This is a genomic window from Actinoallomurus sp. CA-150999 (assembly GCF_050942425.1).
In the GTDB taxonomy this organism is placed as follows: domain Bacteria; phylum Actinomycetota; class Actinomycetes; order Streptosporangiales; family Streptosporangiaceae; genus Actinoallomurus.
On record NZ_CP192063.1, the window covers coordinates 7137352 to 7193862 of the forward strand.

The following is a 56511-nucleotide window of genomic DNA, read 5'->3' on the forward strand; positions in this document are numbered from 1 at the left end:
CGTGCCGTCGGCCAGCAGCACGACGACGTCCCGGCCCGCGCCCTTGGCGGTGCCGAGGACCTGCCGCTCGCGTTCCTGCGCGCCGGGCACGGAGCAGGGCCGGGCCCGGGTGCACGCCTGCCCGGATCCGCTTGGGGCCGCGTACAGCAGCGTCGGGGCCGGCGCGGCCGTCGCGGACGAGGTGGTGACGATACCCAGTGCGCTGGTCAGCAGAGCGGCAGCGAGGCCGGAGGCCAAGCGTACGGGTGCGGACATCGGATCTCCCAACGTGCGGCGGGCGTCAGACGGTCGGTTCTGGGATGAGCGCCTGCCCGGCCGGCGCCGACGAGGCAGTGGGGCGGCACGGTGCAGCGGCGGTCAGGACGATGTCGTCGCGGTGACGGGTGCCGGAGGCCGACGGCTCAGCGCATGGTTCGACCTCCACACCGCCCGATACATCCGATGTTTGTAGCCGGAGACTAGGAGCAGACGGAAGCCGAGGTCAAGACCCCAACACGCGATCTCGGTGTTCACCCGGACCGATCGTGGCCACAGAGGACGGCAATGGCCGCTCTGCCACTTGGCGGAAAATTGCGCCGTAAATCAAATTATATACAGATTATCCGCTTTATTTACCAACCGTAACCTTTACCCTACTAAACGTTGATGTCCAGGGCGTGAGGGTAGGACGACAGGCGCACAAACGATGGGACCAACGAAAGGAGGGGAACATTCATGGACCGCATTACGGAGCTAACGGCGTATGAGCCCCCGCGGGTGACCGAACTCGGTGTGTTCGGTGTCGTGACACGCGGCGGCTACGCGAGCGGCATGGACGACTACGGCGGGCGGCCGTAGTTGATGGAGGCCGCTGTCACCGGGTTCGTGGTGCTGCCTGACAGCGCCGCGGGTGCCGGCGTGAGGCGGTTGCTGGGAGGCGGGACGGTTCTGGACTATGCGTCCGGCCGGCCGTGCCTGGTGACCGCCTCGGCCGGCGACGTGAACCACACTGTGGTCCGCGCCCAGGTAGGCGGAGTCCGGCTGGTGGTGATCGGCGACACGCCGGTCACCGCCACGCGACTGGAGACCCTGGCGGCGCGGATCGCCTGCCTCGAAGACGCCGACGCGGTCGCCAAGCTCGTGCCCGGCAGCTTCCATCTGATCGCCGTCGTCGGCGACCGCGTGCGGGTGCAGGGCACCGCCTCGGGCCTGCGGCGGGTCTTCTTCACTCGCCTGGGCGGCGCGGTGGTGGCCGGCGACCGGGCGAGCGTGCTCGCCGCGCTGACGGGAGCGCGTGTCGACGTCGAGGCGCTGGCCGTCCGGCTCCTGGGCCTGGTCCCCGCTCCCCTGGCCACGCCGCTGTGGGAAGGGGTGCGCACGGTCCCGCCGGGAAGTGCCGCCCACCTCGACCCGGGCGGGCTTCGGCTGAGGGCCTGGTGGGCTCCGCCCGAGCCGCAGGTGCCGCTCAGCCGGGGAGCACCGGTGTTCGCCGCCGCCCTGGAAGAGGCCGTGAACGCGCGGGTCGGCCCGGGCACGGTGGTGGCCTGTGACCTGTCCGGTGGGCTGGATTCGACCCCGCTGAGTTTTCTGGCCGATGCCGCCGTACGCCGCCATGACGGCCGGCTGGTCACCTTCGCCAGAGGGGTCGGCGACCCCGCGCATGACGACGCCGCATGGGCCCGGCGCGCCCTGCGGCATCTGAGCGGCGAGCATGTGACAACCCGGCCGGGTGAGCCGGCCGGCTGGTTCGCCGACGTGGCGACTCCGGTGCGCGGCCTGGACGAGCCGCTGTTCCCGCTGCACCCCCTGGCGTGCAAGACCGGCACGGCCGCCCTCTTGGCCGCACACGGTGCCCGCGTCCACCTGACCGGTCACGGCGGGGACGAGCTCACCGTCGTTCCGCACTGTCATCTGCACGATCTCGCCCGCACCCGGACCGCCGCGCTCTGGCCGCTCCTGCGCGCCGGCCGCGCCCGGGAGCGCTGGCCCCTTCGGTCGTGTCTCCGCGCGCTGGCCGACCGTCGTACCTACGCGGAGTGGCTGGCCGACCAGATCGAGCTGCTGACCGCGCCCGAACCGCCGGCGCACCACCCGGACTTCGGCTGGGAGATGCCGTTGCGGCTGCCCGCCTGGGCCGCCCCGGCCGCGGTCGACGCGGTCGCGCGACGGCTACGCGTCATCGCCCGCGACGCTCGCCCGTACGCGACCGAGCGCGCCCAGCACCAGATCATCTCCAACGTGCTCAGGGTGGCATCGACCTACGCCGCCTTGCGGGACCTCACCGGCCGGGTCGGCGCCGCCACGCACGTCCCCTTCCTGGACGACCACGTCGTGAGCGCGGCCTTGGCCGTCCGGCTGGACCATCGCGTGGTCCCCGGCGTCTACAAGGCCCTCACCGTGGCCGCCATGCGCCCGTACCTGCCACCCGAATGTCTGACACGCACCACCAAGGCCGACTTCTCCGCCGATTTCTACGAGGGCCTGCGCGCGCATCGCGACCAGGTGCTCGCCCTGGCCGACGGCTCGCTGCTGGCCGAGTACGGCCTGGCCGACCCGGCGGCCCTCCGCGACGTCTGTGCCGGTACCCCGGCCGAGACCGGGCGCCCGGCGGTCCCCCTCATCACCTTCGTCGCCGTCGAGAACTGGCTGCGCGCCCAACCCGCCGGCGCCGGGAACACGGGCGCCGGCTCGACCGTCGGCCGGCGGAAAGGAGGACCGGTCCGTGAAGATGCGCCTGCCTGACCACGTCACTCTCACCCCTGTCGACCCCGAGCCGGGCGATGACGGCCGGCGGAACGGGGCGGTGCTGCTCGACGAACGCACCGGCCGCTACCACCACCTCAATCCCACCGCCCATCTGATCGTCGCGGGGCTGCTGGAGGGGGCGACCCAGGCCGAGGCCGCCGAACGCCTGGCGACCGCCTACCCCGACGCCGCCGCCCGCGCGGACTCCGACACCGGCGAGCTGATCTCCCACCTGACCCGCGCCGGGCTGCTGGAGTGGCGATGAGCGTCTCCTACGTCCACGAAAGGCGGCCTCGGCTGCCCTGGCGGCACCGCCCCGCCGCTCTGCTCGCGGTCGCCGCCGCCCATGTGATCGCCCGCCGGCCTCCCGCCCGCATCCGCGCCGTACTCGCCGTGGCCCGGCGCGGCGCCCGTCCGGCCACCGCCGCCCAGGCCAAGGCCGCCCGTGACGCCGTCATCGCGGTGAGCCTGTCCTGCGCCGGCGAGGGCTGCCTGCCCCGCTCCATCGCCACCGCCCTGCTGTGCCGTCTGCGTGGCACCTGGCCCACGTGGCGCACGGGCGTCCGCCTCTACCCCTTCTTCGCGCACGCCTGGGTCGAGGCCGACGGCCATCCGATCGACGAGCCCTACCCGCCGGGCTACCACACCCCCACCATCACCGTTCCGCCGACGACCGCCGCGCCTCCATGACACCGGCGCAGGAGGCGATCGTCACCCGGGGACTGACCAAGGTCTACGGCGACCTGACCGCGGTGGACGGCGTGGACCTGACCGTCCGGACCGGGGAGATGTTCGCCTTCCTCGGACCCAACGGCGCGGGCAAGTCGACCACCATCGCGATGCTGACCACCATGGCCCGTCCGACCGCCGGGTGCGCGGTCGTCGCGGGCGCGGACGTGAGCACCCACCCGGCAGCCGTACGCCGCCGGATCGGGGTGGTCTTCCAGGAGTCCACGGTCGACGACGACCTGACCGCCGAGGAGAACCTGGGCATCCACGCCACCCTGTACGGGATGCCTCGCCCGACCGCGCGGGCCCGCATCACCGAGATGCTGGACCTGGTCGGGCTGGCCGCGCACCGCCGGACCCGTCCGGCCACCTTCTCCGGCGGGATGACACGCCGCCTGGAGATCGCCCGCGGCCTGCTGCACCGGCCCCGCGTCCTGTTCCTCGACGAGCCCACCCTCGGCCTCGACCCGCATGCGCGTACCCGCGTGTGGGACCACCTTCGCCGCCTACGCCGGCAGGAACCGATCACGATCTTCCTGACGACGCACTACCTGGAAGAGGCCGAACACTGCGACCGAATGGCGATCATCGACCACGGCCACATCGTCGTGTGCGACACCCCCACCGCCCTCAAGGCGGCCCTCAGCACCGACCACGTCCACCTGCGCACCAGCGACGACATGGCCGCCCAAGCCGCGCTGGCGCGCGATCTGGGCCTGACCGCCGCCCTGCGAGCCGACGGGCTGCACCTGCACCTGCCCGACGCCGCCGCCGCCGTCCCCCGGCTCTGCGCCGCCCTGAACGTCCCCATCGCCTCCATCGAGGTCACCCGCCCCAGCCTCGACGACGTCTTTCTGCACTACACCGGCCACGCCATCACCAGGGCGGACTGCTGATGCTGCCGCGCATCGCACCCACAGCGACCGGCGACCATGCCGCCAACGACGCCGGCTGGTCGCCGGTCACCGAACTACGCGCCGCCCTCGCGCTCTGGCGGCGCGAGACGACCCGATACGTCCGCAATCGCGGCCACCTGGTGCTCACCCTGCTGCAACCGATGCTGTATCTCCTCATCGTCGGCACCGGGCTGAGCAGCCTCGTCCGCCATACCGGCCGCGGCGACTACCGAACGTTCCTGTTCCCCGGCGTCCTGCTCCTGGCCGTCCAGATCGCGGCCGTCGGCTCCGCCGGCTCCATCGTCCGCGACCGCGAGGGCGGCTTCCTGCGCGAGATGCTCGTCGCCCCCGTCCACCGCACCACCCTGCTGATCGGCAAGTGCCTGGGCGCCGCCACCATCGCCATCGGCCAGGGCACGGCCGTCCTCGCCCTCGCGCCCGTCGCCGGAGTCCCCTACAACCCGCTCCTGCTCGCCACCCTGATCTTCGAAATGGCCGTGCTGTCCCTGGTCCTGACGGCACTCACCGCGCTGCTCGCCGTCACCATCACCGACAGGGACACCTTCTACGCCACGGCCGGCGCCATCGTGCTCCCGATGACCTTCCTGTCCGGCATGTTGTTCCCGACCACCCTGGCGCCCGGCTGGCTCGTCGCCCTGATGGTCATCAACCCGCTCCTCTACATGACCGACGTGCTGCGCCGCACGATCCAGGCGTTCCTGCCCGCCCAGACGGCCATTCCCGCCACCCTCCCCTGGCATCCCCCGGTCGTCGCGGAGCTGGCGGTCATCGCCCTCGTCGGCCTCATCGCCCTGACCCAGGCCGCCCGCCGTTTCTCCCGCACCGCATAAAAGTCGAGCGCAGCAGCGGGACAGCCCTACTTGACCAATATTTGGGTACAAGCCCGGCGTCCATTCGCCATCCGTCGACACGTGGTCGACCCCGATTCCCATCGGTGCCGATCGCGGTCGACGTAGTCGTTGGAGTAACGATGAGAATCACCACGGCCGTGATCATCCTGTGGCTCATCATCGGTGCCATCGCCGCCGGGCAACGGCACTACTACAGCAGCGGGCCGAAGAACTGCTCCCAGGCGGGCACGCTCCTCGTCACGATCATCGCGGGCCCCCTCAACTACGTGGGTGTGAACCCCAAGATCTCCTGCAAGACCCCCGAACCCAGCAAGTGACATCTCTCCACCGGACCCGGACACCCGTATGACGGAACGCGGCCGGGCACGCCTCCGTCGCGCGCCCGGCCGGGCCACGGGTGCTACTCGAAGAGGGACGGGTCTCCCGCGCCTCTGCGGACGATCTCGGGCTCGTCCTGGGAGAAGTCGATCACCGTCGTCGGCACGGCGCCGCACTCGCCGGCGTCGATGACGGCGTCCACCGCGTGGTCGAGTCGCTCCTTGATGTCCCAGCCCTGCGTCATCGGCTCGGCGTCGTCGGGCAGGAGCAGGGTGCTCGACAGCAAAGGCTCGCCGAGTTCGGCCAGCAAGCCCTGGGTGACGACGTGATCGGGGATCCGGACACCGACGGTCTTCTTCTTGGGGTGCAGCAGCCGCCGCGGCACCTCCCTCGTCGCCGGCAGGATGAAGGTGTAGCTGCCGGGGGTCGCCGCCTTGATCGAGCGGAACAACGCGTTGCTGACCTGCACGAACTGGCCGAGCTGCGCGAAGTCCTTACAGACCAGGGTGAAGTGGTGACCGCTGTCGAGGCGGCGGATCTCTCTGATCCGGTCGATGCCCTCCTTGTTGCCCAGACGACACCCGAGCGCGAAGCACGAATCGGTCGGGTACACGATCAGCCCGTCCGCGCGAAGGATGTCGACCACCTGGCGGAGCACCCGAGGTTGCGGGTTGTCCGGATGCACATCGAAGTACCTGGCCATTTGCGAAGCTTAGGGGGAGAAGCCGCAGGTCGACCACCCGCACGCCGCCTTTTCCCAAGGTCACAGCCAGGGACCGAGCGTGGGCGCCTTGGCGGAGCGCCCAGTCAGCCACGCGGCGAGGTCCGCGGCCGACCCGCGAGACGCATGCTTGGCCACGGCGTCGGCGGCCAGCGCGGCGGCCAGATCGTCGGGCAGGTCGGCGAAGCCCACGCTATGGTCCAGGTCGACGGCGTGCACCGCGACCTCGCGTGCCCGCATCCAGGGGATCTCGCTCGCGGGGACCGTACGCCCCTGGGCGGTGATCACCATGTGGCGCCAGGCCGCCTCCGGTAGGGCGTCCAGGTCCGCCGCCAGAGCCCGGGCGGACCGATGGACGAGTACGCGCAGCTCGTCGGCCGGCAGTGCCGCCATGGCCCGGATCTCGGCGTCGCGCTGTGTGGGACCGGCGTACATCCGGTTCTCCACACCGGTCGCGGCCCAGTCGAGCAGGCGGCGCAGCGCCTCGGCGTTGCCGTGGACATGGGCGACGACGTGCCGCCGCGTCCACTCTGGCAGCCTGGTCGGCGCGGACAGTTCGTCGTCGGTCAGCCGGTCGACGACGCCGAGGAACAGCGCGGTGCCCAGGTCCATCCAGTCCCGGGAGCTCACGCCGTCCTCGCGGTGTTCTCCAGGCGTCCAATGCCCTCGATCTCGGTGACCACGGTGGTGCCGTCGGACAGGTAACGGGGCGGCTTGCGAGCATGGCCGACACCGCCGGGTGTGCCGGTGGCGATGACGTCCCCGGGCCGCAACGTGAGGATCGTGGAGGCGTAGCGGACCAGGTCGACCGGGTCGAACACCAGGTCGCCGGTGTCGGCCTTCTGCACGATCTCGCCGTCGACACGGCAGGTGATCGCCAGCCGGGGCCGTACGCCGCCGGGCAGCTCGTCGGGGGTGACCAGCACCGGCCCGAGCGGCGTGGTGCCCTCGAACGTCTTGCCCTGCAGCCATTCCTTCGTACGGAACTGCCAGTCCCGCATGGTGACGTCGTTCATGACGGTGAATCCGGCGATGGCCCGCTCCGCCTCCTCGGCGGACGCTCGCCGTACGGTCGCGCCGATCACCACCGCCAACTCGGCCTCCCAGTCCACCGCGGACGACTCGGGCGCGAGCTGGATGTCGTCGCGGGCGCCGATCAGCGCCTCGGCGAACTTGGCGAACAGCGTGGGGTGTTCGGGCAGGTCGCGGCCCATCTCCAGGATGTGCGTGCGGTAGTTGAGCCCCACGCACAGCACCTTCCCGGGCCGCGGCACGACGGGCGCCAGACCGGCGTCGACGGGGTGCACGGTGCCCCCCGCAGTGGGCCGGTCCGTACGGGCGAGCAGGTCGCCGACGTCGGAACAGCCCAGGTCGACGTAGCCGTCGGCGGTGAGGCGGGCGGCGCGGGTGCCCCCGCCGGTGCGGATGGTCGCGAGTTTCACTGCGTGGTCTCCTGAAGGTTCAAACGCTCGAAGATCGGGGTGTCGCTGAAGCGGAAGAGGTCCAGGCCGCCCTCCGTGGCCAGCGTCAGCGGCTGCCACGACGGCACCGCGAACAGGTCGCCGCGCTCGACGGTCCAGGTCTCGTCGCCGACGGTGACCTGGCCGGTGCCGTCGAACACCTGGTAGACCGACGAGCCCACCTCCTGGGAGGCGGCGGTCTCGGTGCCGGGTGCCAGCCGGTGGAACTCGGCGCGCAGCGTCGGCATGACGTCGCCGCCGGTGGTGGGATTGGTGTAGCGCACGGCGGCGTGGCCCGGCTCCACGGTGACCCGATCGCCTTCCGCCTCCAGCGCCAGTTGCTCGGCCAGCGCCCGGTCGGTGTGCTCCCACCGGTAGGCGAGCAGCGGCGTCGCCGGGGTGGGCCTGAGGTGGGTCAGCGGCCGCAGCCCCGGGTGCCCCCACAGCCGCTCCGAACGCGACCGCTCCGGCGCCTCCCGGGTCTCGACCTCATCGGGCCCGAACTCGAAGAACGTGGCGTCGACGAGGTGCTGGAACGGGATGTCGAGCCCGTCGATCCACGCCATGGGCCGGTCGGTGACGTTGTGGTGGCCGTGCCAGTGCCAGCCCGCCTGCGGCAGGAAGTCGCCCCGGCGCATCGCCACCGGGTCGCCGTCGACGACCGTCCACACTCCTTCTCCCTCGACGACGAACCGGAACGCGTTCTGGGTGTGGCGGTGCACGGGGGCGTCCTCACCCGGGTTGAGGTACTGGATCGCCGCCCACAGCGTCGGCGTGGCGAACGGCCGGCCGCCCAGTCCCGGGTTGGCCAGCGCGATCGCCCGCCGCTCGCCGCCGCGTCCCACCGGCACGAGCCGCCCGGCCTGCTCGGCCATGGGCAGCAGCCTGCTCCAGCGCCACAGGTGCGGAACCGCCCGCGACCGCGGCGACAACGGCATGAGATCGCCGATCTCGGTCCACAGGGGGATGAGCAGCTCCGATTCGAAGCCGCGATACAGCTCCTCCAGGTCGGGGGTACGGGTGGGCTGGTCGTCGGCGTCGGTCGCGACGATCGTCACCGGCGATCCATCGACTGGCATGACGGACAACTCCTTCACAGTGGGGAACGAAGACCCGCGAGTTCGTCGGCGACGGCGTGCAGGCGGTCGCGGGGAAGCAGACCGATGGCGAACGCGGCGATCTGCAGCAGGGTCAGGTGACCGGCGATGCCGACGAGCGGGCCGTCGACCAGGTCCGGCACGTGACGGCGCAGGGCCGCGGCCGAATCCTCGTCGGCGAGCAGTCGCCGCAGCGGGATCTCGAGGCCGTCGGGACGGGCGAACTCCTCCGCGCGGGCCGGGCCCTGCCGACTTGCCCGCACCTGCTCCCACTGGGCGCGCACCAGGAGATGGTCCGGGGTGACCGGGCCGCTCTCGGGGAGGCCGAGGCGCTCGTACTGCTCGGGCGGCGCGTCGCTCGCTCGCAGCTGCTCCACGAGCAGGCCGACCATGCGGAGTTCGAGCTCGTCGTCGGCGAGCGGGTGCTCCTGGTCCGGATCCTCGGCCAGGTCGAACAGCAGGGTGCCGAAGGCGTACGGGTTGGCCATGGCGTGCCCGGTGGTCTTGAGCACCGGCACGCCCTTGGTGAACGGCAGTGGTCCGGCCAGCTCGGCGCCGCGAAGCTCCTCCGGGCGGAAGCGGCCTCGCATGTGGGTGGGCATCAGGGTGTGCTCGACGAGTGGCCGGTTGTCCGGTGCGGCGCACGCCCGCATGTAGACGTACCGGCCGTCGGTGACGCTGACGTGGCCGCCGAACGCGCCGAACAGCCCCACTTCGCGTACCGGCGTGTCCGCCGCGACCGTTTCGCGCAGCGGTACGCCCTGCATGTCCGGGGTCGGATTCAGGCCGAAGAACTCCAGCAGCGTCGGCGCGAGGTCGATCGTCTGGACCAGGGACTCGCGTCGTTCGCCCCGTACCCCGCTGCGAGGATCCCAGATGAACAGGGGCGTATGGATGGTCTCGTCGAACCACGGGGCGACGTTCTTGCCCCACCAGCCGTGCTCGCCGAGCAGGAACCCGTGGTCGGTGCACACGATCAGCAGCGTGTCGTCCCAGAGCCCGAGCTCGTCCATGGTGTCCAGCACGCGGCCGAGCGAGTGGTCGCACATGGACAGCAGCGCGGTGTACTCGTACCGCAGGTGCTGCACCTGTTCGGGCGTCTCCAGCACCTGCTGGTAGTCGGGCCAGTCGAACAGCGGGCCGTCGTAGTCGTGCGGGTAGTGCTTCTTGTGCCGTTCGTAGCTGAAGAACGGCTCGTGCGGGTCGAAGGTCTCGATCTGCAGGAACCAGTCGTCGTCGCCGTGGTTGGTGCGGATGAACTCCAGCCCCGCGTCGAAGGTGCGGGTCTGCGGATGGTCGACCTCGTCGGTGAGGTACTGGCGGTTGATCCAGTCCTGACGGACGTATCCGAGCATCCGGCGCTTGAGCATCGTGGGCAGCTCGGGGTCGGCGACGTGGCCCTTCCAGCGATCGCCTTCCTGACCGCGGAAGAACTCATAGGTGCTGAACCGGTTGTGATAGGTGCCGCCGCCGTCCTCCCAGTAGTGCTGGTGATCGGTGACCAGATGGGAGTACACCCCGTTGTCGCCGAGGATCTCGGGCACAGAGTCGTCGAACGGCTCCAGCGGCCCCCAGCTGCGGTGCAGGAAGTTGTACCGCCCGGTGTGGAGCTCACGGCGGGCGGGCATGCACGGCATGCTGCCGGCGTAGCAGTTGTCGAACGTCGCCGTCCGCTCGGCCAGGCGGCTGAAGTTCGGCGCGTGCACCCAGTCGGCGCCATAGGGCGGGAGCATCTGGCGGTTCAGGCTGTCGAACATCACCATGATCGCCTTCATGGGTTTCGCCCTCCTTCAGAGCTGGACGTCGGCGGCGCAGCGGAAACCGAGGTTGCCGCCGGAGCTGTCGGGTGTGTTGGCGGTGCGGGCGGCGACGCGGTAGCGGTTGCAGTACGACTCGTGGCAGAGGTACGAGCCGCCCCGCATGGACCGTTCCGACATGCCGTCGGCGAACGGGTCGGCGCACCACTCCCACACGTTGCCCGAGGTGTTGTAGAGCCCGTAGCCGTTGGGCTGGTACGCGTCCACCGGTGCGGTGCCCGCGTAGCCGTCCTCGGCGGTGTTGTGCACGGGGAAGCGGCCCTGCCAGATGTTGCAGCGGTGTTCGCCGCCGGGGGTGAGTTCGTCGCCCCAGGGGTAGCGGGCCTGGTCCAGCCCGCCGCGCGCGGCGTACTCCCATTCGGCCTCGGTGGGCAGCCGGCCGCCCGCCCACTGGCAGTAGGCGTTCGCGTCGCGCCAGGAGATGTGGACCACCGGGTGGTCCGACCGGCCGTCCAGGTCGCTGTCCGGCCCTTCCGGATGCCGCCAGTACGCGCCAGGCACACCACACCACCAAGGGGTCTGCGGCGGCCGGGGCGCGGTCTTGCGCACCCGGCCGGGCAGGAACTTGGCGAACACGTAGCTCCAGCCGAACCGTTCGGCGTCCGTGCGGTACCCGGTCGCCTCGACGAACTCGGCGAACCGGGCGTTGGACACGCAGTACGGGTCGATCGCGAACGGCGCCACGACCACCTCGCGGACCGGCCCCTCGTGATCTTCGGGGAACCCGTCCTTGTCGTCGGTGCCCATGCGGAACGTTCCACCCGGCAGCACGATCAACTTGCCGAGATCGCCTCCGCCGCCGGCGATCGCGGTGGGGACGGGCGCGGGTCCGTCATCGGGCCGGGACGGGGCACAACAGTGGTCCATAAGGGCTCCTTCCACTCCCCTCCGGACACTAGCCGTCATCGTTCCGCCCCAGGCGTGGGCAGGTCGACCTTCGGCCGGCGAGGGTCCGGGGCGAACGGCACGACGTCGGCCGTCTCGATGAGCCGACGCAGCAGCTCGCCCCGCATCCGCTCCTCGACCTGCGCGAACTCCGGCCGGCCGGCGAGGTTGATCCGCTCGTCCGGGTCGGCGATCCGGTCGTAGAGCTCCGGCGGGTCGTACAGCCGGTGAACGTACGTCCACGAGCGGTCCCGGACGGCGGTCGCCTTGCCGACGAGCCGCGGCTCCGCGTGCTGCAGGTCGCCCTTGCGGTCGTACGGGAAGCCGGGTCGCTCCAGCTGTGCCTCCTCGTCGAGCGTGAAGCCGCCCTCGGTGAAGGCGTACTCGCGGTGCGGCACGCCCTCGCCGCGCAACCGGGGAACGAGGCTCCGGCCGAAGTGCCGGTGCGTGTCGTCGGGCACCTCGCACAGGTCGAGCAGGGTCGGGAACACGTCGATCAGCTCGACCATGTCCTCGACCACCTCGCCGGCGGGGATCCCCGGCCCGGCCAGGATCAGCGGATCCCGGGTGATGTTCGCGCTCATCGAGGTCGGCCACTTCTCGACGAGGCCGTAGTCGCCGAGGTATTCACCGTGGTCGGCGAAGAAGGCGGTGATCGTGTCGTCGGCGTGCCCGGCCCGCTCGACCGCGTCCAGGACGCGGCCGAGGTGGGCGTCCATCCGGGACACCATGCCGTAGTACGTCGCGGTGATCTCCCGCCAGTGCTCCGGCGTCGCGCGTTCGAGGCCGTAGGCGTCGCGTAGGGGCTGGTGGAAGCACGGCTCGGAGCCGTCGGCGGGGGGCACCGGATCCGGCATCGCGTCGCGGTCGTACATCGAGAACCAGGGCTCCGCCGCCTTGAACGGCACGTGCGGCGCGAGCAGCGGAACGAACAGCAGCCACGGCTCCCGTGGGGCGCCGGCCAGCCAGGCCTCGGCGGTCCGGATCGCGGCCTCGTCGAAGTCGACGGCCTCCTCGACCCGCCCGGCATAGAAGGTGCGCGCGGCGAGGTCGTTCTCGTACTCGATGTCCTTGGCCCAGCGCATGCCGGTCGGCTCGACGGAAAAGCCGTACTCGTCGACGCTGGCCTCGGTCCCGCCCGGCGCGAAGGTGTCGCCGCGCTCCCCCACCCAGGTGACGTGGTAACCGTTGTCCCGGAAGGACTTGAGGAAGTTCGGCTCGTCCGCGCGCAGCAGGTTGGTGAGCGTGCGGTGGCCGGACACGTGCGGGTACCAGCCGGTGAGGAACGACGCGCGGCTCGGCGAGCAGACCGGATGCTGCACGAACGCGTTGGTGCAGCGGGCGCCGCGGGCGGCGAGGCGGTCGATGTTCGGCGTCCGGACGTGCGGGTTGCCGAAGGCGCCCACCGCGTCGGCCCGCAGCTGGTCGGGCACGAAGACGACGACGTTCGGCCGGCCGGCGCTCATTTCGCCTTCTTCCGGTCGGGCACCCGCAGGGTCGGGAGCGGCGCCTGCGCGTGCCAGGAGACGTCGACGGCACCGTTGTCCGGGTGCAGACGCGCCTCGAGGTCGTCGGCGAGTTCGGCCCGGCCGGTGGCCCGCAGGTGCGCGGCGTACTCGTCCGGCTTGGCGTAGAGCGTCGGCCCGGCCTGCAGCGAGATCTGCATCGGGTCCGGCAGCGCGCCCGGTGTCGCGGCGTACCGGTGCCACCATTCGAGCAGGTGGGAGCGCATCCGCGCGAGCAACTCCGGTTCCTTGTCGACGAGGTTGTGTTCGAGGTGCGGGTCGCCGGTCACGTCGAACAGCGACTCCCATTCGGCGCGGAGCGAGCCGGGGTGGTAGGTGCGGATGTAGAGGTGGTCGCGGGTCCGCACCGACCGCTGGAAGGTGTGCGCGCCATGGCCGAGCACGAGGTACTCGCGCTGCTCGGGCCGCTCGCCGCGCAATGCCGCGGCGAACGACCGGCCCTGCCACTTCTCCGGAACCGGGATGCCGAGCAGCTCGCAGATCGTCGGCGCGTAGTCGATGTTGTACAGCAGCGATTCGTCGCTGCCGCCGTCGGTGACGCCCGGCCAGTGGACGATCATCGGCAGCCGGTGCACCGGTTCGCTCGCGAAGGCGTGCTCACCGTACGAGCCGAGCTCGCCGAACGCCTCCCCGTGGTCGGCGCTGACGACGATCGCGGTCTCCTCGGTCAGGCCCATCGACTCAAGGGCCGCCAGCAGCCGGCCGAAGTGGTGGTCCCAGTACAGGATCGCGCCGTCGTAGCCGTTGATCAGATGCTCGAAGTCGGCACGGGTGCGGATCTCGTCCGGCATGTTGTGCGGCACCTGCGAGGACCGCGGGCCGCCCACGTAGTGCAGGTCCAGGGCGGTGCGGGGGCCGTAGACCTCGGCGTGGCGGTCGATGGCCTCCTGGTCCGGCCAGTCCGGCGCGGGGCCGCTGCGGGCGGCGCGCTCCGTCCACTCGGGCGCCTGCAGGTAGTCGGTGTGCGGATCCCAGTACGTGATGTGCAGGTAGAAGTCGTCGTCGCGGTGCCGGGAGATCCAGTCCACCGCGGTGTCGGTGATGAGCTCGGCGGGTTCGTCGCCGATGTCCGGGGTGGCCTGGATGTTCTCGCGGAAGTTCCCCTGGAAGAAGTACGCGCGATGCCGCTCGGCGAACGACGACACCGCCGCCGTGAGGTAGCCGGCCCGCGTCAGCACCTGGCCGAGCAGCGGGCGGCCGGGCTCGGGCCGGTGTCCGGAGTCGAGCCGGAACCGCGCGGCCTCGCCCGCGTGGCCGACGACGCCGCTGGTGATGCCGAACTGCCCGCACGTCAACGCCGTGCGCGAGGGCAGGCACGGTGAGTCGGAGCAGTAGTAGCGGTCGAACCGGACGCTACGCTCGGCCAGGGCGGCGAGGTTCGGCGTGATCGGACGCCGGTAGCCGTACGGCTCGGTGTGGTCGGGACGCAGGGTGTCGACGTCCACATAGATGATCTTCACTTCGCCTCCACCTTTCCCGTCAGCGGCAGATCCGTGCTCGAGGCCCCGGCATGCACCAGGAACGCGCCGGGCTCGTACCGCCACGCGCCGTCCCAGTGCGCCAGCGCACGCGCGCCGACCTCGACGTTCACCTCCACGGTCTCCCCCGCCTCGGCCCGTACCACGGCGAACCCCGCGAGCCAGCGCACCGGCCGGTCGATCTCGGTCTCCGGCCGGGAGAGGTAGACCTGCACCACCTGCCTCCCGGTGCGGGCCCCGGTGTTGGTGACCCGCACGGTCACCGGCAGCGGCCCGCCCGCGTCGACCGACTCGGGCACCACGAGATCGTCGAAGCGCCAGGTCGTGTAGCCCAGGCCGTGGCCGAAGGGATACGCGGGCTCGCGGCCGGCCCGCAGCCAGCCGCGGTGGCCGACGTGCACGCCCTCGGCGTAGTCGAGCGCGCCGTCCACGGGACGGGTGGACAGCACGGGCACGTCGGCCTCATCGGCGGGCCAGGTGGTGGGCAGCCGGCCGCCGGGTTCGGCGACGCCGAGGAGGACGTCCGCGAGCGCGTGCCCGAAGTCCTGCCCGGGGAACCAGGTGAGCAGGATCGCCGCGACCTCGTCCCGCCACGGCATCAGCACCGGAGCGCCCGCGTTGACCACCACCACGGTCCGCGGGTTGGCGGCGGCGACCGCGCGTACGAGCTCGTCCTGGCGACCGGGCAGCGCCAGGGAGGTACGGTCGACGCCTTCGCTCTCGACCCGGGCGGTGGTGCCCACGACCACCACCGCGACCTCGGCCGTACGCGCGGCCTCGGCGGCCCGGGCGATCTCGGCGTCCTCATCGTCCGCCCGTACCTCGAGGCCGAACGACAGCGACACCGACGAGGTACGGCCACCGGCGCGCGAGGTCAGATCGTGCACGACGCGGAGCAGGACCGGCCGGTCCGCCGTGAGGTGCACGGGCGCCGACGTCGACGGCGGGGCGAACAGTCCCGCCCCGAGGATCGCGTCCGGGTCGGTCAGGTCGGCCTCCAGCGCGACGGCATCGTCGACGAAGACGGTGCTGCGGCCCACGGAGGCGACGCCGATGTGCGTGCGCCCGGTCGTCTCCGGCCGGTACCGCGTACTGAGCTCCAGCGTGACTGCGGGTTTTCCCCGACCAACCGACCCCGACCGACCTGCGAGTTCGTCCCGACCAACCGACCCCGACCGACCTCCCGGCTCTGGACCGCCGCCGAACCAGAGCAGGTCGGTTGAGAGACGGTCCTCGGCGGCGACCTCGTTGCCGTCCGCGTCGAGGAACCGGGCTCGTACGCCGGGCTCGCCGGTGACCGGGTTGGTCAGTGTGTGCAGGGGCAGCGGCAGCGGGCCGTCGGTGATGACCGCGCCCCCCTCGTACCGGATCTCGGTCGCGGGCAGCGCCTCCCGCAGGCCTTGCAGCGGCGGCACGAGCGCGAGCGGCACCACCCGGGCGCTGCCGCCGCCCTGAGTGCGCGCGACCTCGGCCGCCTGCCCGATCACCGCGATCGACCGCGGGCCTGCCGAAGGCCAGGGAAGTTCGTCCCGGTTGCGCACCAGCACCATGCCGGCCGCGGCGGCCTCTCGCGCGAACCCGCCGTCCGGGGGCGGTGTCGTTGGGGCGACGGTCTCTTCGCCCAGCGCACCGACCTTGGCGGCCAGCCACAGGATGCGGCGTACCTTCTCGTCGATGACCGCCTCCGGCACGCGGCCGGCTCGTACCGCCTCGACCAGGGCGGCGCCCCACGGGCCGTCCGGGCCGGGCATCACCAGGTCCTGTCCGGCGAGCGCGCTGGCCTCCGTGCTGTGCACGGCCGTCCAGTCCGAGACCACCGGGCCGGCGAAACCCCACTCGGCCGACAGCGGGTCGCGCAGCAGGTCGTTCTCGCTCATCGTGGCGCCGTTGACCGAGTTGTAGGCCGACATGACGGCCCAGGCCCCGCCTTCGCGTACGGCCATCTCGAACGGCGCGAGGTAGACCTCGCGGAGTGTGCGCTCGTCCGCGCGTACGTCGGCGGTGTACCGGTCGGTCTCGGACTCGTTGGCCACGAAGTGCTTGGGCACCGCGGCGACGCCGTGCCGCTGCACACCGCGCACGAACCCGACGGCCAGCGCGCCGGACAGCAGCGGGTCCTCGGAGAAGCACTCGAAGTGCCGGCCGCCGAGCGGGCTGCGGTGCAGGTTGATCGTGGGCCCGAGCACGGCGTGCACGCCCTTGGCGCGCGCCTGTGCCGCCAGTACCGCGCCGTACCGCTCCGCGAAGGCGACGTCCCAGGTGGCCGCCATCGCCGAGGCCGACGGCAGGTTCAACGACGGGTCGCGTTCGTCCCAGTGCTCACCGCGTACCCCGGACGGGCCGTCGGACATGAGCATCGAGCGGAGCCCCACCGACGGCTCGGCGTGTGTGCCCCAGAAGGTCCCCCCGGTGAGCAGCCTTACCTTCTGTTCCAGATCGAGCTCGGCGACAAGGGCGTCCAGCATCGAGTTCCTTTCCGTAGTGAGTGTCAGACGCGGGCGGCGATGCCCCAGCGCGCGAGCTCGAGGATCCGTTCCCGTGGCACGACTCCGCAGCGATGCGACCACTCGGCCCACGCGAAGGCGAGCTCGCGCACCAGGTCCGGGTGGTCGGCGGCGAGGTCGGCGCCTTCGACCGGGTCCGCGTCGAGGTCGTACAGCTCCCAGTCGCCGGGGTATTCGCGGACGAGCTTCCATCTCCCGCGGCGTACGGCGGCGTTGCCGATGTGCTCGTAGAACTGGCACCGCTCCCCCGGATCCGGCGTACCGCGCCAGGAGCCGAGCATGCCGTGCCCCTCCAGCGGGAGGGGGGACCGGCCGGGGAACGACTCGGGGTAGGAGGCTCCGGTCACCTCGAGCACCGTCGGCATGAAGTCGGGCAGGTAGTGCGGCGTGTGGACGATCTCGCCCGCGCGCTCGCCGAGGCCGCGCGGCCAGTGCGCGATGAACGGGTCGGCGATGCCTCCTTCGTGCGCCCACCGCTTGAACATGCGGAACGGCGTGTTCGAGACGTTCGCCCAGCCCCGCCCGTACATCATGTAGACGTCCTCGCCGCCCGGCATGCGGTCCGGCCGGCTTCCCACGTAGATCTCGCGGCCGTCGCTGGTCGCGGCGGGCACGGCCTTGAACCCGCGCGCGGCGTACTCGCTGCCGAGCCCGACCGGGAACTCCTCGGCGCAGCCGCCGTTGTCGGACAGGAAGACCAGCAGGGTGTTCTCCAGCCTTCCGGAGGCGCGCAGCGACTCGACGATCCGGCCGATCCCGCGGTCCATGCACTCGACCTGCGCGGCGTAGACCTCCATCCGCCGCTGCTCCCACTCGGGATGCTCGACGTCCTCCCACGCCGGGACCTCCGGGTCCCGCGGGCTCGGCGCGACGTGCTCGGGGAGGATCCCCAGTCCTCGCATTGTCGCCACGCGGCGCGCCCGGACCACGTCCCAGCCGTCGCGGTACCGGCCGGCACAGCGCCGGATGTCGCTCTCCCGCGCTTGCAGGGGAAAGTGCGGCGCGGTGTAGGCCACGTAGCAGAACAGCGACCGATCCTGCGGCGTCGTCCGGACGAAATCGACCGCGGCGTCGGTGATGGCGTCGGTGTAGTAGAAGTCCGGGTCGGTGCGCGCCTCTTTCGAGACGTCCTCCTCGCCCCGGGTCAGCCGGAACGGCGCGAAGTAGTTTCCGCCCCCGCCGGGAGTGCCGTAGAAGCGCTGGAACCCCCTCCGGGTGGGCCATGCGTGCGACGGTTCGTCCATCGAGTGGGCGAGGTGCCACTTGCCGCTCATGCACGTGGCGTATCCGGCCGCCCCGAGTACCTCGGCCAGGGTCAGGCACCGGTCGTTGAGGCTTCCCGGGTAGCCGCCCGGCCCGTCGTCGCCGTTCAGCACGCCGATCCCGGTCTGGTGCGGGTGCAGGCCCGTCAGCAGTGAGGCCCGCGACGGGCTGCACCGGGCGGTCGTCGTGAAGTGGGTCATGCGCACGCCGTCGCGGGCGAGCGCGTCGAGGTTGGGCGTCTCGATCTCGCCGCCGTAGCACCCGAGGTCGGAGTAGCCGAGGTCGTCGGCGAGGATCAGCACGATGTCCGGTCGATCGGTCATCCGGCCAGGGCTCCTTCCGCGAGAAGCTTCTTGTGCATTTCGCCCGGAAAGTGGCAAGCCGCCCCGTGCCGGTCGTCCGCGCCGGGCGGCAGCTCCGGCGCCTTCTCCACGCAGATCGTGCGGTCTGGGTGCGCCAGCGGGCCGATCGGGCAGCGCGTCCGGAACCGGCAGCCCGAGGGAGGGTTCTTCGGGCTGGGCAGGTCGCCGGTGAGCACGATCCTCTCCCTGGACGCCTCCACCGAGGGAGTGGACGACAGCAGGGACACCGTGTACGGATGCAGCGGCTCGCGGTACAGCCGCTCGGCCGGCCCGGTCTCCACGATCTTGCCGAGGTACATCACCGCGACCCGGTCGCTGATGTTGCGCACCACCGCCAGGTCGTGCGCGATGAAGAGGTAGCCCAGGCCGAGCCGGTCGCGCAGGTCGGCCAGCAGGTTCATGATCTGCGCCTGGATCGAGACGTCCAGGGCCGAGACCGGCTCGTCGAGGATCAGGCCGGCTGGCTCGACCGCGAGCGCCCGGGCGACGGCGATGCGCTGCCGCTGACCGCCGGAGAAGGCGTGCGGGAACCGGTCGAGGTGCCGTTCGGCCAGCCCGACCAGCTCCAGCAGCTTCACCGACTGCTCCCGGCGCTCGGCGGGCGGCACGCCGCGCACCTCCAGGGCCTCGTCGAGCACCTGCCGGACGGTGCGGCGGGGGTTGAGGGACGCGTAGGGGTCTTGGAACACGTACTGCAGGGCGCGATGGGAGGCCGCGCCCGGATCCTGACCCTGGATCTTGATGGTGCCGGCGGCGCGCCGGTTGATGCCCACCGCGGTCCGGGCGAGGGTGGACTTCCCGCATCCGGACTCCCCCACCAGGCCGACCGTCTCGCCGGCGCGGACCCGCAGGCTCACGCCGTCGACGGCGTACACCGCGCTGCGTCGGCCACCGACGTTCACGCGCAGGCCGTCGATCTCCAGGACCGGCGGCCGCTCGGCGGCGGTGACCCGCTCGGGCACGTCCGCGGGCTCGGCCGCGGCCTGACTCTCGGTTACGGGGAACCAGCACGCGGCCGAGCGCCCGCCGTCCAGCGACGTGAGGGTGGGCCGTTCGGTACGGCAGGTGTCCTCGGCGCGGGCGCAGCGCGGGTGGAAGGCGCAGCCCGGCGGCAGCGTCGCCGGGTCCGGCGGCTGCCCCGGGATCGCGAACAGGCGTCGCCCGGCGACGTCGTCCAGCCGGGGCATCGCCCGCAGCAGGTCCCGCGTGTACGGGTGGGCCGGCGCGGCGAACACGTCGGCGACCGTCCCGGTCTCGACGATCCGGCCGCCGTACATCACCGCGAGCTCGTCGCACAGCTCGGCGACCACGCCCATGTCGTGGGTGATCAGCAGCACCGCGACCCCGATCCGGTCGCGCAGCTCGGCCAGCAGCCGCAGGATCTGCGCCTGGACCGTGACGTCCAGCGCCGTGGTGGGCTCGTCGGCGACGAGCAGCGCCGGCTCGTGGGCCAGCGCCATCGCGATGACCACCCGCTGCCGCATGCCGCCGGAGAACTGGTGCGGGTGCTCCCCGGCCCGGCGCTCGGCGTCGGGGATGCCGACGAGGTCGAGGAGTTCCACCGCGCGCTCCCGGGCTCTCCTGCGCGGTGTGCCGTGCACGATGAGCGCCTCGGCGACCTGGGCGCCGACGGTGGCGACCGGGTTCAGCGACGCATGCGGATCCTGGAACGCCATCGCGATCCGCTGACCCCGGATCGACCGCATCTCGCGCTCGCGCAGGCTGAGCAGATCCCGTCCCTCGAACCGCACCGTCCCGCCGGTGATCCGGCCGGGCTCCGGCACCATCCGCATGATCGAGCGGGCCGTGACGGACTTGCCGGAACCGGACTCGCCGACCAGGGCGACGATCCGGCCCCGGTCCACCCGCAGCGACACCCCGTCCACGGCGACGGTCGATCCGAACTGGACCCGCAGGTCGTTGACTTCCAACACGGTCATTTCCGCGTCACCGCCTCGTTGAGGGCATCGGAGAGCAGGCTGAACGACAGGGCCAGCAGAATGAGGACCAGGGTCGGCCCGAGCACGTACATCGGCGCCAGCGACAGGAACCGAACCCCGGTGTTGAGCAGCATGCCGAGCGAGGGCTGCGGCGGCTGGATGCCGAGGCCGACGATCGACAGCCCGGTCTCCAGGAAGACCGCGGTCACCATCGAGATCGCGGCGTGCACGATGATCGCGTCGATGGAGTTCGGCAGGATGTGCCGGACCAGCACCTTCCGCCGCGAGATCCCGAGCACCCGCGCGGCCTGCACGTACTCGCGGCGTTCCTGCGCCAGCATCGCCGCCCGTGCCAGGCGCCCGAACCCGGGCAGGCCGTAGATCACGATGGTGACCAGCAGGGCCCAGATGCCCGGCTGCATGATCAGCACGATCACGATGCCGAGGATCAGGCTGGGGAACCCGATAATGATGTCGAAGACCCGCTGCATGAACAGCCCGGCCGCCCGGGACACGGCGCCGAGGACGCCGAGCATGGTGCCCAGCACCATGCTGACCGGCACCCCGATGAACAGCAGCACGAGGTCGGAGCGGAGGCCGTACAGGGTTCGGGTGAACACGTCGCGGCCGAGTTCGTCCGTGCCGAACGGGTGTCGCCACGACGGGGACAGGAAGGTGTCGGAGGACTGCTGGTCGTAGCCGTTCGAGAACAGCGGGATGAGCAGGGCCGCCAGCACGAGCAGGGCCAGCAGGCTCAGCGCGAACGCGCCCCGCGGCCTGCGCACCGCGGCGAGGTAGCGCCGCCAGCCCTCCCGTACCGTCTTCTGGGCGACCGGTGGTGCCGCCTGAATGGTCGTCGTCATGCGGTCGCCCCTTCCAACCGGATGCGGGGATCGAGCACGGACAGCGCGATCTCGGTGAGCAGTTGGAAGATCACCGCGATGGCCACCGCGAACAGGATCATCGCCTGCAGCACCAGGTAGTCGCGCTGGTTGACGCTGGTCACGGCCAGTGCGCCGAGGCCGCTGCGGGCGAAGATGGCCTCGATGACGATGGCTCCGCCGAGCAGCTCGCCGATCCGCATCCCGAGGCTCACCAGCGCGCTCGCCATGGAGTTGCGGAGTACGTGCCGAATCGTCACCCGGGTGGGCGAGGCACCCTTGGCGATCGCGGTCTGCACGAACTCCTCCGACCGCGACTGCCACATCGCGCTCTGCAGCAGCCGGGCGATCTGCGCGGCCTGCGGCAGGGCCAGCGCGAAGGCGGGCAGCAACAGGTACTGCACGCCGATCTCCGGATCGGTGAACATCGACACCTCGCCGCTGACCGGCAGTACGGTCCAGGCCACGCCGAGGAGCAGGACGAGAAGCAGGCCGGTGAGGAACGGCGGCACCGCGAGCAGTACGGAACACGCGACGTCGAGCACGCTCTTGGCGAAGCGGCGCCGGGCCGAGCCCGCGGCCACGCCGAGCGCCATGCCGATCACGACCATGAACACCGCCGCCAGCACGGCGAGCTGGACGGTGCTGCCCAGCCGGCTGCCCATGAGCTCGGTCACCGGCCTGCCGGTGGCGTACGACCGGCCGAAGTCACCGGTGAAGATGCCGCCCATCCAGTGGAAGTACTGCTCGACGAGCGGCCGGTTGAGGCCGAGGTCCCGGCGGATGGCGGCGATGTCGGCCGCACTGGCGTCGGGACCGGCGGCGGCCACCGCCGGGTCCCCCGGGGCCAGCCGGGGAAGGACGAACGCGAGGATCGACGTGGCGAACAGCACCAGCAGGGCCGAAGGGAGCCGGCGCACCAGGAATCTACTCATGATCACACCAGGTAAGTGCTGTCGAGGAGGAAGCTGCCCACGACGTCGAACCGGAGCCCCCGGACGCGCTGGGACTGCACACTGATCGAGTTCGACATGCCGAGCGAGTGGATGAACGCCTGGTCCTGCATGTAGGCGGCCAGCCGTCGCACCACCGCCGGGCGGTCGGCGGCCGAGGCGGTGAGCGCGGCGTTGACCGCGGCGCCGTACTCGGGCGTGGTGAAGTGGGACGGGTTGTGCCCTGGGGTGAGCATCGGGCTGGAGCTGACGATGGTGGCCGCCGACATGTCCGCCATGCCGATGCTGTTCAGGTACGCCTGCCCCAGCGCCCCCTTGACCAGGCGACTGCTGAAGTCCACGTTCTCGTACACCTTGGTCGCCACCCGCAGGCCCACCGCCTCCAGGTCGTAGCGGACGATCTGCGCCGTGCTCATCACCCCCAGGGTGTTGATCACGTCGATGGTCACCTGCGTCCCCGCCACCCCGGCCTGGCGGAGCATCGCCTTCGCGCGGGCCGGGTCGTAGCGGTACACGCCGGCCTGCGCGGCGTCCCAGCCCGGCTCCTTGCGGCTCCACCACAGGCTGCTCGTGTCGCCGTAGCCGGCGAAGACCTGCTTGACGATGCGCTCGCGGTCGATCGCGTAGGCGACCGCCCGCCGGACCTGCGGGTCGTTGAACGGCGGGGTCGAGGTGTTCAGGCCGAAGACGTACGCGAGCGAGATCCCTCGGTTGACGTGGAACCGCTCGTCCTTCGACAGCCCTCTGGCGTCCAGCGGCGTGATGCCGAACACGACGTGCGCACGCCCGCCGCGCACCGCGGTCACCAGCGCCGTCGGGTCCGTGAACACCGGCTGCTCGACGCGGTCGAGGTACGGCCGCCCGGGCACCCGGTACGCGGGGTTGCGCACCAGCGTGAGCTGCGACCCCGGCGTCCACGACCTCCACACGAACGGACCGGTGCCGATCATCGCCCGGCCGCTCGCGATGCCCGCCGCGCTCTCGCTGTCCAAGATCATCGCGTACTGGAAGAGGTCGAACAGGTTGGCGGCCGGCCGCTTCAGCCGCAGCCGCACCGTGTGGGGGTCCGGCGCGCTCATATCGTCGATGAGCAGAGCGATCGGCTTGACCTGCGACTGCGCCGCCGGCTGCGTGGTCCGGCGCAGGGAGAAGATCACGTCCTGCGCGGTCATCGGCCGTCCGGAGTGGAACCGTACGTCGTCCCGCAGGTGCAGGGTGACGGTACGGCCGCCGTCGGCGAGTTCCCACGAACGGGCCAGCATCGGCTGTGGCACGCCCGCGGCGTCGTACGACGTCAGCGGCTCGAACACGAGTCCGCGCCAGGCGATGCTGATGGGTCCCTGCGACTGCACGGCTGCGGGTTTGGCGTCGATGTTCACGCCCATGACGAGTGTGCCGCCGCGCCGGGGACCGCCGCCCACGGCACCGCGAGCCTCATCTACCGCCAGCCGGCATCCGGCGACACCGGCCGCGCCGAGCCCGGCCATGCCGAGCAGCGCGGCCCGCCGGGACAGTTCCCGGCCTGTCGAGCCGAACTCCATGAGTGGCCCTGCCTTCCTGCGCCGTCGCCGACGCCACATCCGCCCACGTCAGGTGGGTGCGTGGAAGTGTAGGCAGAGAAAACCAATCAAGTGAATAGTTTGTTACCGCTTCGTTACTTTTGCGGCTCCGGTGCCAGTCCGCGCAGGTAGTCCTCCAGGAAGTCCGCGAACGCCGTCCTCATGTCCACCGCGTCCGGGTCGTGCAGCCACTGGATCTGCAGGCCGTCCATCGCCGCGATGAGCACCGAGGCCGCGGCCGGCAGGTCGACGTCGGCCCGGATCTCCCCGGCGTCGCGGGCGTCCCGCAGACGGCTCGCGACGCGTTCGCGAATCGTGGTGTACCGCTGGAGGAAGTACGGTCGCGCCGGATGCCCGGCGCCCACCGACTCCCCCGCCAGCACCGTGTACAGCCGGACCAGTTCGACCTGGCGGGCGTTCAGCTCGACCAGGTCGATCAGGTACCGGACCGCGTTCAGGCCGTCATGGCGCCCGAACCGCTCATTGAACGCCTCCTGCTCCTCGTCCCGTAGCCGCAACACCTCTTCCAGCAGTTCGTCCTTTGACGAGAAGTGGTGCAGCAGGCCGGCCTGGCTCAGCCCGACCATCTCCGCGATCTCCCGCATCGACGTGGCTCGGAAGCCCTGCTCGGCGAACGCGTTGAGCGCGGCGAGGAGGATCTCCCGGCGACGAGCACGGCCCTTCGCATACCCCCGGGACGTCGAGGACGCATTCGATGACATACGAAGAAAGGTAGCCAACGGTCACCCGTACGACGGCCGGGCGCGTGGCCGCGTGGGTGAGGCACAGGCCGTCGCGATCTGCTCCTGAAGGTCAGGCCGACTGCAGCTCGGCGAGCGGCGCTTCCCGATTCCTGACCGGCCGGGTCACCTGCTTGGCCACACACGACGGAAGCCCCACCATCGCCTCCGCCGCCTGCCGCCGGTACACACTGGGCGGCACCCCCATCAACTCGGTGAAACGCGTACTGAACGTCCCCAGCGAAGAGCAGCCGACCGCGAAACACACCTCGGTGACGCTCAGGTCCCCACGACGCAGCAACGCCTTCGCGCGCTCGATACGCCGCGTCATCAAGTACGAATACGGCGACTCACCGTAGGCGAGCCGGAACTGACGGCTGAGATGCCCGGCCGACATGTGCACGCCCCGGGCCAGGGTCTCGACGTCCAGCGGCTGCGCGTACTCCCGGTCGATCCGATCACGGACGCGGCGCAACCGCGCGAGATCGCTCAACCGCTGCGCCGCGGTGAGCGCGCGGCCCCACGAAGGATGACACATGAGAGAAGTCCTTCCGTCGATGCCCTGCCGACCAGGCTAGGAACGGCCCGCGACCCGCGCTTCTCGATTCCTGACCGGTCCGGTCGCCTGAGGCGACGTGCGGTGATCGGCTGTGCTAACCGTCGACGAACGTGACCGTCTCGGCGAGCGGCGCCCGGCCCGTACGGACGTAACCCACCGTGACATCCTCGAACCCGATCGACATGCCACAGAAGAGGACGAGCCCGTCGGGAGGTGAGAGGACTTCCGCGACGGTCTTGCGATACACCGACCACGCCATCTGGGGGCAGCTGTGCAGCCCTTCGGCGCGGAACAGCAGCATGACGGTTTGTAGATACATGCCGACGTCGGCCCATTGGGGCCGGCCCATGTCGCGGTCGATGTAGCAGAACAGGGCGGCGGGTGCGCCGAAACAGTCCCAGTTCGCGGAGGCCGCCCTCTGGCGCGCCTCCCAGTCTTCGCGTGCGATACCGAGTGCGCTGTAGCGCTCCTGGCCGAAGGCGGATCGGCGCTCGCGGTACGGAGACTTCAGTTCGGGCGGGTACATCTCGTACTCCCGCTCGTCCCAGGGGTCACCTGCGACCACACGCGCGCCGGCGCGTTTCTTGAGCTCGGCCAGCGGCCCACCGGTCAGCACGTAGGCGTGCCATGGCTGGAGGTTCGATCCGGACGGCGACCAGGCCGCGGCGGACAGCACGCGCTCCAGCACCTCTCTCGGGACATGCCGGTCGGTGAATCCGCGCACCGCTCGTCGACTCGTTACCGCCTCATAGACATTCAACATCGCCTGCCTACCCATCAGCCCAACCTGTCTTGGCCCATCTCCGTTACGTTCGCGGCAGTTTCATTCGATACCATCTGCGGAGTATAAGATCCACCTGCGGCGCGTCCAGTTCACGTCGACCGGCTCACGCCCGCGCTTACGCCTCACCGCCTGCAGGATAAACAAGCCGGGTCAGCAGGTCCGTCAGCTGCTCGGGCTCGCCGGGCCCCATCTGGGCGACCAGGCGCTCGGCCAGCGGCTCCGCCGCCACGTGGGCCGCATCGAAAAGCTCGATGCCCCGAGGCGCGATCTCCACTGCCCGCACCCGCCGGTCCCCCGGAACGGCCTTGCGCACGGCCAGCCCGCTACGCTCCAGATCGTCCACGACCCGCATGATTCCCGCCTTGTCCGACCCCGTCGCCTCCACCAGGTCCCGCTGCACCGTGGGCCCGCATGGTCGTGGTCGCTCAGTGGCTGCTCGCGTGTCCCGGAACCGCCGGCCGGTGAGGCATCAGGACGAAGTCCTGGTTCACCGGCGGTGTTTCCGTGCTGAGCAGCAGCCGCGTGGCGACCGGCTCGCGGCCGGGGGCACCGGCGACGACGACGGCGAAACCATCGTGGAAGCCCGTGGCCGCGTACTCGCCGTGACGGTCCGTACGGGTATGGACGAGTTGGCGGCCGTGCGGGTCGGTGACCGTGATCGTGACGCCCGGCAGTGGTTCTCCGGCAGGACCGCCGACCCTCCCGGTCAGCATCGGCGGCTGCTCGCCGAAATGGTGCTGGTGCGGAGGGAGGGCGACCGGCTCGGGGAGCTCCACACTGGGATCCTCCGCGGGGGGCACGGAGACGTATTCCGTCACGCCGGCTCGCGCCTCGCGCACGAGCCGGCGTAGGTGCTTGACGTACCCGAGCACGATGAGAGCGGCACCGAGCGCGACCCACGCGCAGAGCACCGCGGTGGGCCGGCCCAGTTGCCGTTCGCCCAAATAATCGACGTTGCGCAGGGCATCGGCGGCGTTGCCCATCGGCAGGACGGGGTGGAGAAAGCGGAAGAAGCCCGGGAGTAGGTCGACCGGAACGGTGCCACCGCTGGAGGGCACGCTGAGCATGATGAACAGCGTGACGGAGGCCCCTGGGAAGAGCGGGCCGAGAAAGGACACGAGTCCGTAGGAGGTCAGCGATACGGACTGCGTCAGCAGGAACAGGTACACCAGGGAGAGCGGATGCCGCGGGATCGCATCCATCCCGTAAGCGCCGGTGAGGTAACACGCGAGGGCGGCGACGGCACCGCCTCCGACCAGCGTGGCCACGTGCGCTCGACGGCCGAAGCCCACCGCGCGCTGCATGGTGACCACCAGGAAGTAGGCGGGGAGAGTGCAGGCCATCAGCAGGTAGAACGGGCTGGTGCCCAGGGTGTCTCCCGGCCTGGTCGGGACCAGCTCGTGGAAGTCGAGGGTGGCGCCGGCGCTCTGGGCCGCAGAGGTGAAGACCTGGCGAACCATCGTTTCCAAGGCGACGCCGTCCGCCTTGGCGCCGTACAGCTGCGCATGGTGCGGAGCCGGCGCGAATGCCGCCACCGCGTCGTTGTTCAGGACGGCGGAGCGCGCCTCGGCCGCGGAGTCGACCGACCGCAGGGTGAAGCCGCCCGGGACCGCGGTGTCGAGTCGTTGCTGCAGCTGCGCCGTCGCGGCCGGCGGAGCGGCGACCGCGATCTTGATGTGGTGCGGCGTCGGGTGATGGAAGGCCGGCAGAAAAGCGCCGAGCAGCCCGGCCAGGAAGATCGCGGGTAGCCAGATCCCCATCACGAGTGTCCGCACGATCTCGCCAGGGCGTGTCGTCTTCGCATGCGCAGATGCCATACGGCGCAGCCTACGCGAATCTTGCACCAGTGCAATACTGCACCCGTGCATCATTCTTGGCGTGAGTACGCTGGCCGTCGCCGGTCGCGAGAGGATATGAATCAACATGCAGGGCGCAGATCAGGGACTACGTGAACGCAAGAAGGTCGAGACTCGCGAGGCCCTGCGCGCCGCCGCGATCCGCCTCTTCCTGGAACGTGGCCCCTCCGCGGTCACGGTGAACGACATCTGTGAAGCCGCCCTGGTCTCCCGCCGGACCTTCTTCAACTACTTCGAGAGCAAGGAGGCGGCGGTCTTCGCCTGGGACCAGCGCCTCAGCGACGAGTTCGCGTCGAGACTCGCCGCACGGCCATCGCATGAACCACCGCTCACCGCCCTGCGCCGGGCGATGGACGGCGTCCTGCCCAGCTTCGCCGCACAGACCGGCTGGCCCGCGCGCAAGAAGCTGTTCAGCGCGTGTCCCGAACTGAGGACGAAGATCATGGACGCGGTCTTCCGCCTTGAGACCAGGCTCGTCGATGTCCTCACCGATCGCCTCGGGTGCCCGGCGGGCAGCCTCTATCCGCGACTGCTCGCGGCGGCAACCGGGTCGGCCTTCCGCGCGGCCTTCACCACCTGGTCACCGGAAACGGGGATCAAGGGCCTGCAACTACTCATCGACCAGGCGTTCGACCACCTCGCCGCCGGCCTCACCGTTCCCGCCTCCTGACCGCTGCGCTCGCTGGACGCCGCCTTCTCACACAGGCGGCATGATCTGCGACACATCGGGGGTCGGTGATGTCACAGATGGGAGCGCGGATCGGTCGTTATAAGTGACGTTCCTTAGACCCTGACCCTTGGGGGGCCGATGACTCGTAGGTCACGGTACGTACGTGGAGCCGGCCGAAGCCACTGGTCGTTCATGTTCGCTGAGATCGCCGCGTACTCGTTCGTCGTGTTGGTCCTCACCGGCTGCTTCCTCATGTGGTTCTACGAACCCAGCATGAAGCGGACGGTCTACGGCGGTGCGTATCCGACGCTGCGGGGCGTCCGGATGAGCGAGGCGTACGCCTCGACCCTGAATCTCAGCTTCGACGTTCGCGGGGGCCTGCTCGTACGGCAGATCCACCACTGGGCCGCCCTCATCTTCATCGCCGCGGTGACGCTGCAGTTGCTGCGGATGTTCTTCACCGGCGCCTTCCGTAACCCCCGCCTGCTCAATTGGCTGGCCTGGGTGGGGCTGCTGGTGTTGGGCATGGCCGCCGGCGTCACCGGCACGCTGCTGCCCGACGACCAGCTTTCCGGCGGCAGCCTCAGCCTCATCCAGGGGGTCGTTCAGTCGATTCCGCTGATCGGCACCTACCTGACGCTCTGGCTGTTCGGCGGTGACTTCCCCGGCGAAAAGATCATCCCCCGCATGTACGGGGCGCATCTCATCGTCAGCGTGCTCATTCTCGCGCTGCTGGCACTGCGCTACGGGCTCTTGCGGCGGCATGGGCACACCCGTTTCCCGAAGCAGTTGCCGCGACCCATCAGTCGCCGCACCGGCCTGGTCGCGCTGGGAGCGCTCTTCACCGCCACCTGCGCGGTTCTCGTGCTGCTCGGATCGGTCGCACAGATCAACCCGATCTGGCTGTACGGCCCCTTCGAGCCCGGCTCGATCACCTCGGGCGCCGTACCCGGCTGGTACATGGGCTTCCTCGACGGCGGCCTGCGAATCATGCCGAACTGGGAACCCACCGTGTTCGGGCACCCCCTCACCCTCGCGGTGCTCGTACCGGCGCTCATCGTCCCTGGGATCTTCTTCACGTTCCTGGCCGCCTATCCGGTGATCGAGCGCCGGATCACCGGTGACCGGCGTGCGCACGACCTGCTGGATCGCCCCCGCGACGCGGCGAACCGTACGGCGCTCGGCGCCTCCGGAGTGACCTTTTACGGGCTCCTGTGGGCGGCGGCCTCGAACGATCAGATCGCCACACACTTCGGTCTCTCGCTGACCGCCCTCACCGTCTTCTTCCGCATCACCGTGATCGCGGGGCCGCCTCTGGCCTTCGTCGTCACCCGGCGACTCTGCCTCGGACTGCGGCAGCGGGAACACGACGAAGCCGAGCATGGCGTCGAAACCGGAGTGATCCGGCAACTCCCCAACGGCGGCTTCGAAGAAGTCACCCGCTCCCCGGACAGGCCATCGACCGACCTCGCTCACGGCGGCACGTCCGGGTGAGGCCGGGCGTCGGCGCGGCATGCCAGGCGACGGATCCGCGCCGACGGTGCCGGGGATCGCGCGACCACAGAGCCTTTGTAGGCTGAACGGACGGAGGGCCGTGGGGAGGTGATCGTGGTCGCGCAATCGGGAGACCCGGGTGCGCTCGATGAGGCTGCTTCGGTCTTCGTCGGTTTGCGGCCGCGTTTGTTCGGGATCGCGTATCGGGTGCTCGGTAGTTCTGCCGAGGCCGAGGATGTGGTGCAGGAGGCGTGGGTGCGGTGGCAGACCACCGACCATGCGGCGGTGGTGGATCCGGGGGCGTTCCTGGCGACGGTCACGACGCGGCTTGCGATCAATGTCGCTCAGTCGGCGCGTAAGCGGCGGGAAACTTATGTGGGTCCGTGGCTTCCTGAGCCGGTGGACACCGGCGCGGATCCGCAGGTCGGTGCGGAGCGGGGTGAGGCGCTGGAGCTGGCGGTGCTGTTTCTGCTGGAGAAGCTCTCACCCACCGAGCGTGCGGCGTATGTGCTGCGGGAGTCCTTCGATTATCCCTACGGTCAGATCGCGGAGATTCTTCAGCTGAGTGAGGCGAACACCCGCCAGTTGGTGAGCCGTGCGCGCAGGCATCTGTCGGCCGGGCGCCGCAGGCCGGTGAGTTCCTCGGCGCACCGGCGGCTGCTGACGACCTTCCTGGCCGCGGCCCGGACCGGTGACCTGGCCGCGTTGGAGGAGCTGTTCGCCGCCGACGTCGTCAGCTACTCCGACGGCGGAGGAATCGCACGCGAAGCCGCGCGGAAACCCATGGTCGGCCGCACCCGCGTCGCGAAGTTCATCGCGGGGTGGGCGGCGAGGTTCTGGCCTGGTACGGCGACCGCGTGGGTCGAGGCGAACGGACGACCGGGCGTGCTGATCTCCCGCGATGACACCGTCATCGCGCTGCTCACGGTCAGCGCTTCAGACCAGGGCATCGACCAGATCATGTGGGTCATGAACCCGGCCAAACTCGCGGGGATCTCCCGCGCACGGCCAGAACCACCGAACCTCGAGGCCGGCTCCGAACGCGACTGATCGCCGTCGATAGGGCTCGGGTGCCGCGGGGGCCGGTCCGGCAATGCGGGGCCCGGTCTGGGACGAACGAATTCCGCGATGGCTGTCACAAGTGGTGGGGCTGTCCGGTCTTAGCTGACGACCGGACGCCGAGCGATGCCCCGGCGGAGCCGCGCCCCACGGCCGAAAGGACACCCATGAGCACCCCGAACGGCGAAGACGGCATCCTGTACGAGCTGGAGATCGAGGTCGAAGAGGAACTGACCCTGACCGACGCCGACAACCCGGAACAGGCCACCGACGTGCCGGTCGCCGACTGGCTGTTCGACCCCGCCGACACCGAGCGCGAAAGAACAGGCCTGCGCGGCCTGCTCGGCGCGATCCAGGCGCTGGAAGACGACTCACGGCCCGGTGACCAGGGCGTCTGACGAGTCACCGCCGGGCGACCCAGCGGTCCCGGTACACCGCCGGACAGGTACTCCGGCCCGGCGATTACGCACGTCTGAGCTCCCCGCACCGCTCCCGGTCCGGGCCGGCGGTACGCGGTTTTCCGACAATTCAGAGGAGAAATGTATGACACCGCAGGGGACCACCGACGCGCCCTCGTCCGCGCGGATCGGAACGCTCGAAAGCCTGCGCGAGCACCTTCAGTGGGCGATCGAGCTGGAACATGCGACCTTGCCGCCCTACCTCTGCGCGCTCTACTCCCTGGACCCGGAGCGGAACCCCGAAGCCGTCGACGTGGTGGCCGGTGTCTTCGTCGAGGAGATGCTCCACCTGACGCTGGCCGCGAATCTGCTCAACGCCGTCGGCGGCCGACCGCGGCTGGACACTCCGCAGATGCTGCCGCCGCACCCCCGGCCGCTGCCCCACGCCGACCGTTCTCTGCGACTCTCGCTGCTTCCGTTCGGTGCGGAAGCGCTCGACATGTTCCTCCGGATCGAACGGCCGGCGCCGCCCGGTGCTCCCGGAGAAGGCGACGGCTACGAGACGATCGGGCAGTTCTACGACGCGATCGAAGAGGGGCTGCGGGACCTGTGCGACCGGCTCGGCGAGAAGGAGGTCTTCTGCGGTGATCCTGCTCGTCAGGTGACCGCCGTCCATTTCCGCCACAGCGCCGGGCGGCTGCTCGCGATCGACGGCCTCGCATCGGCGCTGACGGCGCTGGAGGAGATCGTCGAGCAGGGCGAGGGCACGGCCCGAGGCGAGGTCTGGGACGGTGACCCGGACATCTTCCACCCCGACCGTGACGAGGTCGCGCACTACTACCGGTTCGAGGAGCTCAAGCTCGGCCGGCGGTACCTGCGCGGCGACACTCCAGAGTCCGGCCCCACCGGCGAGGCCATCCAGGTGGACCCCGCCGGTGTCCAGCCGATGCGGGCCAATCCGCGCCTGGCCGACCACACGCCAGGCGATCCGATCCGCGCGGCCCAGGAAGAGTTCAACCGCGCCTACTGCGCCCTCCTGGGTCTCCTCGAGCAGGCCTTCAACGGCAACCCGGAGACGCTCGCGACCGCGATCGGCGCCATGTACGCCCTCAAGGCACAGGCCCAGGCCCTGATGCGGATGCCCGACGGCCAGGGTGGAACAGCGGGCCCCACCTTCGAGTACGTCGCACCCGAGCTCCGCCGTTGAAACCTCGGTGAGAGGCCGGACCCGCCGGTGGGCAAGGGGACGGCGTCCGTGCGCCCACCGGTGGCACTTGTCGATCACGACCAGGACCTGGTGTCACCGTGTCCGGCAGGATGACCACATGACAGCGAAGAACGGCAGGCGATGGAACCACAACATCCATTACCACCCCCGCATCCTCGGCGCGATCCCCGATGGCGCCGAGCGCGCCCTCGACGTCGGCTGCGGCGAGGGCATGCTCGCCCGCGAGCTTCGCCGGACCGTGCCGCACGTCACCGGCATCGACCTCGACGCGCCCAGCCTCGACCAAGCCCGGGAGTACCCGGACGACGTCGACTACATCCGCGATGACTTCCTCACCCATCCCTTCGAGCCCGCCTCGTTCGACGTCGTCGCGTCGGTGGCCACCCTGCACCACGTTGACGCCGCCGCCGGTTTGGCCCGCATGCGCGACCTCCTGCGCCCCGGCGGTGTCCTGGCCGTCGTCGGCCTCGCACGCCACACCATGCCGGGCGACCTGCCGCGCGCGCTCGCCGGCGCCGCCGTCGGCACCCTCCACCGCGCCGTGAAAGGCCACTGGGAGCACCCGTCCCCCATCGTGTGGCCGCCGCCGGTGACGTACGCGGAGATGCGAGCGCTGGCCGCGGAGATGCTGCCCGGTTCCCAGTACCGCCGCCACCTGCTGTGGCGCTACAGCATCGTCTGGCGCAAGCCGCGGGACTGAGCATGGCCGGCCGACGAGGTGTCGTACGGCGATGCCCGAGAGCCGCATGGGCGATCGGGGCAGCGCCATGCCGCCTTCTCCCGAGCACTGAAACTTTCAAACCCTAGGCGGTCGTCGAGCACGTGGGCGGCAGCGGCAACGCGCCGTGACGTACCCCATGAATGCTGGAGGAATGCGCTCACGAGGGCGTGCCGGATGTACGGCCTGTGCGGGTTCCCCGCGACCGAGCAATCGCTCCCCGGCCCACGCGTTGTGTCGATCATCGACGCCACATACGCTCTGCCGCAATCGGGAAAACGCTTTCCCAAGGCAAATCGTCCGCATGCTCACGAGTGGCACCTCGTGCGCCGCGAGCGAGAGAGGAGAGACAGCGATGCACCCACGGATCAGGCCACGAGTCGGCTTGTTCGCGGCGATCTGGGTGGCCGTCGTGGCGGTCACGGCGGCGTTCGTCGTGACGCAGACCGCCTCGGCCGCGACCGTCCCCACGTGGCCGACCAAGACGGGCGACGTCACGGTGACGAAGACCATCCAGGTCAGCGGGACGCGTGATGGCGGGATGAAGCGTTACTGCTGCATCGGGGACGGCGGCCAGGGCGAGAGCCAGCCCGCGATGTTCGACCTGGCCGACGGCGCGACGCTGAAGAACGTCATCATCGGCTCCCCGGCCGGCGACGGCGTGCACTGCGAGGGCCGGTGCACCATCCAGAACGTGTGGTGGGAGGACGTCGGCGAGGACGCCGCCACCTTCAAGGGCACCAACGGCGACTCCTATGTCATCGGCGGCGGCGCCAAGTCGGCCGCGGACAAGGTGTTCCAGCACAACGGCTCCGGGACCGTGCACATCTCGAACTTCTACGCGAAGACGATCGGGAAGCTGTACCGGGCATGCGGTAACTGCTCCACGTCGTACAAGCGGCAGGTGGTCGTCGACAACGTCATCCTGGACAGCGCCAAATACGTCGTCGGCATCAACACCAACTGGGGTGACCAGGCCACCCTGACCCACGTCACGCTCATCAACGGCAAGAGCGCGCATGTCTGCGCCGAGTACAAGGGCGCGCCGAAGGGCAGCGAGCCGACATACCTCAAGGACGGGTGGGGCGACTCGTACTGCCACGTCACCAAGTCCGACGTCACGTACCAGTGACCCGGTTCATCGATCGACGGCGTCGAGGACTTCCTCTCTGAGCGCTTGTCGCAGGTTACGGCCAGTGGCCAAAAGCTGATGTCGCGGCCCCGAGCATTCGGGGCCGCGACATCAGTGGGCGAAGGTTCAGGCGTTCTGGGCGCCGTTGTAGACGTTCCAGGCGGCGTCGCGGTAGTAGGCGAAGTAGGAGTTGCCGTCGGTGCCCGAGCCCCAGCTACCGAAGAAGCTGGCGGTCTGTACGGCCGACCCGTCGGACTGGTAATTGAAGATGAACGGGCCGCCGCTGGCTCCGCCGCTCAGGCCCTGACAGTTGGGGATGTGCACGCCGCCGTTGTAGCTGTCGGTCGGCGTCCCTTCGCACCACACCGCGTAGTCGACGCTCGCGGGGATGCCGATCGCGTGCGCGTAATTGTTGGTCGACCAGTTGAAGCCGATTCCCGAACTGCCGACCGCGCCCTGGACGTGCATGCCGCTGTTACCGCCGGTGTTGAGCACGATGAAGGCGTTGTCACCACCGGGACTGGTGTCGTCGACACGGACGCCGGCCGACCGCCAGGTCCACCAGCCGTACGGGGCGTTGCCCTTGTTGTAGTCCGGCGCGAACTGGAAGTTGTTGTACCAGGCACCGGTGCTGATGTCCATGGTGCAGTGGCGCGCCGTGGCGATCACATCCTGGTTGTTGCTGGTGACGACGTTGGCGGTGCAGACGTAGTCGCCGCCGTTCTCCGGGTTGTGAAAGAACAGGCGTCCGACCGTCACCCATACGCTGGCGTTGGCGTGCAGCCCGCCTGCGGCGCCGGCGGGACGGGTCGCATGGATCATGCGCGGCGTTACGCCGTGCGAACCGGTGATCCTCGCGGTGCGGGGACGCGAGGGAAGCGGAGCGGGCTTTGCCGCAGCCAGGCGCTGCGGGGTCCAGTACGAGCGCACGGCTCGAGTCGAGGAGTGGTTGACCGCCCAGCGGGTCTTTGGCGGAGTCGGACGGGCGGCAGCGGACGACGTGGCCGCGTGGGCCCCGGGGATGAGCGCGCCGAATACGGCCATACTGGCGACGACGGCCATTGTGACGCTGCGGAGGGGTGTCGACACGATGTCCCTTTCTGGCGGGAATGGACATCGTGATCGTGAATGGCCCGAATAATGATCCGATAAGGATTTGATCAACGTTTGATCAAAGCGAGTCCGGACCCGCTGGGCGCCGAATCGCGACATATGGGTTGCGGCCACAGCGGATGACATCGCAGGCCAGAAGCAGAAGCGTACGGCCACGGACGATAAGCGAGCGCCAGCATGCCGCGAACGACATTTTCGGAAATGCGGCACATGGCGGAGGAAGGCTCCCCTGGCCCCTCCCCCGCCTCAGGTGCCGTCCGTTGACCGCCGAGGGTGCCGCGCCGGCAGCACGCGTCGAACCGTCCGTACGGTGAGGGAGTGCCTCGGGTGCCAGACATCGCGGTCCGCGAAGGGCCACGCGTAGGTCATGCTCCCGTCGCGGATGCACCCGAGCAGTCCCGGCGCGTCGAACTCCCGGGCGGACCACTCGTAGAGCTGCTGGAGCCGGGGAAAGATCACGCCGTAGTCCAGCATGCGGCCGAACCCGAGTTCGCGATCGGCGTAGGAACCGACGTCCCCGGTGAGTGGATACGCGTCGGGCAGCACGCGGGACAGGCTGAGGAAGATTCCCGTCATCCCCAGCCTTGGATCTCCCAGCAGAGGTGCGAGGAAACGAAGCCATCCGAGCGACAGGCGGGGCGCGGCGACGAGTGCGTGCGCGTAAAGAACCCGGCAGAGCACAACGTTCATGAAGAACCGCTCAGCGGCGCTTTCGGCCTCGGCAAGCTCTCGATGTTCGAGGTAGGCGGCGACCACACTCGCGTTATGCGCCCGATACCAGCGTCGGGCGGTCGGGTGGTCCGCGAACGACATCCAGTAATCGACGGTGTTCGCGGACACCGGACCCGGCAGATGGCCGCTGAGCGCCACAGCCTCACAGCCGTCGCGCAGCAGCCGCTCGTTCACCGCCCGCCACCAGGGGCTACCAGGGCGAATGCCGTGCGGCGGCGCCAACACGCCGCGTCGGAGCTGCCATCGCATGAACGACATCGCCGCCCGCCGATACGGCAAATGGTGCGGGGCCTGACCGAACGGACCGTGATAAGTGCGCTTGACGAGGGCGAGGCGGGCCGTCGGGTCGTCTCTCACGGCAGAGACCTGTGCAGCCGCCCACTCCGCAGCCGTCATCGCAGGCTCCACGTGCCCGATTGTTCCAATCGTCGGCCTGACCGACCAGTGCGCCGCACCTGGAATTCGTCGGCGGAATCGCGTGAGTGATTCGAGGATTTCGAATCATGCGCCGAGGCCGTGTGCCTTCTCCCGGTGACCAACGAGGACCGTCTCCGTCACGGCGCCGTTGAGCCGTCCAGTGCCTCGACGGCCTTGACGAGCGGCTGCAGCTTGGGATCGCCGGCGGCGCGGTCGAGGGCCTCGCGGAGCGCCGTGTCGTGCGTGGGGCGGGCCTCGGCGAGCAGGGCGAGACCGGCCCCGGTGACGTCGGTGTAAATGCCGCGGCGGTCGGTCGGGCACAGGTAGCGGGACAGGAGCCCTCGGTCCTCGAGGCGTGAGACCAGCCGCGTGGCCGCACTCTGGCTGAGGACCACCGCGTCGGCGACCTGGTGCATGCGCAGGTGGCCGCCCTCCCCGTTGTGCTGGTGACTGAGGACGTCGAGGAGGGAGTACTCGCGCGCGCTCAGCCCGTGGCGGCTCTCCAGCGTGCGCTCGATGTGCGTCTCGATCCGCTGCTGCAGCACGGAGAGGGCGTACCAGCCGTGAGCGAGACCGGCGTCGGCGGCGTCCGTGGCGGTCATGTGTCCTCCTGCTGCGACGAGCGCGGGCATCCGCGCACCGCCATGATAGGACACTCCTGCAATATCAGGCGTTTGCAAGTAACCGCTCGTGCAACTATTGTCGGAGCGCGTTAAGCGTGTACGCAACATCATGTGGGAAGGTCCTCCATGCCCCTCGCACTCCTGGCCCTGGCCATCGGAGCCTTCGGGATCGGCACGACAGAGTTTGTGATCATGGGCCTGCTGCCCGAGGTCGCCACCGACTACTCGGTCACGATCCCGACCGCAGGCCTGCTGGTCACCGGTTACGCCGTCGGCGTCCTCATGGGCGCGCCGCTGATGACGGTCCTGGGCACCCGCGTCCCCCGCAAGCGCATGCTGATGCTGCTGATGGGGCTCTTCATCGTGGGCAACCTGACCTCCGCGCTCGCCCCCTCCTTCGGCGTGATGTTCGCCGGCCGCCTCATCGCGTCGCTGGCGCACGGGGCGTTCTTCGGCATCGGCTCGGTGGTCGCGGCCGACCTGGTCGCGCCGCAGAAGAAGGCGGGCGCCATCGCGTTGATGTTCACCGGCCTGACCGTCGCGAACGTCGTGGGCGTGCCGATGGGGACGCTGGTGGGCCAGCACTTCGGCTGGCGCGTCACGTTCCTGATCGTCGCGGCACTCGGCGTCGTCGGGCTCGCCGGCATCGCCAGGCTCGTACCGGAGCAGCCCCGCCCGCAGGGAGTCCGCCTGCGCCACGAGCTGATCGCCTTCCGCAACACGCAGGTGCTCCTGGCGATGGCGATGACCGTCCTCGGCTTCGGCGGAGTGTTCGCCGCCATCACCTACATCGCGCCGATGATGACCCGTGTCGCCGGCTTCGCGGACGGCTCCGTGACCTGGCTGCTCGTGCTCTTCGGACTCGGCATGATCGGCGGCAACCTGCTCGGCGGCCGCTACGCCGACCGCCGCCTGATGCCCATGCTCTACGTCACGCTGAGCGCCCTCGCCCTTGTTCTGGCGCTCTTCACGGTCACCGCGCACCATAAGATCGGCGCCGCGATCACCATCGCACTGATCGGCGCCTTCGGATTCGCCACCGTCCCGCCGCTGCAGAAGCGCGTCCTGGATCAGGCCGCGGGTGCTCCGACTCTGGCCTCCGCCGTCAACATCGGCGCCTTCAACCTCGGTAACGCACTGTCGGCCTGGCTGGGCGGCATCGTGATCGAAGCCGGCCTCGGGTACACCGCACCCAACTGGGTCGGCGCCCTGCTCGCCGGCTCCGCCTTGGTGCTCGCCGTCATCTCCGGCGCCCTTGAGCGTCGTGGCACCGCCCAGAGCCGGGTCGCCGGCTCAGGTACGGCCACCGAACGGCGGCCCGCTTCCCGGCCAACGGTCGGCTGAACCCGACCATTTTGCCATCACCCACGAGACCAATACTCCAAAAGCAATCTAGCGCGCTATTGCCCCAAATTGGGGCGTTTAACGGAATTATTGCTAGTCGATGTCAGTGCGCATTAACCGGAGGTCATCGTGGCGAATGAGGATGACGTCTTCGATGTGATCGCGATCGGCGCCGGGCCCGTTGGAGAGACGGCGGCCGCACGTGCCGTCCGGGGCGGTCTGACAGCGGCCGTCGTCGAGGAGCGCTTGGTGGGCGGCGAGTGCAACTACTACGGATGCATCCCGAGCAAGGCGCTGCTGTGGCCGATGGAGCTCGCGGCCGAGGTCGGCCGCATGCCGGGCCTCGCACTGCGTGGCCCGATCGACGCCGCGGCGGTGCTGGCCCGCCGCGACGAATTCGTGTCCCACTTCAACGACAGCGGCAACGTGAGCTGGCTGCGTGATCTCCCCGCGACGTTCGTGCGGGGCCGTGGCCGCCTGGCCGGGCCGTTGCGTGTCGACGTGAGCATGCCGGACGGCGGCACCCGGCCGCTGCGGGCCCGGCACGCGGTCGTCGTCGCCACCGGCAGCACCCCCGGCATCCCCGACGTGCCCGGGCTGCGGGAGGCGCGCCCGTGGACGAACCAGGAGGCGACCAGCGTTCAGCAGGTGCCGAAGCGGCTCGTCGTGATCGGCGGCGGGCCTGTCGCCTGCGAGATGTCCCAGGCATTGCACGCGCTCGGCGCACACGAGACCACCATGATCGTACGCGGAGATCGCCTGCTCCCCCGGACCGAGCCGATCGCCGGGGAACTGGTGGCCAAATCATTCGCCGAATCGGGCATCGACCTACGCTTCGGACGCTCGGCGGTCCGTGTCGAACGGCCGATCCCGGGTGGGCCGGTGACCATCCACAACGACGACGGCTCGCGGATCGACGCGGACGAGATCCTCGTCGCCACCGGCCGCAGGCCGGCCGTGCACGACATCGGCCTGGAGACGGTCGGCCTCGAGGCCGGTGGGCCCATCACGGTCGACGCGAGCATGCGGGCGACCGGGATCCCCGACGGGTGGCTGTACGCCGCCGGGGACGTCAACGGGCGCAACCTGCTCACGCACATGGGCAAGTACCAGGCCCGTATCTGCGGCGACGTGATCGTCGCCCGCGCCAAGGGCCTGCCGGACGACACGCCGGCGCTTCGCGACACCGCCGGTGACCGGGGCGCACCACAGGTCATCTTCACCGACCCGCAGGTCTGCGCGGTCGGGCGCACTGAGGCCCGGGCCCGCGCCGACGGCTTCCCGGTACGCGCCGTGGAGTACGACATGGGTGCCGTGATCGGCGCCAAGCTCCAGGCGGAGGACTACACCGGCCGGGCGAAACTGGTCGTCGACGAGGATCGTCACGTGCTCCTGGGCGCCACCTTCATCGGCCCGGACGTGGTCCATCTCCTCCACTCGGCCACCGTCGCGGTGACCTCCGAGGTGCCCCTCGACCGGCTCTGGCACGCCGTCCCCGTATTCCCCACCGCCAGCGAGGTCTGGCTCAATCTCCTCGTGGAATACGGCCTGTAGCCCGGCGCGCCGTCGGCGGGTCCCGAGGTGGCGTAGGTCCGCGGAATCGCGTCGATTATCGCGGCCATGAATCGCTTCGATAGACCAATGGGATGTCCATGGACGGCTGACGACTCGTGCGGCCGGAGCGCCTCCGGCCGATCCGCGATTTCGCGGAACAGGGATTCAGGTGGAGAAGATGTCGAAACTGCAGGGAAAATCGGCGCTGGTGACCGGTGGCACCAGCGGGATCGGCCGGGCGGCCGCCATCGCGCTCGCCGAGCTCGGTGCGCACGTGGTGATCTCCGGACGTGACGCGGTGCGGGGTGAGCAGGCGGTCCAGGAGATCCGTTCCGCCGGGGGGCAGGCGGACTTCGTGGCCGCCGACCTGCACGACGAGGCCTCCGCCCGATCGCTGGCGGTACAGGCCAGGGACCTGGTCGGTCACGTCGACATCCTGGTCAACAACGCCGGCATCTATCCGTTCAGCGCCACCCACGAGACCAGCGAGAAGGACTTCGACGCGGTGTTCGCGCTCAATGTGAAGGCGCCGTACTTCCTGGTCGCCGAGCTCGCGCCGCGCATGGCCGAACGCGGAGATGGCGCGATCATCAACCTGAGCACGATGGCCGCCGAGTTCGGCGTCGCCGGGACGAGCCTGTACGGCGCGAGCAAGGCCGCGCTGGTGCTGATGACCAAGGTCTGGGCCGCCGAGTACGGGCCGTACGGGGTCCGCGTCAACGCGGTCAGCCCCGGCGCCATACGCACCGAGGGAACCGCCAAGATGGGAGAGGACTTCGACCGGCTGGCCGCTCAGGCGCCGGCCGGACGCCCCGGCACAGCGGAGGAGGTCGCCGACGCGATCACCTTCTTGGCCACCGACCGCTCCAGTTTCGTGCACGGTGCCGTCCTGTCGGTCGACGGCGGACGCACCGCCGTCTGAGCACCTCTGAGACCGCTTGGCGGCGCCTCGTCTCAACATTAGACGTCCCAGGATGGCGTGGCGGGGTTGTCTGGAGTCGTGGCCGACCGGCCACCCCGCACTCATCTAGGAGATCACGATGCTGAAGAAGACGATCGCCGCTCTGGGTCTGGCGGCGGCCGCCGCTGTCTTCGCCCAGCCGGCATACGCAGCCGCCAGTATCCCGACCACCGCAGGCACCCACGTCGTCGCGCTCGGCGCGTTCCCGAGCCCGCTGATGGCGCCCATGGACGACGGCAGCCCGTCTGGTGGTGTGGGACGCAGGTGAGCCATCCGTCGGCGGCACGGACCAAGGCCGGTACTCCATCCACGGCGGCCCGGACGCTCCGCGTCCGGGCCGCCGCTCCTGCCAAGACCCGCACTTCCGGGGCGTAAGGTGAAAATGAGGACGCGAACGCTACCGCTGGGGGGGCCGGTAGTGATCGAGACCACCATCGATCCACGCGGCATCGCAAAGGCCAGAGAGTGTTTCCTGGAAGCCCGGGACTGCCCCGGGCTACCGGTGCGGACCGGGATCGTGGAGTCGTGGCGCCGCTCCCGGCTGTCCGGTGTCGACAGTGATCACCTTGATCCGCCGTACTTCGACGACCTCGACACCGATGGCCGCCTGATCCACGCCGCGCGACCCGTGCTGGACCGGCTGCAGGAGAAGCTGTCCGATGCCTCGACCAGCCTCGCCCTGACCGACTCCTACGGCCGGATCCTCGATCGGCGGGTCGAAACCGTCGCCCTGGCCATGTGCCTCGACCATCTCCGGTTCGCCCCGGGCTTCGGTTACGGAGAGCAACACGTCGGGACCAACGGTATCGGGACCGCGATCGAGGCGCGCCAGGTCGTCACCGTCATCGGGACCGAGCATTTCACCGAAGGACTGCACCCGATGGCGTGCGCGGGCGCACCCGTTCACGACCCGCTGACGGGACGGCTGGCCGGCTTGGTCAACCTCACGTGCTGGGCCAAGGACGCCAACCCGTTGATGGCCGCTCTGGCGAGCGAGGCCGCCGACGACGTCGAACAACGGTTGCTCGAACTCGGATCGGAGCGCGAGCGGGCCCTGCTCGCCGCGTTCCTCGGCATCAGCAGGCGCGGTGGCGGCGCCGTCGTCACCGTCAGCGAGGACCTGATCATCGCCAACCAGCATGCCGCTCACCTGCTCGAACCCACCGACCACACGGTCGTCAGGGACAAGGTGGCCGAGCTGTCGCGGGCCGACCAGGAGCTGGTCGAGCAGGTCATGCTGGCACGAGGGGACATGGCCACCATTCGGGTCCGCCCGGTGCGGGCGCAGACCGAGGGCGCCGGTGCCGTCGTCGAGATCCAGGTCGCGCCGGACGCCCGGCCACCCCGCCACCTGGTCCGGCCCTTCGAACTCAGGCTGGCCGGCAGCTCCCACGCGTTCAGCAAGGTGTGCACCGATCTGGAGACGCACTGCCGGAACCGCACCTGGGTGCTCCTGGAAGGCGAGCCCGGAGTGGGCAAACTGGCGCTCACCGAGGCCGTGCACCGCAGCCACAGCCCGGCGAGCCCCTTCGCGGTGATCCAGCCCCAGGATCTCGCCGAGGACCGGGCGGCCTGCCTACGCCGGATGAGCGCGGCCATCGGCGTGCCCGGAGCCACCGTGGTGCTGCGCTACCCGGAGCGATACCCCCGGGAGACGATCCCCGCGCTCCTGGAGTGGCTGCGCACCGCTGCCGGGCATCCGGGCCGGCCCTGGGTGGTCGCCACCAGCTACCTCGAGGCCGAGCCGCCGGAAGACCTGTTGTCCGCGCTCGCGGTGACGCTGACCGTGCCGGCACTGCGCCACCGAATCGAGGATGTGCGCGATCTTGTGCCGGTTCTGCTGCGCAGGCTCTCCCGCGGCGGGTCCGTATCGTGCTCGCCGGCGGCCATGCGGGTGTTGCTGCGCTACAGCTGGCCGGGCAATGTCACCGAGCTCCTTCACGCGCTGAGATTCGCACTCACCCGCCGACGGATAGGCGAGATCCAGCCGCAAGACCTGCCCGAGGTCTGCCACGTGACCAGCCGGCGCGTGCTCACCCCGTGGGAGACCATTGAGCGCGACGCGATCATCCGCGCACTGCAGGAGACGGACGGTGACAAGGCCCTGGCGGCCCATCTGCTGGGCATCTCACGGGCGACCATCTACCGGAAGATCAACGCGTACGGCATCTCCGTCGACGGGCGATGAGCAACGCCCTCGGCGACGGTCGATGGTGGGATCGACCGCCGCCGAGCGCCTCACCGAGGCCGACGACCGCCCTTCGTCCCGGGGCCGCCATCACCAGGGCAGCGCGCCCTCCTCGCTGAAGAACCCGGCGGTCGGTCCGTCCGCGCCGAGCGTGGCCAGGCGCACCAGGATCGCGGCGCCCTGCGCGGGGGTGAGGTGCCCGGTGTGGTTGTTGGCGTCCGTGTCGACGAAGCCGGGGGCGGCGGCGTTGACGAGGATGCCGTCCTGTCGTAGCTCATTGGCGTACTGCACGGTCAGTGCGGTCAGCGCGGTCTTGGAGGGCGTGTACGCGGCGGACGGCAGCAGTGCCGTGAAGGGGCCGTCCGGGTCGCTGGTGAGGGTCAGCGACGAGGCGTGACTGCTGACGTTGACGATGCGCGGCGCCGGTGACCGCCGCAGCAGCGGCAGCATGGCGTTCGTCACGGTGATCACCCCGAAGACGTTGGTCTCGAACACCGCCCGGACCATGTCCAGGTCGACGGAGCTGGGAACCTGATCGTGGGCGTCTTCGGGCGAGACCTGCCCGGAGCCGCTGATGCCGGCATTGTTGATCAGCACGTCGAGGTGGCCGAAGCGCTCCTCGACCTGCTTCGCGGCCGCCTGGACGGTGGCCGGGTCGGTGACGTCCAGGGTGACCGCGTACGCGTCGCCGCCTGCCGCGCGCAGCGCCGCAGCGGCCTCCTCGCCGCGCCGCGGGTCTCTGGCCCCGATCAGGACCGTCATGCCCTGCGCGGCGAGCTGCTCGGCGGCCGCCCGGCCGATCCCCTTGTTCGCCCCGGTGACCAGCGCGACCTTCTGGTGTGTGGTGTGCTCGCTCATGATCGACTCCTTGCGGTGAGGGGGGTCTCAACCCGTTCTTGAAACCCGAGACAAGACAGCCCGGCCGCCAGTGACATGCGGATGGAAACAGCCGGGAGAAGATCCGGATCAGTCGGTGGGCCGGCGGGCCTTGTTCGCCTCGCGAAGGACCGCCCAGGCGTCCGCCACCGGCCCCATGTGCCCGAGCTTGTCGGGGTTGAGCACCGTACGGATCGTCTGGACCCGTCCGTCGAGGATGTCCAGCGCCCACGTGTTGACGACCTTGCCGTCTCGGTCGCGGAAGATCGCGCCCGGCTGGCCGTTCACCTCGTGCGGCTCCACGACGCCGCCGATCCGGGCGAACGGCGGGGCGAGCGCGGCGAACACCCGGGTCACGTTGTCGGCGCCGGTGATGCCGGTGCCCCAGAGCGGGGTCTTGCCGCCACCGTCGGCGACCAGGTGAACGTCGGCGGCCAGTAGTTTCCGCAGGCCGTCGAGATCCCCGTCCCGGAAGGCGTGGAAGAACCGTCCGGCGAGTCGTTCGCGCTCGCGTCGGTCGGCCTCGAACCGGGGCCGGCCTTCGGCCATGTGGCGGCGCGCCCGCACCGCCAGCTGGCGGCACGCAGCCTCCGACCGGCCCACCGCCGAGGCGACCTCCGGGAAGTCGAACCCGAACACCTCCCGCAACACGAACACCGCCCGCTCCAGCGGGGACAGCCGCTCCAACAGCAGCAGGGCCGCCATCGACACCGAGTCGGCCAGCTCCGCCGAGCGCGCCGGGTCCTGGTACGGGTCGGTCAGCAGCGGCTCGGGGAACCACGGCCCGACGTACTCCTCCCGCCGGACGCGGGCCGAACGCAGCACGTTGATCGAGATCCGGGTCACCACGGCCGACAAGAACGCCTTGGCCGACCTGGGCTGGGTCGGGGACTCCTCGTAACGCAGCCACGTCTCCTGGACCGCGTCCTCGGCCTCGCTCACGCTGCCCAGGATCCGGTACGCGATCGAGAACAGCAGCGGCCGCAGCTCCTCGAACCCCTCGCCGCGGGTGGACATCAGGGTCACGCCAGCGCTTCCTTGAAGCCCTGCCGCCACGAGGGGTAGCGCGGCTCCCAGCCGAGGTCCCGCCTGGCCTTGGCGTTGGAGGAGCCGCACACCTCGTTCATCATCAGCACCGCCAGCTCTCCGGCCGCCAGCCGCCCCAGCCACCTGGGCACCCGCCTCGGCGGCTTCGCCCCCGCGCACGCGGCCAGATAGGGCAGCCACTCGCTGACCGGGGCCGGTTCGTCGTCGACGATGTTGAACACACCCCTCGCCCTCTGCTCCACAGCCAGCACGGTAGCGCTGACCGCGTCGTCCAGATGCACCCACGACCAGTAACCGGCGCCGTCCCCTACCAGCGGAAACCTCCGCTTGCGGATCAGCTCGATCTGATCGTCGGTGGCGCCCGGACCGTAGAACCAGCCGTAGCGCAGAGCGGCGCCGCCGGCCGCGAGGACCACGTCCTCGACGTGGCGGATCGGCTCTGTCACCATCCGCGCCGGCGGCTCCGCGTGCGGCTCTATCGGGTCCTGTTCCGGCTTGTCCCATCCGCCATCGTGGGTCCCGTTCCACGCGGCGTTGCTCTGCGCGACGAAATAGGACACGCCGGTCGCCTCGGCGGCCGCCAGCAGGTGGTCCGTCCCCTCGATGCGCAGCCGATTGGTGTTCGCGAAATACCGATCGGACTTGAAATCGGGCTTGCCGGCATGGACGAAGTTGAGAGCGGTCATCTGATGCACGATCACGTCCGGCCGGGCCTTGGCCACCGCCTCCCCGACCGACACCGCGTCCAGCCCGTCCATCACGACGCCGTCCGCGCCCATCTCCGCGACCAGGCCCAGCTTGGCCGTGCTCGTCGTCGTCGCCGTCACCTGATGGCCCCGGGCCACCAGTTGCGGCACCAGCAGCCGCCCCAACACCCCGGTCCCGCCTGCCACGAACACCCGCATGCCGATCACCTTCCCGACGTGAACCGTCTGTCCTCGCTACCCGAGACACCACAGCCCCGCCGCCTGTGACATGGGCAGGGGAAAGCCGCCGGATCCCCCGCCGGTCACGCGCGGGGCGGCCTTGGCCGTGGGTGGATCATCAGAGTGGATGAACGTCCAGTCATATCGGCATGCCGCTGTGTTAACTTCCAGAGATGGTGACGATCCGGCGGTTGGTCGCCGACCCCGCCCTGGAGCTGCGGGTGCTGGAGCCCGGCGCCGACGGCGCGCTGGACGCCGAGATGCGCTGGGTGCACACCACCGAGCTGCCCGATCCGTCGCCCTACCTGCGGGACCGGGAGCTGGTCCTGACCAACGGCCTGTGGTGCGCCGGCCCCGATGACGCCGAGACGTTCGTGGCGCGCGTCGCGGGCGCGGGTGCGAGCGGGATCGTGTTCGGCCTGCGAGAGACCGTCCGGCAGGTCCCGGCGGAGCTCGTCGGCGCCTGCCATCGGGCGCGCCTGCCGCTCATCGAGTTGTCGACGGACGTTCCGTTCACCGCGCTCTCGCATGCCATGGCCACCGCGTACGCCGAGGAGCGCCAGCGGGAGCTGCTGGGGCGCATCCGGCGGAGCGACGCGCTCACCGACGTGATGGCACGGGGAGCCGGCGCGTCCGGCATCCTGCGGGTGCTGCGCCGCGACCACGACCTGCCGCTGGCCGTGATCGACCGTACGGCGAGGGTCGTCGCGGCGGCCGGCGCCGACCTGGACTCCGGGCAGGCACGCCTCGTCGCCGAGGCCCTGGCCCGGCATCCGCCGCCGCTGGAACTCGACCTCGGCCCGGGCGGGTACGCGTCGATCTTCCTGATCGCGGCGCTCGGCGAGGTGGACGCGGGCCTGGTGTGCCTGCGCCCGATGGCCGAGCTGAGCCCGGCCGAGCAGGACGCCATGGGTCAGGCGGCGTCGTTCCTCAGCCTCGAGGTCGCCAAGCAGCAGGCCGTGCAGGCGATCGAGATGCGGTTCGCGGGCGAGCTGCTCGACATGGTGCTGTCCGGGCCGGGGCGGCAGGCGGAGCTGCCAGGTCGGCTGCGGGCGTTCGGGATCGACGCGAGCGACCCGCTCGCGGTGTGCGCGCTGGCGTTCGCCGACGACGACGGCCTCGGTTCGACCGGCCTGGGCGACGCGGTGACCGAGTTCTTCGTGACCCAGGGCGTTCCCGTGGTGACCGCGGCCGCCAGCCAGGACGTCGTCGTGATCGTGTCCTGGCGGGCCGCGGAAACGGAGTTCGCCGCTCTCGCCCGGCGTCTGGTGACCGGCCTGGCGCCGCGGTTCGGTGGCCGCCGCCTGGTCGCCGGGCTCGGTGGGACCGCCCCGGACGCGGCCGGACTGCGCCGTCCGGTGCTGGAGGCGCGGGAGGCCTGCCGCGTACTCCGCCGCCGCAGCGCCGGCCCGGCGGTCATGGCGTACGACGACCTCAACACCCACCTGCTACTGCTCGGCCGGCACGACCCGGAGACGCTGCGGCGTTTCTCCTCGGCCGTACTCGGCCCGCTGCGGGCCCACGACGCGGCGCGCGGCGGAGGGCTGGAGGCCAGCCTGCGCGCGTTCCTGGACAACGACCGCCACTGGGCGGCCACCGCCGCGGCGTTGCACGTGCACGTCAATACGCTGCGGAATCGCATGACGCGGGTCGCCGAGCTGACCGGACGCGACGTCAACCGGACCGAGGACGTGGTCGACCTGTTCCTCGCGCTACGGGCCGACACACTCCGGCAGCTCCCCTGACCGGGACGAAGGGCCCGCGGCCCCGAACGGGTTGATCATGTACGGTCCGCCGGCCCGACTCGCCCATCGCGTCATCTCCGTCCACTCCGGCCGGAGCCGGACTCACGCCGTGCCGGCCCGCTCACAACGGTGGCGCTCCGCGTTGTCCAGCGTCGCCATCGGCTGCAGCAACCGGTGATCGAATTCTGCCGGCGTGGCCCCGCTTTCCAGCCGCCGGGGGAGGTCGGGGTTGGCGAGGGCGCCGTGCCCGAGGGACAGCAGATCCGCGTGCCCGTTCTCGAGTACCTCCGCGGCCTGGCCCGGATCGTGCATGCCGCCGTTGGCGATCACCGGGAGACCGGACACCTTGCGCGCGAGCTGGGTGATGGTGACCTCGCCGTCGAGCGTGGCGCTCTCGATCCAGCTCCGTCCCTCGCTCGCGATGTGCAGGTACGCCGCCCCCGCCGCGGCCAGCGCACCGAAGATCACCTCGGCGTCGCGGGCGCCGCCGGGCCAGCGGTGGGTGAAGTCGTTCACCTTGCCCTGGGACAGGCGCACGCCGATGACGGCGTCCGGGCCGAGGTCGGCGCGGATCGCCGCGACGACCTCGGCGGTGAGTCGCAGCCGATTGATCAGCGCCCCGCCGTAGCCGTCGGTGCGCCGATTCGTGTAGTCGGTCAGGAACTGGTCGAGCAGGTAGCCGTTGGCGGCGTGCACCTCCACGCCGTCGAACCCGGCGCGCAGGGAGTTCCCGGCGGCGGCGACGAACCCGGCCACGGCCTCGTCGATGTCGGCGGCGGTCATCTCGCGAGGCACGGGCCACGGCCCGCTGCCGCCGTACTCGGGCATCATCTCGCGCAGTGGCGCGACCGCCGACGGGCCGGCGGTCCCCGGCCGGTACGGGTTGCCCTGGGAGAGTGCTCCCGCGTGCATCAGCTGCTGCACGGTCCGGGCACCGGCCGCGTGCACCCGCTCGGTGACCTCCCGCCAGGCCGCGACGTGCCCGTCGGTCACGATGCCCGGTTGGTGGAAGTAGCCCTGGCTGTACCGGTCGTCGGTGTAGGTGCCCTCCGTGATCACGAGGCCGAAGCCGCCGCGGGCGAACTCCGCGTAGTACTCGGCCATCTGCCGGGTCGGCGTGCCGTCGGGTGCGGCCGAGACGCGGGTCATCGGCGCGACCGCGAGCCGGTTCCGCAGGTCCAGGCCCGCGACGTGCAGAGGTGCCAGAGCCGGGTGCGCGGCTCCGGAGTCGATGATCGTCACTGCTTCTCTCCTGTGTCATGACGAGCGGGGACCCGCTCGGCGGACTCTTGGGCGGGCGACAGGTCGAGGGCCAGCGCGGTCGGCTCGTTCCCCCCATTGATGCCGACGACGTCCTGCGGGCAGGCGGAGACCACCAGCACGCAGTCCATCGCCGCCTCGAAGGTCACGCCGTCTCCGGGCCGGCTCAGCGCGGGCAGCCAGTTCAGACCGCCGTCCCCGCCGATCGAGATCCGCATGAAGACGTTGATCGGCTGGGGAACGACGGCGGTCCGCAGGCCCTCCTCCCCGAGGGCACGGTGCAGGTTCTCCGCGCATGAGGCGTGCCGGCCCTCGACGCCATGGGCCCGGTAACGCGCCGGATCGCAGGCGGCGATGAGCATGTCATGCACCCCGGGGGACGTGTCGCCGGCCAACGTCAGGATCGGCCGCCGCCGGTCGGTGACGAACGACTCCCCCAGCGCCGGAAACAGCCGGCCGAGCTGGGTCCGGGTATGTGCGGCACTGAGGTGTTCGGACGGGTCTTCGGCGGCGAAGCAGAACACATCGCCCACCTGCCGGCCTTCGAGGTCGATCACGCGGGCCCGGTCACCGGTCGCGAGCCGGACCGCGCGTGCCTCTCGGGCGGGCACCACGACACGGCGCCTCGTCGAATTCATGGTCGTCAGTCAACCCCGGCGGCAGCTCACCCCGCCATGGACCTTCGCACAGTGTTCAGCCCCGTTGACTGGATGATGCGCCATCATCACCAGCCGCACGAGGGTTTCGCCGCGACGCCTGGCACGAAGGGGCCCGGTGTCCAGGACCGAAACGTGACACGCCCAGCCGACTTGCTCGACTATCAGGCGGATCTTGTCGTTATCGTCGTATCTCCAGAGTCGGCGGCGAGACGGAGGTGACGATGCGGACCGGACGGTGGGTGGTCGTCGTCTGGCTGATCATCGGAGGGCTCGCCGCAGGGCAGCGCCACTACTACACCCGGTTCGATGGGAGCTGCGCGAAATTCGCCACGATCGGCATCACGTGGATCGCCGGTCCGCTCAACTACATCGGCCTCAACCCGAGCGCCTACTGCAAGGTTCCCCAGCCCAGCAAGTGACGCCGTGGGCGCGCGTCCGGCGAGGGCCGGCTCGACGCCCGGACCGGCGTACGCCGCCGGCCAGGCCTTCCGACGCTTGACACCTGCCCGAAAGAGGAGAATCCTCCATCGCATCACTTGGATCGATCCAAACCACCTGATCAGGCCACGAGCGCCGAGTGCGGCAGGAGGTTCCCGGCTCCCGAGGGCCGGGGCGCGGAAAGGAATCTCGATGACTGTGCGCGTCGGAGTGGTCGGAACCGGTTGGATCGGCCGGGAACACATCCGCCGGCTCACCGACACCGTGACCGGTGCCGAGGTCACGGCGGTCACCGACATCGACGCCGCACGCGCCGAGGACGCGGCGGCCGACGTCGGCGCGCGGGTCTTCGCGGACGGCCCCGCGTTGATCGCGGCGGACGACGTCGACGCGGTGCTCGTCACCTCCTGGGGTCCCACGCACGCGGAGCATGTACTGGGCGCGATCGCCGCCGGGAAGCCGGTGTTCTGCGAGAAGCCTCTCGCCACCACCACCCAGGACTGCCTGCGGATCGTCGAGGCCGAGATGGCGCACGGCCGCCGGCTCGTCCAGGTCGGCTTCATGCGCCGCTATGACGCGGGCTACCGGCAGCTGAAGCACGTCATCGACTCCGGCCGGATCGGTGAGGCGTTGGTGGTGCACTGCGCCCACCGCAACCCGACCGTTCCGGAGTCGTACGTCTCCGACATGGCGGCGCTCGACACGGCGGTGCACGAGATCGACGTGCTGCGCTGGCTCCTCGATGACGAGATCGTCTCCGCCCAGGTGGTCACGCCACGCTCCACGAGCAGGCGGTTCGCGCACCTGACAGACCCGCAGATCATGCTCTATGAGACCGCGAAGGGCGTCCGCATCGACCTGGAGGTCTTCGTCAACTGCCAGTACGGCTACGACATTCAATGCGAGGTGGTCGGCGAGGAGGGGCTCGTGCGGCTGCCCGACCCGGCCGCGGTCGGCGTGCGCACCGCGGGGCAGCACAGCACGGCGCTGCTCACCGACTGGGTGGGCCGCTTCGCCGACGCCTTCGACACCGAGTTCCGCGAGTGGATCGCGGGCATCGCGGCGGGCGACGCGCCCACCGGCCCATCCACCTGGGACGGCTACGCAGCGACCGTCATCTCCAACGCCACCGTCGAGGCCCGGCGGTCGGGCGGCATCGTCGGCGCCGGCATGAAGCCCCGTCCCGCCTTCTACGCGGGCACAACGCCGTCGTCGCGGCGGCCCGTCGAGGGGTGATCAGCGCACCGCGTACGCCCGTGTGATCGTCTGCTGGACCGAGTCGCCCGCGCCGTCGGTGGCGGTGGCCCGCAGCGAGACGTACCCGGGCGTCGCCGGGTTGGTCACGGTGGCGACCCAGCCGCCGCCGGAGCGTACGACCGGTGCGTTCTGCCAGCTCGTACCGTCGTCGGCGGAGGTCTGCACGGTGAGTGCGGCGACCGACACCGACGGGGCGCCCGGGTTGCGGACGACCCGCACCGGGAGGCTCACGGTCGTGCCCGCCGCGGCCCGGTTGGCGTCGTCGAGCCCCGGCACCGCGAACCGCACCGCCTGCAGCGGCAGTGGACGCCGGCTCGCGGTGTGCCCCGACCGGAACGTCCACGCCGTCGTCACCGCGGTGGACGGCGTCACCGGCCGCTGGGCCGACACACTCAACGTGTAGGTCGCCGAGCGCGCGGGCAGCGTCGCCGTCAGGGCCGCGTATCCGCCGTTCAACGTCGCCGTCTTGACCACGGTCGAACCGCGCGCGAGCTGGACCGTGCCGGTGGCCCGCACGTCCCGGCCGACGTGCCCGGAGGCCGCGTCGCTGAACAGCCCGTCGCCGCCGTAGGTCAGCACGTCGCCGGTTCGGTCGCCGCCTCCGGCGCCGGGGAAGGCGGGGCCGACGGCGGCGGCGTTCCAGGTCTCCGCATAGGTCTTGGCGACGTACGAGGCGTCGGGCGCGGCGAACGTGCCTCCCTGCAGCAGGCTCCGGTCGTCGGGACCGTAGTACAGCGTCCGCGAGTAGGCCTGCTGCGGGGTGACGTACTCCGTCTGTGCCGCCGGCAGCCGCATCGGTATCCCGGTGCCCACCGACAGGAAGACGTCGGGCAGCACCGGCGCCCAGACGTGGCTGCCGACGGTCTCCACGCCCGGTGTCCGCCAGCTCATGCGGATCGCGGCCAGTTCGGCCGTCGCATGGTGGTACGTCGGGTCGGCCGGTACCTGGCCGCGGACGACGTCGGCCAGGTCATACCGGTACGTACTGGGCGCGGTCTCGGTCGCGTTCTGCTGTGTCCAGAGCGACTGGACGTTGAAGACGATGTTGCGGTCCTTGACCGGCGGGACGCTCACGTGCCCAGGCCTGCCGCTGCCGATGCTGACGAAGGCCCCGCCCCGGCCGTTGTAGGCGGACATCGCGTTCAGCGTGGCGGTCGCGTCGGCCCGGTCGATGGTGACCGTGACCGGTTTCGCCGTGCGGGCGTCGAGCGCCACCCGGTGGTCGCTCGCGCCGACGGTGTACGGCTGGAGCAGACTGCTGACATCCGTCCCCTGGGTGAAGACGGCGGCGTGGGCGATGTACCGCTTGGCCCGCAGCCGTACGGTGGCCGTGCCGCCCACGGTCGCCGCCCTGGTGACGACGCCCGTCGCCGGGTCGAAGAAGTCGATCCCCGTATCGCTCGGCTGCCCGTCGCGGTCGACCGCCGAGACCGTGACGTCGTACGCCTCCGGCTCGATGAACGCGCCGACGCCCGTACGCACCACGACCTTCCGGTCCGCGGAGGTGGCGGTGATCAGCCCACTGTAGGTGCCCGGGGTCACGCCGTCGGCCCCGATCGTCGCCGTGACCTGCGCGGTCGCGCCCGGTCCCAGCGTCACCGTGGACGGGCTCAGCCGGACGAGCTTGGACGGAACACCGGCCGGGCGCAGCGTCAGCGTGATCGGAACCGTGCCGTGGTTGGTGTACGCGTACGTACGGGCCGCCGACTGCCCGGCCGTATGCGGCCAGGCCAGCGCCGCCGACATGCCGGTCGGCGCGGCGGTGACCTGCTGGGTGACGGCCCGCGCGATGTCGAGACGTCCGGTTCCCTCGTGATACGCGGACTCGTCGGCGCCGGGATGCGCGGAACCGGTCAGCGCGGCCTTGAGCTGCGGAGCCGTCCAGTCCGGATGCTCCCCCGCCACGATCGCCGCGGCCGCGGCCACGTGCGGCGTCGCCATCGACGTGCCCGACAGCTTCTGGTAGGCCGTGCCCACCGGCGTGCCCAGGTCCGAACCGGCCGCCTTGGCCGCGATGATGTCCACGCCCGGCGCGGTGACGTCGGGTTTGACGGCGTAGTCGCCGACGCGCGGACCGCGGGAGGAGAACGACGCGAGCGCGTCGGCGGAGTCGACCGCACCCACGGTGAGCGCCGCGTCCGCGCTGCCCGGCGACTCGATCGTGCCGTCCCGCGCGTCGTTGCCCGCCGCGATCACGAAGAGCGTCCCGGTCTGCGCGGTGAGCGTGTTGACCGCCTCTTCGAGCGGGTCGACGCCGGGCGAGTCGGCGGCGCCGAGGCTCAGGTTGACCACGCGTGCCTTGGCCGTCTGCGCCGCCCAGGTCATGCCGGCCAGCACCCACGACGAGTCACACCACCCGGCGTCGTCGCAGACCTTCCCGACCGCGAGCTTCGCACCGGGCGCGATGCCCTTGTACCGCCCGTTCGACGCGGCGCCCGAACCGGCGAGGATCGACGCGACGTGGGTGCCGTGCCCATGGCCATCCGTCACATCCGCCGCGCCCTGGTCGGTGAACCCGCGACTCTGCGTCACCACGCCGCTGAGGTCGGGATGCGCCGGGTCGTACCCGCTGTCGAGCACCGCGACGGTGACGCCGCTGCCGGTCAGTCCCCTGCGCCATGCCACCGGCGCGCCCACCTGCGCGGCGCTCACGTCGTCGGTGACCCGCAACCTGCCGTCCAGCCAGATCTTCGTCGTCGAGGTGGCGAACGTGGTGGGCTCGACGGCTCCCGCCGTGAGGTCGCGCCAGGCCGCTTCGGCGTTCGGCTTCGGTATGCGGGTCGCCGACATGCCCAGCGCGGGCAGCTTCCTCGTCCCGTGACCGTACGGCAGGACGGCGGCGCCCTTGGTGATGACCGGGATGTCGGCCGTGTGGGCGTCGTCGTACCCCCACGCCGCCAGCTGGGTCACGTCGAACAGCCGCTCGTCGAGCCGGCCCCGGGCGATCAGTCCCGCGGCGTCGGCCGGCTCCACGAACACGTGTCCGCCGTACGCCTTCACCGCGTACGGCACGTTCGCCCTGCCGCGTCCGCGGACGACCTGTACGGAGGATTTGTCATTGGTCCGTACCGTCACCCGGTCGCCGGTCAGGAGCGTGACCTGGCGTGTCGCCGCGGGCTGCGCGCGCTGCGGATCGCCGGCCGCCGGGCTCGACGGCTCCTCCGTCCACCCTCCGACGGCGGCGATGGTCACGATGACGACGCCGAATGCGGTCGCGACCCGGCCGCCACGTCCTCGCTTCCGCATTCCCCGCCCTTTCACCTAGGTCCACCGGAATGCCGGACTTGAACGGCCCAGCGCGATCTCGACCGTGTCGCGGGCCGCGCCGAAGGGTCAAGCCGACCGCGACGGGCCGCACCGCGAATCGGCGGGCGCGATCGGCAACAACCGCACGTCATGGACGTCCGAGCGGCGTCACTCGCCGCAACGAATCCTGAAAACAGCGAAAAGGGCTTTCATCAGGCCGGCCGATGGGCGACGGCGCACATCGGCCGGGTCGCATGTCAGCAGAGCCACCGAGTGGAAGAGTGCGAGGACGGTCCTGGTCACAGACCCGCGCGCCACGGGGCCGGGGCGATCGAGGCCAGGTCGTGGGAAAGCCGGCTGAGCCTCGGACTCCCTGCTGGACACGCGTCCCCACGTCAGGAACCGACGGCCGGAACCGGTGGTTATGCTCAACTGCGGGGATCCGCTACGGGGAAGAGAAGCAGTGCGAAACCGCCCCGGCGGGAAGTTCGGTGAACGACAAGGCGTGGCGATGATGGAACGGCTGAGTCTCGAAGGGCTCCGCTATGCGCAGGCGGTCGCCGAGACCAAATCGTTCAGCGCCGCCGCCCGGGCGTACGGCGTGACGCAGCCCGCGCTGTCCAACGGGATCGCCAAGCTGGAGGAACGCCTGGGAGAGAAGCTGTTCGACCGTTCTCCGCGCGGGGTGACCCCGACGGCCTTCGGTACGCGGATGCTGCCGTTGATCGGCCATGCCGTGGCCGCGCTGGACGCCGTTTCCGCGGAGGCCAGGCGACTGACCGCACCCGGTGAGCAGAAGATCCGCATGGGCGTCTCGCCGCTGATCGGCCCGCACCTGGTCGCCCGGTCCTTCGGCATGGTCCGCGGCCTGCCCGTCCCCCGCGACCTCGTGCTGCGCGAGGCGAAGATGGAGGACCTGCGCGGTGAGCTGCGCGCCGACGAGCTCGACATCATCCTGATCCCGGCCGTGGCCGCGATGCCGCGCTTCGAGCACCGGGTCATCGACGTCGAGCCGATCGTCGTCGTCGGCCCCGAGACCGGCTGCGGTGGGGCGGCTCCCGTGGAGCTGGCGGAGGTGGGCGAGGCGCAGTTCATTCTCGTACCGGACACCTGCGGACTGACCACGTTCACCACGCAGCTCTTCCAGGCGCACGAGCTGCCCCTGCGCACGTATCCGGGGGAAGCCGCCAGCTACAACGTCCTGCAGGACTGGGCGAAGCTGGGCCTGGGCTCGGCGATGGTCCCGCGCTCCAAGGTCACCTCCCCCGACGTGCCGCACCGCCCGCTCACGGACCATGGCCGCGAGGTGCAGATCTCCTTCGAGGCGGTGTGGAGCGCCGGCTCCCCGCTCGCCGCCGATCTCCTCCGCCTGGCCGACGGTCTCGCGGCGGCCCGGCAGCCGGCCGGCTGAAACGGGCGGTCCCGGACGGGGCGCGAGAGCACCGCGGTCAGCCGTCCCGCCGTCCGAGCGGCGCACCGGCCGTACACGACCCGGCACGCCC

The 56511-nt window shown here is 70.6% G+C and carries 52 protein-coding genes (1 of these 52 only partly in view); 23 read left to right on the forward strand and 29 right to left on the reverse strand.

Translation table 11 applies throughout. From position 1 onward, the window contains the following. Window positions 1-255 carry the 5' end (the start) of a galactose-binding domain-containing protein gene (locus ACQP2O_RS33020; RefSeq protein ID WP_433171919.1) on the reverse strand. Its footprint begins 2430 nt before the window's first position, so only the first 255 of its 2685 coding nucleotides appear in the window; its start codon is at window positions 253-255; its stop codon lies off the left edge, out of view. A gap of 459 nt (window positions 256-714) precedes the next feature. Between ACQP2O_RS33020 and ACQP2O_RS33025 the strand changes: the two genes are divergently transcribed. From ACQP2O_RS33025 to ACQP2O_RS33055, 7 genes are all read left to right on the forward strand, one after another. Further along, the gene (locus ACQP2O_RS33025) at window positions 715-837 is read left to right on the forward strand and encodes a lasso RiPP family leader peptide-containing protein (RefSeq protein ID WP_433171921.1); all 123 of its coding nucleotides are present in this window, start codon (window positions 715-717) and stop codon (window positions 835-837) included. 60 nt (window positions 838-897) lie between these two features. Continuing rightward, a complete protein-coding gene (locus ACQP2O_RS33030) occupies window positions 898-2721 on the forward strand; it encodes an asparagine synthase-related protein (protein WP_433171923.1) in 1824 nt (607 codons plus the stop codon). Continuing rightward, window positions 2708-2989: a lasso peptide biosynthesis PqqD family chaperone gene (locus tag ACQP2O_RS33035; RefSeq protein ID WP_433191239.1), complete on the forward strand. Its 282-nt coding sequence runs from the start codon at window positions 2708-2710 to the stop codon at window positions 2987-2989. Before ACQP2O_RS33030 ends, ACQP2O_RS33035 begins: the two co-directional genes overlap by 14 nt. After that, window positions 2986-3414, forward strand: a complete 429-nt coding sequence (locus tag ACQP2O_RS33040; protein WP_360902932.1) for a lasso peptide biosynthesis B2 protein — start codon at window positions 2986-2988, stop codon at window positions 3412-3414. The genes ACQP2O_RS33035 and ACQP2O_RS33040 overlap by 4 nt, the downstream gene beginning before the upstream one ends. Then, window positions 3411-4349: an ATP-binding cassette domain-containing protein gene (locus ACQP2O_RS33045; RefSeq protein ID WP_433171926.1), complete on the forward strand. Its 939-nt coding sequence runs from the start codon at window positions 3411-3413 to the stop codon at window positions 4347-4349. Before ACQP2O_RS33040 ends, ACQP2O_RS33045 begins: the two co-directional genes overlap by 4 nt. Beyond that, complete coding sequence (locus ACQP2O_RS33050) at window positions 4349-5200, forward strand: ABC transporter permease (protein WP_433171928.1); 852 nt, start codon at window positions 4349-4351, stop codon at window positions 5198-5200. Before ACQP2O_RS33045 ends, ACQP2O_RS33050 begins: the two co-directional genes overlap by 1 nt. A gap of 140 nt (window positions 5201-5340) precedes the next feature. Next, window positions 5341-5538, forward strand: coding sequence for a hypothetical protein (locus tag ACQP2O_RS33055; RefSeq protein ID WP_360902941.1), 198 nt, complete (start codon window positions 5341-5343; stop codon window positions 5536-5538). An 83-nt stretch (window positions 5539-5621) separates the two neighbouring features. Here ACQP2O_RS33055 and ACQP2O_RS33060 read toward each other — a convergent pair whose 3' ends face one another. The 19 genes from ACQP2O_RS33060 to ACQP2O_RS33150 all read right to left on the reverse strand — a co-directional run bounded on the left by ACQP2O_RS33060 (window position 5622) and on the right by ACQP2O_RS33150 (window position 27885). Beyond that, window positions 5622-6242, reverse strand: a complete 621-nt coding sequence (locus ACQP2O_RS33060; protein WP_433171930.1) for an L-threonylcarbamoyladenylate synthase — start codon at window positions 6240-6242, stop codon at window positions 5622-5624. Window positions 6243-6302: 60 nt separating this feature from the next. After that, window positions 6303-6890 carry a maleylpyruvate isomerase family mycothiol-dependent enzyme gene (locus tag ACQP2O_RS33065; RefSeq protein WP_433171932.1) on the reverse strand — a complete coding sequence of 196 codons (588 nt, stop codon included), beginning with the start codon at window positions 6888-6890 and terminating at the stop codon, window positions 6303-6305. Beyond that, window positions 6887-7702, reverse strand: a complete 816-nt coding sequence (locus tag ACQP2O_RS33070; RefSeq protein ID WP_433171934.1) for a fumarylacetoacetate hydrolase family protein — start codon at window positions 7700-7702, stop codon at window positions 6887-6889. The genes ACQP2O_RS33065 and ACQP2O_RS33070 overlap by 4 nt, the downstream gene beginning before the upstream one ends. Beyond that, window positions 7699-8799: a cupin domain-containing protein gene (locus tag ACQP2O_RS33075; protein WP_433171936.1), complete on the reverse strand. Its 1101-nt coding sequence runs from the start codon at window positions 8797-8799 to the stop codon at window positions 7699-7701. Before ACQP2O_RS33075 ends, ACQP2O_RS33070 begins: the two co-directional genes overlap by 4 nt. Before the next feature lie 14 nt (window positions 8800-8813). After that, window positions 8814-10592, reverse strand: a complete 1779-nt coding sequence (locus ACQP2O_RS33080; protein ID WP_433171938.1) for a sulfatase — start codon at window positions 10590-10592, stop codon at window positions 8814-8816. A gap of 15 nt (window positions 10593-10607) precedes the next feature. Next, window positions 10608-11501, reverse strand: coding sequence for a formylglycine-generating enzyme family protein (locus ACQP2O_RS33085; protein WP_433171940.1), 894 nt, complete (start codon window positions 11499-11501; stop codon window positions 10608-10610). A 35-nt stretch (window positions 11502-11536) separates the two neighbouring features. Further along, window positions 11537-12985 carry a sulfatase-like hydrolase/transferase gene (locus tag ACQP2O_RS33090; protein WP_433171942.1) on the reverse strand — a complete coding sequence of 483 codons (1449 nt, stop codon included), beginning with the start codon at window positions 12983-12985 and terminating at the stop codon, window positions 11537-11539. Continuing rightward, a complete protein-coding gene (locus ACQP2O_RS33095; protein ID WP_433171944.1) occupies window positions 12982-14505 on the reverse strand; it encodes a sulfatase family protein in 1524 nt (507 codons plus the stop codon). The genes ACQP2O_RS33090 and ACQP2O_RS33095 overlap by 4 nt, the downstream gene beginning before the upstream one ends. After that, window positions 14502-16988, reverse strand: a complete 2487-nt coding sequence (locus ACQP2O_RS33100) for a beta-glucosidase family protein (RefSeq protein ID WP_433171946.1) — start codon at window positions 16986-16988, stop codon at window positions 14502-14504. The genes ACQP2O_RS33095 and ACQP2O_RS33100 overlap by 4 nt, the downstream gene beginning before the upstream one ends. 23 nt (window positions 16989-17011) lie before the next feature. After that, a complete protein-coding gene (locus ACQP2O_RS33105; RefSeq protein ID WP_433171948.1) occupies window positions 17012-18613 on the reverse strand; it encodes an arylsulfatase in 1602 nt (533 codons plus the stop codon). Next, window positions 18610-20592: a dipeptide ABC transporter ATP-binding protein gene (locus ACQP2O_RS33110; RefSeq protein WP_433171950.1), complete on the reverse strand. Its 1983-nt coding sequence runs from the start codon at window positions 20590-20592 to the stop codon at window positions 18610-18612. Before ACQP2O_RS33110 ends, ACQP2O_RS33105 begins: the two co-directional genes overlap by 4 nt. Further along, the gene (locus ACQP2O_RS33115) at window positions 20589-21455 is read right to left on the reverse strand and encodes an ABC transporter permease (RefSeq protein ID WP_433171952.1); all 867 of its coding nucleotides are present in this window, start codon (window positions 21453-21455) and stop codon (window positions 20589-20591) included. Before ACQP2O_RS33115 ends, ACQP2O_RS33110 begins: the two co-directional genes overlap by 4 nt. Continuing rightward, window positions 21452-22408, reverse strand: a complete 957-nt coding sequence (locus ACQP2O_RS33120) for an ABC transporter permease (protein ID WP_433171954.1) — start codon at window positions 22406-22408, stop codon at window positions 21452-21454. Before ACQP2O_RS33120 ends, ACQP2O_RS33115 begins: the two co-directional genes overlap by 4 nt. Window positions 22409-22410: 2 nt before the next feature. After that, window positions 22411-23967: an ABC transporter substrate-binding protein gene (locus ACQP2O_RS33125; RefSeq protein WP_433171956.1), complete on the reverse strand. Its 1557-nt coding sequence runs from the start codon at window positions 23965-23967 to the stop codon at window positions 22411-22413. A gap of 113 nt (window positions 23968-24080) precedes the next feature. Next, complete coding sequence (locus ACQP2O_RS33130; RefSeq protein WP_433171958.1) at window positions 24081-24707, reverse strand: TetR family transcriptional regulator; 627 nt, start codon at window positions 24705-24707, stop codon at window positions 24081-24083. A 91-nt stretch (window positions 24708-24798) separates the two neighbouring features. Beyond that, window positions 24799-25263: a helix-turn-helix transcriptional regulator gene (locus ACQP2O_RS33135; RefSeq protein ID WP_433171960.1), complete on the reverse strand. Its 465-nt coding sequence runs from the start codon at window positions 25261-25263 to the stop codon at window positions 24799-24801. Between the two features lie 115 nt (window positions 25264-25378). Beyond that, window positions 25379-26062, reverse strand: coding sequence for a nitroreductase (locus ACQP2O_RS33140; protein ID WP_433171962.1), 684 nt, complete (start codon window positions 26060-26062; stop codon window positions 25379-25381). A 121-nt stretch (window positions 26063-26183) separates the two neighbouring features. Then, entirely contained in the window at window positions 26184-26468 is a 285-nt protein-coding gene (locus ACQP2O_RS33145) for a MarR family winged helix-turn-helix transcriptional regulator (RefSeq protein WP_433171964.1), read from the reverse strand. A gap of 25 nt (window positions 26469-26493) precedes the next feature. Next, complete coding sequence (locus ACQP2O_RS33150) at window positions 26494-27885, reverse strand: carboxypeptidase regulatory-like domain-containing protein (protein WP_433171965.1); 1392 nt, start codon at window positions 27883-27885, stop codon at window positions 26494-26496. A 106-nt stretch (window positions 27886-27991) separates the two neighbouring features. Between ACQP2O_RS33150 and ACQP2O_RS33155 the strand changes: the two genes are divergently transcribed. From ACQP2O_RS33155 to ACQP2O_RS33185, 7 genes are all read left to right on the forward strand, one after another. Then, window positions 27992-28594 (forward strand): TetR/AcrR family transcriptional regulator, encoded by a 603-nt coding sequence (locus ACQP2O_RS33155; RefSeq protein ID WP_433171967.1) that lies wholly within the window; start codon window positions 27992-27994, stop codon window positions 28592-28594. 138 nt (window positions 28595-28732) lie between these two features. After that, the gene (gene qcrB, locus ACQP2O_RS33160; RefSeq protein WP_433171969.1) at window positions 28733-30088 is read left to right on the forward strand and encodes a cytochrome bc1 complex cytochrome b subunit; all 1356 of its coding nucleotides are present in this window, start codon (window positions 28733-28735) and stop codon (window positions 30086-30088) included. Window positions 30089-30202: 114 nt separating this feature from the next. After that, window positions 30203-31138, forward strand: coding sequence for an RNA polymerase sigma-70 factor (locus tag ACQP2O_RS33165; protein WP_433171971.1), 936 nt, complete (start codon window positions 30203-30205; stop codon window positions 31136-31138). A gap of 176 nt (window positions 31139-31314) precedes the next feature. Further along, complete coding sequence (locus ACQP2O_RS33170; RefSeq protein ID WP_433171973.1) at window positions 31315-31545, forward strand: hypothetical protein; 231 nt, start codon at window positions 31315-31317, stop codon at window positions 31543-31545. 145 nt (window positions 31546-31690) lie between these two features. After that, window positions 31691-32752, forward strand: coding sequence for a ferritin-like domain-containing protein (locus tag ACQP2O_RS33175; RefSeq protein ID WP_433171975.1), 1062 nt, complete (start codon window positions 31691-31693; stop codon window positions 32750-32752). A 118-nt stretch (window positions 32753-32870) separates the two neighbouring features. Beyond that, window positions 32871-33473, forward strand: coding sequence for a class I SAM-dependent methyltransferase (locus tag ACQP2O_RS33180; protein WP_433171977.1), 603 nt, complete (start codon window positions 32871-32873; stop codon window positions 33471-33473). A 373-nt stretch (window positions 33474-33846) separates the two neighbouring features. Continuing rightward, window positions 33847-34623 carry a pectate lyase gene (locus ACQP2O_RS33185; protein WP_433171979.1) on the forward strand — a complete coding sequence of 259 codons (777 nt, stop codon included), beginning with the start codon at window positions 33847-33849 and terminating at the stop codon, window positions 34621-34623. 126 nt (window positions 34624-34749) lie between these two features. Here ACQP2O_RS33185 and ACQP2O_RS33190 read toward each other — a convergent pair whose 3' ends face one another. From ACQP2O_RS33190 to ACQP2O_RS33200, 3 genes are all read right to left on the reverse strand, one after another. Next, window positions 34750-35445, reverse strand: a complete 696-nt coding sequence (locus tag ACQP2O_RS33190) for a hypothetical protein (RefSeq protein WP_433171981.1) — start codon at window positions 35443-35445, stop codon at window positions 34750-34752. 537 nt (window positions 35446-35982) lie between these two features. Next, complete coding sequence (locus tag ACQP2O_RS33195; RefSeq protein ID WP_433171983.1) at window positions 35983-36642, reverse strand: hypothetical protein; 660 nt, start codon at window positions 36640-36642, stop codon at window positions 35983-35985. A 380-nt stretch (window positions 36643-37022) separates the two neighbouring features. Further along, the gene (locus ACQP2O_RS33200) at window positions 37023-37487 is read right to left on the reverse strand and encodes a MarR family winged helix-turn-helix transcriptional regulator (protein ID WP_433171985.1); all 465 of its coding nucleotides are present in this window, start codon (window positions 37485-37487) and stop codon (window positions 37023-37025) included. 147 nt (window positions 37488-37634) lie between these two features. Here ACQP2O_RS33200 and ACQP2O_RS33205 point away from each other — a divergent pair, with 147 nt between their 5' ends. The 5 genes from ACQP2O_RS33205 (at window position 37635) to ACQP2O_RS33225 (ending at window position 43555) form a co-directional block, all read left to right on the forward strand. Then, entirely contained in the window at window positions 37635-38852 is a 1218-nt protein-coding gene (locus ACQP2O_RS33205) for an MFS transporter (protein ID WP_433171987.1), read from the forward strand. 129 nt (window positions 38853-38981) lie between these two features. Further along, window positions 38982-40406 (forward strand): dihydrolipoyl dehydrogenase family protein, encoded by a 1425-nt coding sequence (locus ACQP2O_RS33210; RefSeq protein WP_433171989.1) that lies wholly within the window; start codon window positions 38982-38984, stop codon window positions 40404-40406. Between the two features lie 178 nt (window positions 40407-40584). Next, window positions 40585-41328: an SDR family NAD(P)-dependent oxidoreductase gene (locus ACQP2O_RS33215; RefSeq protein WP_433171991.1), complete on the forward strand. Its 744-nt coding sequence runs from the start codon at window positions 40585-40587 to the stop codon at window positions 41326-41328. Window positions 41329-41446: 118 nt separating this feature from the next. Continuing rightward, window positions 41447-41635 (forward strand): hypothetical protein, encoded by a 189-nt coding sequence (locus tag ACQP2O_RS33220; RefSeq protein ID WP_433171992.1) that lies wholly within the window; start codon window positions 41447-41449, stop codon window positions 41633-41635. 150 nt (window positions 41636-41785) lie between these two features. Continuing rightward, window positions 41786-43555, forward strand: a complete 1770-nt coding sequence (locus tag ACQP2O_RS33225; protein WP_433171994.1) for a sigma-54-dependent Fis family transcriptional regulator — start codon at window positions 41786-41788, stop codon at window positions 43553-43555. Window positions 43556-43645: 90 nt separating this feature from the next. Here ACQP2O_RS33225 and ACQP2O_RS33230 read toward each other — a convergent pair whose 3' ends face one another. From ACQP2O_RS33230 to ACQP2O_RS33240, 3 genes are all read right to left on the reverse strand, one after another. Further along, window positions 43646-44413 (reverse strand): SDR family NAD(P)-dependent oxidoreductase, encoded by a 768-nt coding sequence (locus ACQP2O_RS33230; protein WP_433171996.1) that lies wholly within the window; start codon window positions 44411-44413, stop codon window positions 43646-43648. Between the two features lie 108 nt (window positions 44414-44521). Beyond that, a complete protein-coding gene (locus tag ACQP2O_RS33235) occupies window positions 44522-45448 on the reverse strand; it encodes an RNA polymerase sigma-70 factor (RefSeq protein WP_433191241.1) in 927 nt (308 codons plus the stop codon). A gap of 5 nt (window positions 45449-45453) precedes the next feature. Continuing rightward, window positions 45454-46383 carry an NAD-dependent epimerase/dehydratase family protein gene (locus tag ACQP2O_RS33240; RefSeq protein WP_433171998.1) on the reverse strand — a complete coding sequence of 310 codons (930 nt, stop codon included), beginning with the start codon at window positions 46381-46383 and terminating at the stop codon, window positions 45454-45456. Window positions 46384-46577: 194 nt separating this feature from the next. Here ACQP2O_RS33240 and ACQP2O_RS33245 point away from each other — a divergent pair, with 194 nt between their 5' ends. After that, window positions 46578-48149: a PucR family transcriptional regulator gene (locus tag ACQP2O_RS33245; RefSeq protein ID WP_433172000.1), complete on the forward strand. Its 1572-nt coding sequence runs from the start codon at window positions 46578-46580 to the stop codon at window positions 48147-48149. Window positions 48150-48251: 102 nt separating this feature from the next. Here the strand turns inward: ACQP2O_RS33245 and ACQP2O_RS33250 are convergent, their stop codons facing one another. Together ACQP2O_RS33250 and ACQP2O_RS33255 are read right to left on the reverse strand one after the other, a co-directional pair. Further along, window positions 48252-49391 (reverse strand): NADH:flavin oxidoreductase, encoded by a 1140-nt coding sequence (locus ACQP2O_RS33250; protein WP_433172002.1) that lies wholly within the window; start codon window positions 49389-49391, stop codon window positions 48252-48254. After that, entirely contained in the window at window positions 49388-50047 is a 660-nt protein-coding gene (locus ACQP2O_RS33255; RefSeq protein WP_433172004.1) for a DUF1989 domain-containing protein, read from the reverse strand. The genes ACQP2O_RS33250 and ACQP2O_RS33255 overlap by 4 nt, the downstream gene beginning before the upstream one ends. A gap of 242 nt (window positions 50048-50289) precedes the next feature. Between ACQP2O_RS33255 and ACQP2O_RS33260 the strand changes: the two genes are divergently transcribed. Further along, entirely contained in the window at window positions 50290-50487 is a 198-nt protein-coding gene (locus tag ACQP2O_RS33260) for a hypothetical protein (protein ID WP_433172006.1), read from the forward strand. A 211-nt stretch (window positions 50488-50698) separates the two neighbouring features. Then, window positions 50699-51742 (forward strand): Gfo/Idh/MocA family protein, encoded by a 1044-nt coding sequence (locus tag ACQP2O_RS33265; protein ID WP_433172008.1) that lies wholly within the window; start codon window positions 50699-50701, stop codon window positions 51740-51742. Here the strand turns inward: ACQP2O_RS33265 and ACQP2O_RS33270 are convergent, their stop codons facing one another. Beyond that, complete coding sequence (locus ACQP2O_RS33270) at window positions 51743-55009, reverse strand: S8 family serine peptidase (protein WP_433172010.1); 3267 nt, start codon at window positions 55007-55009, stop codon at window positions 51743-51745. Window positions 55010-55520: 511 nt separating this feature from the next. Here ACQP2O_RS33270 and ACQP2O_RS33275 point away from each other — a divergent pair. After that, window positions 55521-56420 carry a LysR family transcriptional regulator gene (locus ACQP2O_RS33275; RefSeq protein WP_433172012.1) on the forward strand — a complete coding sequence of 300 codons (900 nt, stop codon included), beginning with the start codon at window positions 55521-55523 and terminating at the stop codon, window positions 56418-56420. Window positions 56421-56511 lie beyond the last annotated feature (91 nt).

Excerpts from the sequence above, each read along its gene's own strand:
- ACQP2O_RS33025 (WP_433171921.1), top strand. The coding sequence starts at position 715 with ATGGACCGCATTACGGAGCTAACGGCGTATGAGCCCCCGCGGGTGACC.
- ACQP2O_RS33035 (WP_433191239.1), top strand. The coding sequence starts at position 2,708 with ATGCGCCTGCCTGACCACGTCACTCTCACCCCTGTCGACCCCGAGCCG.
- ACQP2O_RS33040 (WP_360902932.1), top strand. The coding sequence starts at position 2,986 with ATGAGCGTCTCCTACGTCCACGAAAGGCGGCCTCGGCTGCCCTGGCGG.
- ACQP2O_RS33045 (WP_433171926.1), top strand. The coding sequence starts at position 3,411 with ATGACACCGGCGCAGGAGGCGATCGTCACCCGGGGACTGACCAAGGTC.
- ACQP2O_RS33050 (WP_433171928.1), top strand. The coding sequence starts at position 4,349 with ATGCTGCCGCGCATCGCACCCACAGCGACCGGCGACCATGCCGCCAAC.
- ACQP2O_RS33055 (WP_360902941.1), top strand. The coding sequence starts at position 5,341 with ATGAGAATCACCACGGCCGTGATCATCCTGTGGCTCATCATCGGTGCC.
- ACQP2O_RS33060 (WP_433171930.1), bottom strand. The coding sequence starts at position 6,242 with ATGGCCAGGTACTTCGATGTGCATCCGGACAACCCGCAACCTCGGGTG.
- ACQP2O_RS33075 (WP_433171936.1), bottom strand. The coding sequence starts at position 8,799 with ATGCCAGTCGATGGATCGCCGGTGACGATCGTCGCGACCGACGCCGAC.
- ACQP2O_RS33080 (WP_433171938.1), bottom strand. The coding sequence starts at position 10,592 with ATGAAGGCGATCATGGTGATGTTCGACAGCCTGAACCGCCAGATGCTC.
- ACQP2O_RS33085 (WP_433171940.1), bottom strand. The coding sequence starts at position 11,501 with ATGGACCACTGTTGTGCCCCGTCCCGGCCCGATGACGGACCCGCGCCC.
- ACQP2O_RS33090 (WP_433171942.1), bottom strand. The coding sequence starts at position 12,985 with ATGAGCGCCGGCCGGCCGAACGTCGTCGTCTTCGTGCCCGACCAGCTG.
- ACQP2O_RS33100 (WP_433171946.1), bottom strand. The coding sequence starts at position 16,988 with ATGCTGGACGCCCTTGTCGCCGAGCTCGATCTGGAACAGAAGGTAAGG.
- ACQP2O_RS33105 (WP_433171948.1), bottom strand. The coding sequence starts at position 18,613 with ATGACCGATCGACCGGACATCGTGCTGATCCTCGCCGACGACCTCGGC.
- ACQP2O_RS33110 (WP_433171950.1), bottom strand. The coding sequence starts at position 20,592 with ATGACCGTGTTGGAAGTCAACGACCTGCGGGTCCAGTTCGGATCGACC.
- ACQP2O_RS33115 (WP_433171952.1), bottom strand. The coding sequence starts at position 21,455 with ATGACGACGACCATTCAGGCGGCACCACCGGTCGCCCAGAAGACGGTA.
- ACQP2O_RS33120 (WP_433171954.1), bottom strand. The coding sequence starts at position 22,408 with ATGAGTAGATTCCTGGTGCGCCGGCTCCCTTCGGCCCTGCTGGTGCTG.
- ACQP2O_RS33125 (WP_433171956.1), bottom strand. The coding sequence starts at position 23,967 with ATGGAGTTCGGCTCGACAGGCCGGGAACTGTCCCGGCGGGCCGCGCTG.
- ACQP2O_RS33130 (WP_433171958.1), bottom strand. The coding sequence starts at position 24,707 with ATGTCATCGAATGCGTCCTCGACGTCCCGGGGGTATGCGAAGGGCCGT.
- ACQP2O_RS33135 (WP_433171960.1), bottom strand. The coding sequence starts at position 25,263 with ATGTGTCATCCTTCGTGGGGCCGCGCGCTCACCGCGGCGCAGCGGTTG.
- ACQP2O_RS33140 (WP_433171962.1), bottom strand. The coding sequence starts at position 26,062 with ATGGGTAGGCAGGCGATGTTGAATGTCTATGAGGCGGTAACGAGTCGA.
- ACQP2O_RS33150 (WP_433171965.1), bottom strand. The coding sequence starts at position 27,885 with ATGGCATCTGCGCATGCGAAGACGACACGCCCTGGCGAGATCGTGCGG.
- ACQP2O_RS33155 (WP_433171967.1), top strand. The coding sequence starts at position 27,992 with ATGCAGGGCGCAGATCAGGGACTACGTGAACGCAAGAAGGTCGAGACT.
- qcrB (WP_433171969.1), top strand. The coding sequence starts at position 28,733 with ATGACTCGTAGGTCACGGTACGTACGTGGAGCCGGCCGAAGCCACTGG.
- ACQP2O_RS33170 (WP_433171973.1), top strand. The coding sequence starts at position 31,315 with ATGAGCACCCCGAACGGCGAAGACGGCATCCTGTACGAGCTGGAGATC.
- ACQP2O_RS33175 (WP_433171975.1), top strand. The coding sequence starts at position 31,691 with ATGACACCGCAGGGGACCACCGACGCGCCCTCGTCCGCGCGGATCGGA.
- ACQP2O_RS33180 (WP_433171977.1), top strand. The coding sequence starts at position 32,871 with ATGACAGCGAAGAACGGCAGGCGATGGAACCACAACATCCATTACCAC.
- ACQP2O_RS33185 (WP_433171979.1), top strand. The coding sequence starts at position 33,847 with ATGCACCCACGGATCAGGCCACGAGTCGGCTTGTTCGCGGCGATCTGG.
- ACQP2O_RS33190 (WP_433171981.1), bottom strand. The coding sequence starts at position 35,445 with ATGATCCATGCGACCCGTCCCGCCGGCGCCGCAGGCGGGCTGCACGCC.
- ACQP2O_RS33200 (WP_433171985.1), bottom strand. The coding sequence starts at position 37,487 with ATGACCGCCACGGACGCCGCCGACGCCGGTCTCGCTCACGGCTGGTAC.
- ACQP2O_RS33205 (WP_433171987.1), top strand. The coding sequence starts at position 37,635 with ATGCCCCTCGCACTCCTGGCCCTGGCCATCGGAGCCTTCGGGATCGGC.
- ACQP2O_RS33215 (WP_433171991.1), top strand. The coding sequence starts at position 40,585 with ATGTCGAAACTGCAGGGAAAATCGGCGCTGGTGACCGGTGGCACCAGC.
- ACQP2O_RS33220 (WP_433171992.1), top strand. The coding sequence starts at position 41,447 with ATGCTGAAGAAGACGATCGCCGCTCTGGGTCTGGCGGCGGCCGCCGCT.
- ACQP2O_RS33230 (WP_433171996.1), bottom strand. The coding sequence starts at position 44,413 with ATGAGCGAGCACACCACACACCAGAAGGTCGCGCTGGTCACCGGGGCG.
- ACQP2O_RS33235 (WP_433191241.1), bottom strand. The coding sequence starts at position 45,448 with ATGTCCACCCGCGGCGAGGGGTTCGAGGAGCTGCGGCCGCTGCTGTTC.
- ACQP2O_RS33240 (WP_433171998.1), bottom strand. The coding sequence starts at position 46,383 with ATGCGGGTGTTCGTGGCAGGCGGGACCGGGGTGTTGGGGCGGCTGCTG.
- ACQP2O_RS33245 (WP_433172000.1), top strand. The coding sequence starts at position 46,578 with ATGGTGACGATCCGGCGGTTGGTCGCCGACCCCGCCCTGGAGCTGCGG.
- ACQP2O_RS33255 (WP_433172004.1), bottom strand. The coding sequence starts at position 50,047 with ATGAATTCGACGAGGCGCCGTGTCGTGGTGCCCGCCCGAGAGGCACGC.
- ACQP2O_RS33260 (WP_433172006.1), top strand. The coding sequence starts at position 50,290 with ATGCGGACCGGACGGTGGGTGGTCGTCGTCTGGCTGATCATCGGAGGG.
- ACQP2O_RS33265 (WP_433172008.1), top strand. The coding sequence starts at position 50,699 with ATGACTGTGCGCGTCGGAGTGGTCGGAACCGGTTGGATCGGCCGGGAA.
- ACQP2O_RS33270 (WP_433172010.1), bottom strand. The coding sequence starts at position 55,009 with ATGCGGAAGCGAGGACGTGGCGGCCGGGTCGCGACCGCATTCGGCGTC.
- ACQP2O_RS33275 (WP_433172012.1), top strand. The coding sequence starts at position 55,521 with ATGATGGAACGGCTGAGTCTCGAAGGGCTCCGCTATGCGCAGGCGGTC.